Raw genomic sequence first — 55,620 nt, 5'->3', positions numbered from 1 at the left:
GGCGCTGAAGAACAACTTTGGCTTCGGCGGCACCAACGGCACGCTGGTGTTCAAGCGCGTCTGAGGCCCCATGTCCTGCTACGCGGCTGCGGCGCTGCACCACCCGGCGCGCGCCGCCGTGGTGCCGGGGTGGCTGAGCCTGGGGGCGGCTGCGGCCGTGCTGCTGGGGACGCTGGCCACGTGGGCGTGGCACGACCCTGGCCTTGGCCTGGCCTGGTGGGCCGGGGCGGTCGCGTCGCTGGGCTGGCTGGCGTGGGCCGGTTGGTCGGTGCGCTGCGCCCAAGTTGGCGTGCTGCGCTGGGAGCCCACCCCCGACGGGGGTGGCGTGTGGCGCTGGTGCCCCCGTCAGCGGCCGCTGGGGTGGGTGCTGGGGCGCCTGCAGGCGTTGCCGTTGCCCGGCGCTGGCCTGCTGGTGCGTGGGGTCGCCTCGGACGGCCGGGTCTGGTGGCTGCACTGCGCCCCCGGCGAAGACGGCGCCGCATGGCGCGCGTTGCGCCGCGCGCTCACCTTGCCCGGTGACGCGCCCGTGCGGCTATAGTCGGTGCCCAAGTCTCCGCAGCATGCATTCCGACCACGATGCCCCCCGCCCTGGTGATGCCGACGCCGCGCTGGTGCAGCGCGCGTTGGCCGGGGACGTGCGCGCCTTCGAGCTGCTGGTGGTCAAGTACCAGCGCCGGGTCGAGCGCTTGATCGGCCGCCTGGTGCGCGACCAGGACTTGGTGCAGGACCTGGCCCAAGAAACCTTTGTGCGGGCATGGCGCGCGCTGCCCCAGTTTCGTGGGGATGCGCAGTTTTACACCTGGCTGTACCGCATCGCGGTCAACACGGCCAAAAAGGCGCTGCAAGAGCTCAAGCGCGACCCGCTGGTGCCGATGAGCGCGCTGCACAACGGCGACGAGGGCGACGAAACTTCGCTCACGGAATGGGATCTGATGGCGCAGGTGGCCGACGCCGAGACCCCCGACGCGGTGCTGGCCAGCAAAGAAATCGCGCAAGCCGTGCAGGCGGCGGTGGAAGCGCTGCCGCCGGAGTTGGCGCAAGCCATCACGCTGCGCGAAATCGACGGTTTGAGCTACGAGGACATTGCCCAGGCGCTGGGCTGCCCGATCGGCACCGTGCGCTCGCGCATTTTCCGGGCGCGCGAAGCCATCTCGGCGCGCATCAAGCCGATGCTGGAGCGGCAGTCGGGCAAGCGATGGTGAACGGTGCCGCGCACCCTGGACAGGTGAACACGCTATGAACATGCCACGTCGCACGTCAAACCCATCGGCCGAGCCGCGGCGGCTGGGTTGGTCCGCGCTGTACGACGGCGAGTGCAGGGCCGACGAGCTCGACCGTCTGCTGGGCCACGAGGACGCTGCGGCGCGCGATGCCGCCTGGGACCTGTACCGCTGCATCGGCGATGCGCTGCGCGCCCACGAAGCGGCCCAACCGAGCGCGGCCGACCCGGACTTTGTGCGCGCGGTGATGGCCCGTGTGGCGAAGGAGCCCCAGGTCACACCAGAGCCGGCAGCGCGGCTGCAACGCCGCATCGCGCTGCCCCCCGCGGCCAACGCCGCGTTGTGGCGTTGGCGCGCGCTGGCCGGGGTGGCGGCGCTGGCGGCGGTCGTGGCGGTGCTGTTGCCGGTGCTTGGGCCGACCGGCGGCATCGTGGGCGAGCCGTCGACGTTGGCGGGCGCGCCCGCCCCGACCCCGGCGCCCGCGGTGGCGCAGGCCGAGCCGACAGCGCGCGACGCGCAGGTGGACGACCTGGTGGCCGCGCACCGGGCGTGGGGCAGCGCGTCGGCGCTGCAGGCGCCAGGTGGCTTTTTGCGCACCGTGGCGTACGACACGCCGGGACGCTGACGCGATGGGCGCCCAAGGCATGGTTCGCGCAGGCTGGCCGCCGCTGGCGGCCCGGTGGTTGGCCGGCTGGTTGACGCTGTGGCTCGCCTGGGCCACGGTGGCGCAGGCGGCGCCACCCGAGGCGCCGACGTTGACGGTGGCGGGTTGGCTGGAGCGGCTGTACGCCGCGACGCGTAACCGCGCCTACAGCGGCACCTTCGTCGTCACGCGCGGCGACGAGGTGGCCGCCGCGCGCGTAACGCATGTGTGCGACGGCCAGCACCAGATCGAGCGCGTCGAAGCGCTCAACGGCCCGGCGCGAGTGACGTGGCGCTACGACGACGAGGTGCTGACGCTGTGGCCGCGTCGGCAAGTGGGCCTGCGCGAACGGCGCGAGGTGTTGCGCCTGTTTCCCGGGCCGTCGCGGGTGCCGGGGCTGGACGTGGACCAGCACTACCGCGCGCTGGCGCGTGGCGCGCAGCGTGTGGCCGGGCTGGACGCCTGGGTGGTGGAGTTTGCCCCGCGCGACGAGTGGCGCTATGGCTACCGCGTGTGGTCGGAGCAGACCACCGGGCTGGCGCTGAAGCTGCAGACCGTCGGGCCGGGCGGCCAGGTGCTGGAGCAAATGGCGTACACCGACGTGCAACTGGACGTGCCGTTGCGCATGGACGCGCTGCTGCGCCAAATGGCCGACACGCAGGGTTACCGCGTGCAACAGCCCAATTTGACCAAAACGACGTTGCAGGCGCTGGGCTGGCGCTTCAACGCCGGTGTGCCGGGCTTTCAGTGGTTGGGGTGTTGGCAGCGCGAGGACGCGGCGTCGCGCGAGCGTCCGCCCGTGCAATGCGTGCTGACCGACGGGCTGGCGTCGGTGTCGCTGTTCATCGGGGCGGGCGAGCCGGTGCCGGCGCGTGTCAGCGGCGCGATGCAGGTGCGCTCGCTGCGCGTGGGTGAGCACACACTCACCGCCGTCGGTGAAGTGCCGGCGGCCACGCTGCAGCGTCTGTTGGCCGCGCTGGAGCGTGAACCTTGACATCGCCGCGCGCCGCCCCCATGTCGGCCCGAAAGCGCCGCCCGTGGGCCCCGCTCGATGGTCAGGATCGTTGTGGATTCAGGTGAGTCTCATGTCGCATTTCCAACCCTTGCAACCTGTGTGGCGCCGCTGGGCGCCGATGACCGTGACGCTGGCGGCCAGCGTCGCGCTGTTGTGGGCCGCGGTGCAGCCGCGCGTGGACGCCCAGCCCACCAACCCAGGCGCCAGCGCCACCGCGCCGGCGCCACGCTTGAGCGGTCTGCCCGACTTCACCGTGTTGGTCGAGGAAGTGGGGCCGTCGGTGGTCAACATCCGCACGGTCGAGCGCGTCAGCCGCGCGCCCCAGTTGGGCACGCCGGACGAGCAAATGCAGGAGTTTTTCCGCCGCTTCGGCATTCCGCTGCCCCCGGGCGTGGGGCCGCGCGGTCCGCGTGGCGATGACGACGATGGCGCAGGGCAGCGGCGTCAGCGCGGGGTTGGCTCGGGCTTCGTCTTCAGCGCCGACGGCTACATCATGACCAACGCGCACGTCGTCGACGGCGCGGAAGAGGTCATCGTCACCCTCAGCGACAAGCGCGAGTTCAAAGCGCGCGTCGTGGGGGCGGACAAGCGCACCGACGTGGCGCTGGTCAAAATCGACGCCACCGGGCTGAAGCCCGTGCGCATCGGCGACGTTGGCCGGCTCAAGGTGGGCGAGTGGGTGATGGCCATCGGCTCGCCGTTTGGCCTGGACAACACCGTCACCGCCGGCATCGTCAGCGCCAAACAGCGCGAGACGGGCGACTTCGTGCCGTTTATCCAGACCGACGTGGCCATCAACCCGGGCAACTCCGGCGGGCCACTGATCAACATGCGCGGTGAGGTGGTCGGTATCAACAGCCAGATCTACTCGCGCTCCGGCGGCTTCATGGGCATCAGTTTTGCGATCCCGATCGACGAGGCGGTGCGCGTGGCCGAACAGCTCAAGGCGCATGGCAAGGTCACCCGCGGGCGCATCGGGGTGGCCATCGAGCCGGTGGACAAGGAGGTGGCCGAGTCGCTCGGGCTGCCCAAGGCGGCCGGCGCGCTGGTGCGCGGGGTCGAGGACGGCTCGCCCGCGGCCAAGGCGGGCATCGAGCCGGGCGACATCATCCTGCGCTTCGACGGCAAGGCCATCGAGCAGTCCGTGGACCTGCCGCGCATCGTCGGCAACACCAAGCCCGGCACCAAGGCCGCGGTCGAGGTCTGGCGCCGTGGGGCCACCCGCACCGTGACGGTGACGGTGGGCACGTTCGACGACGAGGAGGCCAAGCCCGCGCGCAGCGAGCCGGCCAAGGCCGCGCCGCTGGGCCTGACGGTGCGCGAACTGAGCGCGGCCGAGCGGCGCCAGCTCAAAGTCGGGGGTGGCGTGCGGGTGGTCGAAGCCAGCGGCCCTGCGGCGGCGGCAGGCGTGCAGCCCGACGACGTCATCGTCGGCGTGGGCAACCAGCCGGTGGGCAGCGTGGCGGACTTCGAGCGCCTCACCGCGGCGCTGCCCAAAGGGCGGCCGGTGACGTTGCTGTTGCGCCGCGGCGAATGGGCGCAGTGGGTGCTGGTGCGCCCGTGAGCCGACGGCGCCCGGGCGCTGGCCGGTGTGGCGCTGCGCCTACAATGGCGGGTTGATCGCCATGCAGGCGCGCACCCCGGTGGCGCGCCTTCCTTTTTGTCATGAAGCACATCCGCAACTTTTCCATCATCGCGCACATCGACCACGGCAAAAGCACGCTGGCCGACCGCCTCATCGCGCGCTGCGGCGGCCTGAGCGAGCGCGAGATGACCGAGCAGGTGCTCGACTCGATGGAGCTGGAAAAGGAGCGCGGCATCACCATCAAGGCGCAGACCGCCGCGTTGCAGTACACCGCGCGCGATGGCCAGACCTACAACCTGAACCTGATCGACACGCCCGGCCACGTGGACTTTTCCTACGAGGTCAGCCGCTCGCTGTCGGCGTGCGAAGGCGCGCTGCTGGTGGTGGACGCCAGCCAGGGGGTGGAGGCGCAGACGGTGGCCAACTGCTACACCGCGCTGGACCTGGGGGTGGAGGTGTTGCCGGTGCTCAACAAGATGGACCTGCCGCAGGCCGACCCCGAGCGCGCCAAACAGGAGATCGAAGACGTCATCGGCCTGGACGCTTCGGAGGCGATTCCGTGCTCGGCCAAAACCGGGCTGGGCATCGATGACATCCTGGAGGCCATCGTGGCCAAGGTGCCGCCGCCGCGTGGCAACCCCGACGGCCCGCTGCGCGCGATGATCATCGATTCGTGGTTCGACAACTACGTCGGCGTGGTGATGCTGGTGCGCGTGGTCGACGGGCACCTCAACCGCGGTGACCGCATCCGGCTGATGGCCACGGGCGCCGCCTACCAGGTGGAAAAGCTGGGGGTTTTCACCCCGGCCAACCAGCCGCGCGAAGCGCTGCACGCGGGCGAAGTGGGCTACGTCATCGCCGGCATCAAGGAGCTGCAGGCCGCCCGCGTGGGCGACACGGTCACCTCGTTCAAAACCGCCAGCGGCGCCAACCTCACCCCCGCGGCCGAGCCGCTGCCCGGCTTCAAGCAGGTGCAGCCGATGGTGTTTGCGGGCCTGTACCCGACCGAAGCCAGCGAGTACGACGCGCTGCGCGACGCGCTGGAAAAGCTCAAGCTCAACGACGCCTCGCTGCACTTCGAGCCTGAGGTGTCGCAAGCGCTGGGGTTTGGGTTCCGCTGCGGCTTTTTGGGCTTGCTGCACATGGAAATCGTGCAGGAGCGGCTGGAGCGCGAATTCGACCAGGACCTCATCACCACCGCGCCCAGCGTGGTGTACCAGGTGGTCAAGGGCGACGGCGAGGTCATCGAGGTCGAAAACCCGTCCAAGATGCCGGAGCCGGGCCGCATCCAGGAAATCCGCGAGCCCATCGTCACCGTGCACATCTACGTGCCGCAGGACTACGTCGGCCCGGTGATGACGCTGTGCAACCAAAAGCGCGGCGTGCAGCTCAACATGGCCTACCACGGCAAGCAGGTGCTGCTGACGTACGACCTGCCGCTGGCCGAAATCGTGCTGGACTTCTTCGACAAGCTCAAGTCCGTCAGCCGCGGCTACGCGTCGATGGACTACGAGTTCAAGGAGTACCGCCCGTCGGACGTGGTCAAGGTGGACATCTTGCTCAACGGCGACAAGGTCGACGCGCTGTCCATCATCGTGCACCGCAGCCAGGCGCAGCACCGTGCCCGGGCGGTGGTGCAAAAGATGCGCGAAATCATCAGCCGCCAGCAGTTCGACGTGGCCATCCAGGCCGCCATCGGCGCGCAGATCATCGCGCGTGAAACCGTCAAGGCGTTGCGCAAAAACGTGCTGGCCAAATGCTACGGGGGTGACATCACGCGCAAGCGCAAGCTGCTCGAAAAACAAAAGGCCGGCAAGAAGCGCATGAAGCAAATCGGCACCGTCGAGGTGCCGCAAGAGGCGTTTTTGGCCATCTTGCAAGTGGACGAATCATGAACGATCAAACCATGGCCACGCTCACCGGCGTGGTGCTGGCCGCCTTTGCCGGTTACGGCGCGGCCTGGGCGCTGGGGGTGGTGGAGGGCAACTTCGCCGTGCTGCTGCTGGCGGCGGTGCTCATCACCGGCGTGTACTGGGTGGCGGAAAAGCTCGTTTTTCTGCCGCGGCGCCGCGCCGCGGCCGACGCCGCGTGCGCCCAGGCGCGCCAGCGCGTCGCCGACGCCGCGCGCGCCGGTGTGGCGCCGGAGCCGGTGGACGAAGCGGCGCTGCGCCAGCGCCTGCTGCAGCAACCCTGGTGGCTGGACTGGACCGCCGGGCTGTTTCCGGTCATTCTGGCCGTGTTTGTGCTGCGCTCGTTTTTGTTCGAGCCGTTCAAGATCCCATCCGGCTCGATGATCCCCACGTTGCAGGTGGGCGACCTGATCCTGGTCAACAAGTACCACTACGGCGTGCGGCTGCCGGTGGTCAACACCAAGGTCATCGACAACCACACCCCCCAACGTGGTGACGTGATCGTCTTTCGTTTTCCGCCCAAGCCCAGCCTGGACTACATCAAGCGCGTCGTCGGCGTGCCCGGTGACGAGGTGGCCTACCTGAACAAACAGCTGACGATCAACGGCCAGCCGGTGCCGCGCGAGCCCGCCCCGGACTACTACGACGCCGACGCGATGCGCTACCGCAAGCAGTTCATCGAGGTGCTGGGTGGCAAGCGCGTGCACACGCTGGTGGACGATGAACAGCCGCCGTTCGTGCCGGCGGTGGGTGACTTTCCCCACCGCGACCAGTGCCGCTACAGCGTCGAGGGCGTCGTGTGCCGGGTGCCGCCGGGGCACTACTTCGTCATGGGCGACAACCGCGACAACTCGCTCGATTCCCGCTTTTGGGGTTTCGTGCCCGAAGACCACATCGTAGGCCAAGCGTTTTTGGTGTGGATGAATTTCGGCGACCTCGGCCGCATCGGGCGTTTCGAATGAACGGCCCGCACGCGGCGAATGGCGCTATCATGGCGCGCGAGGGCGCCGAGCTTGCCGGGGCTGCGGCGAGCGGTCGTCCGCTGGGGGTAACCATGAAGCGGCAACAGCGTGGCGTGTCGGTCATCGGCATGGTGTTCGTGGGCATTGTCTTGGCGATGGTGGCCGTGCTGGCGGCCAAGGTGGTGCCCACCGTGACCGAATACTGGGCGATCCAAAAAGCGGTCAACCGCGCGGCGCAAAGCGGCACCACCGTCACCGAGATTCGCAACGCCTTCGAGCGCGCCAAGACCGCCGACTATTTCGAGGCCATCAGCGGCAAAGACCTCGATATCAGCAAGGATGGCGACAAGATCGTCGTCGAGTTCGCCTACGACAAGGAAGTCCACCTGTTCGGCCCGGCGTACCTGGTGCTGAAGTACCGCGGCCGCAGCCAGTGAACGATGCATGACGCCCAAGCCGCCCCGCTGGCGGGTTTGCAGGCCCGTCTGGGGCACACATTCCGCAACCCGGCGCTGCTGCGCCAGGCGCTGACGCACCGCAGCCACGGCGGCGAGCACTACGAGCGGCTGGAGTTCCTGGGCGACGCCGTGCTGGGGCTGGTGGTGGCCACGCTGCTGGTGCAACGCCTGCCCGAAGGGCGCGAGGGCGACCTGTCGCGCGCCCGCGCGGCGTTGGTGCGGCAGGATGCGCTGCACCGCATCGCGCTGCAGTTGCAGCTGCCGCCGCTGGTGCGCGTCGGCGAGGGCGAGCGGCGCAGCGGCGGCCACGAGCGCCCCTCTATTTTGGCCGACGTCGTCGAGGCCCTGTTGGGCGCCGTTTACCTCGACGCCGGCTTCGAGGCCGCGCGCGCCGTGGCCATGCGTTGGTACGCCGAGGTGGACGTGGCGCCGGCGGGCGCCGACAAAGACCCCAAGACCGCGCTGCAGGAGTGGCTGCAGGGGCGCCGTCTGCCGCTGCCGCGCTACGAGGTGGTGGCGGTGCATGGCCAGGCCCACGCGCAGACCTTCGAGGTGGCGTGCCACGTGCAGGGCCAGCGCGGGCCGACGCACGGCCACGGGCCTTCACGCCGCGCCGCCGAACAGCAAGCTGCCGCTGCGATGCTGCAGCGTTTGCAAGGCGGCCCCGACGCGCCCCCCGCGCGCGCTTGTGCTTGACAGGGTTTCAACCACCATGGACGACGCTTCCCAGCCCCCCGAGCCCACGCCCACCCGTTGTGGCTACATCGCCATCGTCGGCAAGCCCAACGTTGGCAAATCCACGCTGCTCAACGCGTTGGTGGGGGCCAAGGTCAGCATCACGTCGCGCAAGGCGCAAACCACGCGCCACCGCATCACCGGCATCCGCACCGAGGGGGCCACGCAGTTCATCTTCGTCGACACGCCTGGCTTTCAGACCCGGCACGACAACGCGCTCAACCGTGCGCTCAACCGCACCGTGGTGGCCACGCTGGGCGACGTCGATGTGGTGCTGTTCGTCGTCGAGGCGGGGCGCTTCGACCTGGCCGACGCCAAGGTGCTGGCGCTGTTGCCGCCTAAGGTGCCGGCGATCCTGGTGGCCAACAAGCTCGACCGCGTGCACCGCCGTGCCGAGCTGGCGCCGTGGCTGCGCAGCATGCAAGAGCGCCACCCCTTCGCTGAGTTTTTTCCCATGTCGGCGCGCAGCCCGCGCGATGTGCAGCGCCTGCTGGCGTTGTGCGAGCGCTACTTGCCCGAGCAGCCGTGGCTGTACGAAGCCGACGACCTGACCGACCGCAGCGAGCGCTTTTTGGCCGGCGAGCTGGTGCGCGAAAAGCTCTTTCGCCTCACCGGCGACGAGCTGCCCTACAGCGCCACCGTCGTCGTCGACCGCTTCGAGCACGAGGGCGACCTGCGCCGCATCGCCGCCACCATCATCGTCGAGCGCGACAGCCACAAGGCGATGGTCATCGGCGAGGGCGGCGCGCGCCTCAAGCGCATCGGCACCGAAGCGCGCCAGGAGCTGGAGCGGCTGTGGGGCGGCAAGGTCTACCTGGAGCTGTGGGTCAAGGTGCGCTCGGGCTGGTCGGATGACGAGGCCAAGTTGCGCGCGTACGGTTACGAGTGAGGCGTGGTCCGGCGCAGCCCCCGGGTGCACGACGAACCGGCCTACGTCGTGCACCAGTACGATTGGAGCGAGTCCAGCCTGATCCTGGACGTGTGGGCGCGCCACCACGGCCGCGTGGTGTTGGTGGCCAAAGGGGCCAAGCGCGCCACCTCGCCGCTGCGCGCGGTGCTGCTGCCGCTGCAACCGCTGCGGCTCGATTGGAGCGGCGCCGACGAGGTGCGCACGCTGCGCGCCGCGGTGTGGGCCGGCGGGCACGTGTTGCCGCGCGGTGACGCGCTGCTGGCCGGCTACCACCTCAACGAACTGCTGTTGCGCCTGCTGCCGCGGGGCGAACCGCACCCGGGCTTGTTCGACGCCTACGCCGCGGCGGTGTTGGGCTTGGGGCAGGGGCAGCCCGCAGCACCGTTGCTGCGCGCGTTCGAGCTGCTGCTGTTGCGCGCGCAGGGTTGGCTGCCGGACCTGGCCCACACCGCGGCGGCGCTGCAACCGCTGTACCCCACCCAACACTACCGCCTGGTGCCCGAGCACGGCCTGCTGCCTTGCGAGGCCGAGCGTGGGCTGCCCGGCGAGCAATGGTTGCGGTTGGCCGCGGCGTTGCAGACCCCCGAGCCTTGGGCGGCGCTGCACGCCAGCGCCTACGCGGTGCTGGCGGCGCCCGCGCTGCGCCAGGCGTTGCTGCCGCTGCTGCACTACCATAGCGGCGTGCGCACGTTGCGCAGCCGCGCCCTGTGGCGCGAGGTGCAGCGCCTGTTGCCCACCCCCACCACCTCCGACACCGTGTCATGACCCCCGTCCACCCTCCACGCACCGCGTTGTCCGTCAACGTCAACAAGGTGGCGCTGCTGCGCAACAGCCGCCACATCGGCATCCCGAGCGTGACGCGCGCGGCCACGCTGTGCCTGCAGGCCGGGGCGCATGGCATCACCGTGCATCCGCGCCCCGACGAGCGCCACATCCGCTGGCACGACGTGTTCGACATCGCCGCCGTGGTGCAGGCCTGGCCCGGGCGCGAGTACAACATCGAAGGCAACCCCTTCCACAACCTGCTGGACGTGGCGCGCGAGGTGGTGGCGCGCGGCTTGCCGTTGCATCAACTGACCTTTGTGCCCGACGACGTGGGGCAATTCACCAGCGACCACGGCTGGCGCTTCCCCGACGATGCCGAGCGGCTGCGTCCGGTCGTCGCACAAGCCCGCGCGCTGGGCGCGAGGGTGAGCCTGTTCATGGACCCCGACCCCCAGGCGATGGACGCCGCGGCCGCCGTGGGGGCCGACCGCGTTGAGCTGTACACCGAACCTTACGCCGCCGCCTGGGCCGACCCGGCGGCGCGCGCGCGGCTGTTGCCACGCTACCGCGCGGCGGCGCAGGCGGCGCAGGCCGCAGGGTTGCAGGTCAACGCCGGGCACGACCTCAACCGCGACAACCTGACCGACTTTTTGCGTGCGGTGCCCGGCGTGGCCGAGGTGTCGATCGGGCACGCGCTGATCGCCGACGCGCTGGAGCTGGGCTACGCGGCCACCGTGCAGGCGTACCTGGCGTGCATCGCGGCGGCCGACGCCGCGGCGGGCGAGGCCGGCGCATGATCGTGGGCATCGGCACCGACGCGTGCGACGTGCGGCGCATCGCCGCCGCGCTGCAACGCCACGGGCCACGGTTCGCCCAGCGCATCCTGGGGGCGCAGGAGCTGCCCGTGTGGCAGCGGCGCAGCCAGCGTTGGCCTGAGCGCGGACTGCGCTATTTGGCCACGCGCTTTGCCGCCAAGGAAGCCTTTGCCAAGGCCGTCGGCTTGGGCCTGCGTGCCCCGATGACGTGGCGCGCGTGCCAAATCGTCAACGCGCCCAGCGGCCAGCCCACGGTGCACCTGGACGGCGCGTTGCGCGCCTGGTTCGACGCGCGTGGCTGGCGCGCCCACGTCAGCCTCAGCGACGAGGGTGACCTGGCGCTGGCCTTCGTGGTCGTCGAAACCGCCGCAGCCCCGCCTAGCGGTGAGCTTGCCGTGCACCGAGCGCGCGTTGACTGGCCGTCCTCCCACGCCCCTTGTCCCACGCAACCACCCCCGCAGCCACCATGCACGCCCCCCTCATCATCGACATCGCCGGCACCCGACTGACCGAAGCCGACCGCGCACGCTTGGCCCACCCGCTGGTGGGGGGCGTCATTCTGTTCAGCCGCAACGCCAGCAACCGGACGCAGCTGACGCGCCTGTGCGCGCAGATCAAGCGCGTGCGGCGCGACCTGCTGATCGCTGTGGACCACGAGGGCGGCCGGGTGCAGCGCTTCCGCTTCGACGGCATGACCCACCTGCCGGCGATGCGCGAGCTGGGCCGCCTGTGGCGCCAGGCGCCCGAGGTGCGTCCTGGCGACGCGGCGCTGGCGGCCTGCAACGCCGCCAGCGCGGCCGGCTACGTGCTGGCGGCCGAGCTGCGCGCGTGCGGCGTGGACCTGAGCTTCGCACCGGTGCTCGACCTCGACCACGGCCGCAGCGAGGTCATCGGCGACCGTGCCTTCGATGCCGACGCGCGCGTGGTGACGCTGTTGGCGCAAAGCCTGATGCACGGCATGCGCCAAGCCGGCATGGCGCACTGCGGCAAGCATTTTCCGGGGCACGGCTGGGCCGAAGCGGATTCGCACGTGGACTTGCCGGTTGACGACCGACCCCTGGACGCGATCCTGGCCGACGACGCCGCGCCGTACGGCTGGCTGAGCGCGAGCCTGGCTGCGGTGATGCCCGCGCACGTGCTGTACCCCCAGGTGGACGCGCGCCCGGCCGGGTTTTCGGCGGTGTGGCTGCGCGACGTGTTGCGCCAGCGCCTGGGGTTCACCGGCGCCGTGTTCAGCGACGACCTCAGCATGGCCGGCGCGCGCGTGCTGGACGGCCGCACCCTCAGCTACACGGAAGCGGCCTTGGTGGCCCTGCGGGCCGGCTGCGACATGGTGTTGCTGTGCAACCAGAGCCTGGTCGATGGCGGCGCGGCGATCGACGAGCTCATCGAAGGCCTGGCGCGCGCCTACTACGAAGGGCACTGGACGCCGGACGACGCCGCCGAAGCGCGCCGCCGTGCCCTGTTGCCCAGCGCCGCCGCCATGCCTTGGGACGCCCTGATGACCGACGCGCGCTACCAGCACGCGCTGGAGCTTTTGCCCTGATGCGGTCGGTGTGACCAACCGCCGGGGCCGTGGGGCGGCGACCTGCAGCCAGCCCGAAAGCCTGTGCACGTGCGCCACACCGTGGTGGCTGCGCCGTTTGAAGTCCATGCGCTACCATCGCTGCATGGGTCCACGCCGCCACAAACTCCCCATCGGCATCCAAACCCTGCGCGACATCCGCGATGGGGGCTACTACTACGTCGACAAAACGCCACAGGTAGCACGGCTGGCCGACAGCGGCAAGTACTACTTCCTGTCCCGCCCGCGCCGCTTTGGCAAGTCGCTGCTGATCGACACCATCGCCGAGGCCTTTGCGGGCCAGCGGGCTTTGTTCGAGGGCGGCCAAGCCGCCGTGGCGCTGGGGGTGGACCCGGCGGTGGCCAACCGCCCGCGGCTTTTTCTGGCCGAGCACTGGGACTGGGGCCGGCGCCACCCCGTCATTCGCCTCAGCTTTGCCGGTGGGCGGCTGGAGCAACGCAGCGACCTGGAGCGCTCGACCCGCCGCCAACTGCGCGACAACGCCCATCGGCTGGGCGTGGCGCTGAGCGATCCGGATGATGTGGCCGGCAGCTTCGACGAACTCATCACCCGCGCCGCCGAAGCCCACGGCCAGCAAGCGGTGGTGCTGGTCGATGAGTACGACAAACCGATCCTTGACAACCTCGAAGCGCCCGAAGTGGCCCGCGCGATGCGCGAGGGCTTGCGCAACCTCTACTCCGTCATCAAAGGGCGCGATGCCGATGTGCGCTTTGCGATGTTGACGGGCGTATCCAAGTTTTCCAAGGTGTCGATCTTTTCGGGCCTCAACAACCTGTACGACCTGACCCTGGATCCGGCCTATGGCGCGCTGTGCGGCTACACCGAAGAGGACCTGGACACCGTCTTTGCGCCCGAGTTCGAGGCGGCGGCCAGCGAGGGCCAGCCGCTGGACCGAGGTGAAGTGCGCCGTTGGTACAACGGCTACGCCTGGGGGCCCACAGCGGTCTACAACCCGTTTGATGTGCTGTTGCTGCTGCGCATGCGCGAATTTCGCGCGCACTGGTTTGAGACCGGCACGCCCACGTTTTTGGTGCAGTGGCTCAAGCAGCGGGGGTTTTTCACGCCGCGGCTGGAGCAGTTGTGGGCCAGCGAGGCGCTGCTGTCGGCCTTTGACGTCGATGGCATCGAGCCCGAGGCGATGCTGTGGCAGACCGGGTACCTGACGATCGGGCAGGTGCTGCGCGATGCCGACTACACGGCCTATGAGCTGCGGCTGCCCAACCACGAGGTGCGCACCGCGCTCAACAGCGCCCTGATGGCGGCCTGGCACCCCGAGGGGCTGCGCGTGGCCCAGCCCGCGCTGCTGCTGCGCCGCATGCTGGCCAGCGCCGACGCGCAAGCCTTACGCGCCCACTTCGAGCGGCTGTTCGCCTCCATCCCACACGACTGGTACCGCGCCAACCCGATTGCGCAGTACGAGGGCTACTTTGCCAGCGTCTGCTACAGCCACTTGGCCAGCCTCGGGGTGGAGATCATCGCCGAAGACGTCAGCAACGAAGGCCAGTGCGACCTCACCGTCAAGCACGCCGGCACCGCGTGGGTGTTCGAATTCAAGGTCGTGGACGGTGACCAGGGTACGGGCGAGGCGCTGCGGCAGTTGCAGGCCAAGGATTACGCGGCCAAGCACCGCGGCGCGCCGGGCGTGGAGCGTGTGATCGAAGTCGGCGTGGAGTTCAGCCGCAGCAAGCGGCAAATCGTGGGGTGGGATGTGCGCGGGGCGTGACGCGCTCGGGGTGTCGAGTGCGTGCACAGGCCGTCCAGCGTCCAGGTCAAGCCACCGCGTCGGCGCTTTGGCGCGTCAGCATCGCCAGCACGTTGGCCACGGTGCTGCGCAGTTCCCGTCGGTCGCAGATCATGTCGATGGCGCCTTTTTGCAGCAGGAACTCGGCGCGCTGAAAGCCCTCGGGCAGCTTGACACGGACGGTATTTTCGATCACGCGCGGGCCGGCAAAGCCGATCAGCGCCTTGGGTTCGGCGATGACGACGTCGCCCATGAAGGCAAAGCTGGCCGACACGCCCCCCATCGTCGGGTCGGTCAGGATGCTGATGAACGGCAAGCGTTGCTGGGCCAGCCGCGTCAGCGCCGCGTTGGTCTTGGCCATTTGCATCAGGCTCAGCAGCCCTTCCTGCATGCGGGCGCCGCCAGTGGCGGTGAAGCAAATGAACGGCACGCGTTGCTCGATGGCGTTGTGCACGCCGCGCACGAAGCGCTCGCCCACCACCGAGCCCATCGAGCCGCCCATGAAATCGAATTCGAAGCACGCCACCACCACCGGCAGCGAGTGCACCGCGCCACCCATCACGATCAGCGCGTCGGTCTCGCCGGTGGCCTCCAGCGCTTCCTTGAGGCGCTCGGGGTATTTGCGGCTGTCTTTGAACTTCAGCGCATCGACCGGCAGCACCTCCTGGCCGATTTCGTAGCGACCTTCGGGGTCCAGGAAAGCGTCCAGCCGCGCGCGCGCACCGATGCGGTGGTGATGGGCGCAGTGCGGGCAGACGTTGAGGTTCTTTTCCAGGTCGGCCTTGTACAGCACCGCGTCGCAGCTGGGGCACTTGACCCACAGGCCCTCGGGGATGCTGCGGCGCGCGCCGCCGCTGATTTTGGGGGGCAGCAATTTTTCCAGCCAGGACATGGCAACTCCTTGCGTGGGGGCGCCACGCCCGCGCGGGGCGCGGCGCCGTCGTGGCCGCGATTATGCGCCAGCCGCGCCAAGGGGGGGCAGGGCGTCCAACGCCGCGCGCAGCTCGCGCACCAGCGCTTGGGCCGCCCCAGCCGCCGCCTGCGGAGGGGCCTCGTCCAGCACCTGGATCAGGCGTGTGCCGATCACCACCGCGTCGGCGTGGCGGCCGACCGCCTGGGCGCTGGCGGCGTCGCGGATGCCAAAGCCCACCCCAACCGGCACCCGCACGTGGGCGCGGATGCGCGGCAGCATCGCCTCCACCGCGGCGGTGTCCAGGTGCGCCGCCCCGGTGACGCCTTTGAGCGACACGTAGTACACGTAGCCGCTGGCCAGCGCGCCCACCTGGGCCATGCGCGCCTCGGTGCTGGTGGGCGCGAGCAAAAAGATCAGGTCCAGCCCGTGCGCGCGCAGCGTGGCGGCAAATTCGGCGCATTCCTCGGGCGGGTAGTCCACCACCAGCACGCCATCGACGCCGGCCTGCGCCGCGGCGCGTGCGAAGCTGCCCGCGCCGTGGCGCAGCTCCCAGGCCTCGATTGGGTTGGCGTAGCCCATCAATACCAGCGGCACATCCGCATGGCGGGCGCGGAAGTCGTGCGCCATCGCCAGCACCCGCGCCAGGTCCACGCCGGCGGCCAGCGCCCGCTCGCCGGCGCGCTGGATCACGGGGCCGTCGGCCATCGGGTCGGAAAACGGCACGCCCAGCTCGATGACGTCGGCCCCGCCGGCCACCAGCGCGTCCAGCACGGCCGGGGTCAGCGTGGGGTCAGGAAAGCCTGCGGTCACAAACGGGATCAGGGCGCGCCGCCCTTGCGCGCGCAGGCGCTCGAACGTGGGGGCAAGGCGGCTCATCGGGCACCTCCGGCGGTTTTGACGGCCTGGCCGCGGCAGCTCGGGCGGCAGTAAAAGTCCGCGCCGCTGAGGTCCGCCACGGTGCCGATGTCCTTGTCGCCCCGGCCCGAGAGGTTGACCAGAATCGTCTGGTCGGGCCGCAGCGTCGGGGCAAGCTTGATCGCGTACGCCACCGCATGGCTGGACTCCAGCGCGGGAATGATGCCTTCGGTGCGCGCCAAGCGGTGAAACGCCGCCAGCGCCTCGTCGTCGGTCACGCCCACGTACTGGGCGCGCCCGCTGTCCTTGAGCCACGCGTGCTCCGGACCGACGCCGGGGTAGTCCAGCCCCGCGCTGATGCTGTGCGTTTCGGTGATTTGACCATCCGCGTTTTGCAGCACGTAGGTGCGGTTGCCGTGCAGCACCCCGGGCGCGCCGCGCTGCAGCGAGGCGGCGTGGCGCCCGCTGTCCAGCCCTGCGCCCGCCGCCTCCACCCCCACCAGGCGCACCTGCTCGTGCGGGATGTAGGGGTAAAAAATGCCCATGGCGTTGCTGCCACCGCCGACACAGGCCACCACCACGTCCGGGTGCGGACCGCCGTGGCCGGGCAGCCCCAGCTCGGCCAGCATCTCGGGCATCTGCTGCAGGCATTCCTGCCCGATGACGCTTTGAAAGTCGCGCACCATCATCGGGTAGGGGTGCGGGCCGGCCACCGTGCCGATGATGTAGAACGTGCGCTCGACGTGGGTCACCCAGTCGCGCAGCGCTTCGTTGAGCGCGTCCTTGAGCGTCTGGCTGCCCGAGGTGACCGGCACCACGGTGGCGCCCAGCAGCTTCATGCGGTAGACGTTGGGGCTTTGGCGCTTGACGTCCTCAGCCCCCATGTACACCACGCACTCCAGCCCGTAGCGGGCGCAGATGGTGGCGGTGGCCACGCCGTGCTGGCCGGCCCCGGTTTCGGCGATGACGCGCGGCTTGCCCATGCGCCGCGCCAGCATCGCCTGGCCGATGACGTTGTTGATTTTGTGCGCGCCGGTGTGGTTGAGGTCTTCGCGCTTGAGCAGGATTTGCGCGCCGCCCAGCTCGCGGCTGAGGCGCGCCGCGTGGTAGATCGGCGAGGGCCGGCCAACGAAATGCTTGAGCTCGTGCTGAAACTCACGCTGGAATTCGGGGTCGGCGCGCCAGCGTTCGTAGGCGGCGCACAGCTCGTCGATGGCGTGGGTCAGCGTTTCGCTGACGAAGCGCCCGCCGTAGGGGCCGAAGTGGCCCTGGGCGTCGGGAAGGGAGTACGTGGTCATGGTGGGGTCACGAAGGGGTGTTGGCAAGCTCAGCGTCCGCGCGCCGCACGGCGGCGATGAAGGCGGACACGAGCGCGGCATCTTTGACGCCCTTGGCGGCTTCGACGCCCGACGAGACGTCAACGCCCCAAGGGCGCACGAGCCGCACGCCATCGGTCACATTTGCGGGTGTGAGTCCACCAGACAAAACGACCCGAGCGGCGGCGCGAAGTCGAGGGTGTGACCACGGCAGCGCGTTCCAGTCGAAGGCATGGCCGCCACCGCCATAGCCGGGCACCTGGGCGTCGACCACCAGCCCGGCCGCGGCAGCGAACCGATCGGCGTATTCTAGAAGATCGAAGCCAGCCGCGCCGGCCCCCAGGGGAATGCGCGCCGCCCGCAGCCAGGCGCGCCCCCGCGCCAGCGCGGCGCACTGGGCTGGGGTTTCGTCGCCGTGGAATTGCAGCACCGCGTGCGGCACCGCCTGCAGCGCGGCGTCGACCTCGGCCGCGGTGGCGTTGACGAACAGCAGCACCGGGGTGACGAACGCCGGCAAGCGCCGCGCCAACGCCCCGGCGCGCTGCGGCGTGACAGCGCGCGGGCTGGCCGCGTACAGCACGAACCCCACCGCGTCGGCGCCCGCGGCGGCGGCGTGTTCGACGTCGGCCTCGCGCGTGAGGCCACAGATTTTGATGCGGGTGCGGTGTGGCATGGGGTGGGCGGGGTTACAGCGGCAGCCAGTCGAACGCGGGGGTGCGCTCGGGCAACCCGAGCGCCGCGTCGTAGCGTGGTCCCAGGAAGTACAGCCCATCCGGGGCGAAGGTGGGGGCGGCGACGTCGCGCCGGCGGGCGTCGCGCACCTCGGCCAGCCACGACGGCGGACGCAGGCCCTGGCCCACCGCGATCAGGCAGCCCATGATGTTGCGGATCATGTGGTGCAAAAACGCGTTGGCCTCGAAGTCGAAGCGCCAATAGGGGCCGCGGCGCGCGATGTCGATGCGGTACAAGGTTTTGATCGGGGAGTGGGCTTGGCATTGCGCGGCGCGAAAGGCGCTGAAGTCGTGCTCGCCCAGCAGGTGCTGCGCGGCCTGCTGCATCGGCTGCAGCGCCAACGGCCGAAACACCCACCCGACGCGCCCGGCTTCGACGCTGGGGCGTACCGGTGATTCCAGCAGCACGTAGGCGTAACGGCGCGCGCGCGCGCTGTTGCGCGCGTGAAAGGTGGACGGCACGGTGCGGGCCCACTGCACCGCGATGTCGGGTGGCAGGTAGCGGTTGACCCCCCGCACCCACGAAAACAGCTCGCGCGTCACCGGCGCGTCGAAGTGCACCACCTGGTTGAGGCCGTGCACGCCGGTGTCGGTGCGGCCGGCGCACACCGTGGCCACCGTGGGCACAGCCGCAAAGGCCGCCAGCGCACGCTCCAGGTGATCCTGCACCGTGGCCCCGCTGGGCTGGCTTTGCCAGCCCTGGTAGGCCGTGCCCAGGTAGCTGATGCCCAGCGCGATGCGTGCCGTCATGCCGTGGCGGCGTCAGCCCAGCTGCGCCAGGAAGGCCTGGGCACGCTCACGCAGCGCCCCCTGCGCTTCGGCCAGCACCTCTTCGGCCAGGATGCGCGCGCCGTCGACGTCGCCGATGGCCTCGAATTCGCGCGCCAGCGACAGCTTGGTTTCCAGCGGGTCCTGGTCGATGGCGGGTTCGGCGCTGGCGACGCCTTCCTCGCTGGAGGGCTCGGGTGCCGCTTGCGCCGGCAACTCTGGCAGCGGCGCAGCCTCGGTGCTTTCGTCCACCGGCAGGTCCAGCGACAGCTCCGCCACCTCCGGCGGCAGTGTGGCGGGCGCAGGTGGGGTTTCGGCCGGAGCCGCCGCCGCGGGCGCGAGGTCAAGGTCGAAGTCCAGCCCGAGGTCGTCGGTCGCCGCCTGTGGGCTCGGCTCGGTGTCGGTGGGCGGCGCCGTCGGTGCGGCCGCGGCGGGGGCGTCGTTGTCCGCACCCAGCGTGCTGTCCAGCGCCACGTCGACGTCCAGCGCCGAGTCGCCGGCCTGCGCGGTGGCGTCCACCGTGTCCAGCGCCAAGTCCAGCGTCGGCAATTCGTCTTCGGCGGCGGGCGCCGACGCGCTGGCGTCGCCAGAGCCCGCACCCGGTCCGTAGAGCGGGTTGTCGGGGTCGAGGGCACGCCCTTGCTCGCACACCTGCGCCCACGTGGCAGCGTCGGCCAAGGGTTGCAGCGCGCGCGCTTCGGCTTCAAAGCCTGCGGTGTCGCGGCGCTGGGCCAGGATCTGCAGCAGCTTGAGCCGGGCGTCGAGCCGCTGCGGGTCGGCCTGCAGCGCTTCGCGCAACAGGTCCTCGGCCTGGGCGTCGCGGCCGTACGAGAGGTACACGTCCGCTTCGGCCACCGGGTCGACCGGGGCGTCGGTGTCGAGCGCGTCGGCCGGCGCCGCGGTGTCGGCTTCGTGGGCCAGGGGCTCGGTCGCCGCAACGGCCGCGGCGGCTGGCCCTTCGTCGTCGGTGGCGGCCTGCCGGCGGCGCTGGCGCCAGCGCAGCGCCGCGAGCGCCCCCAACAACACCACCACCGCGCCGGCGCCGGGCAGCGTCCAGGGGTGTTGCAGCACCGCCTGCACCGGGCCTTCCTGCGGGGCGGGCGGGGCTGCCGGTGCCGGCACGGCCGCCGCCGCGGGCGGCGGTGGGGCGGCGGGTGCCGACGGTGCGGGTGCAGGGGCGGGTTCGTTGGCCGCGGGTGGGGCGGCCGGGGCCTCGGCTGCGGGCGGGGGCGTGGTCGGCGCATCGGCGCTGGCCGGCGGCGTGGCCTGCGCTTGCTGGCGCAGCTGCTCCAGCTCGCGCAGGTTGCGTTCCAGCTCGGCGGCGCGCTGTTGTTGTTCGGCCTGCTGGCGTTCGGCCATCACGCGGGCCGCGGCGTCATCGGCGCCGGGTTTGCTCAGGGTGAGCTTGTCCGCGGCGTTGGCCTGCGGCTTGGTGTCGGCCACGGCGGCTTCGACGCCACCCTGCGCCTGCTGGCCCGGGGCGTCGCTGCGCTGCGCGGGGGCTGCCGCCGCCAAACGCCGGCGGTAGGCGTCGAAATCCTGGGTCTGGGCGGCCACGAGCCGACGTGCCTCGCCGGCGTCGACGCCACGCGCGGCCTCGGCGTCGGGCATGTCGAGCACCGCGCCGGCTTTGAGCAGGTGCACGTTGCCCCGGATGAACGCCTGCGGGTTGGCGCGCAGCATGGCCACCAGCATTTGCTCCAGCGTCACATCGGCCGGCCGATGCGCCTGCGCCAGGCGCCCGGCGGTGTCGCCCGGCCGAACCTTGACGCGCCGCTCGTCCGCCGTCACCGCGGGGCGCTGGGGCGGCGGCGCGGCCGCGCCGCGCACCCCTGCAGGGGCGGGCGGGGTGGCCGGCGCCACCGCAGCCGCGGGTGCGGGCGCCGTAGCCGGCTGCTCCGGCCCGGCCGGCGGTGCGCCCACCATCGGCACCACGGGCGCGGGGGGGCGCAGGTTGGGCGGGTCGAACAACAACGTGTACCCGCGCAACAGTTCGCCCCCCGCCCAGCGGGCCACGACGACCAGATCCAAAAACGGTTCGGTGATCGGCCGGTTGCTGCGCACCAGCACCACCGTGCGGCCATCGGGCCGGCGTTGCAGTTCCAGTTGGACGTCACGCAGCCACGGGGCCCACTCCAGGCTGGTGGAGCGGTAGCGTTCGGGCCCCGCGATCTCCAACGTGAGGGTGGCGGCTTCGGCGTCGGTGATGGCCGGGATGTCGATTTCGGCGCGCAGCGGCTCGCCCAGCGGCGACTGCACGCTGACGCGCCCCAACGCCAGCGCCCAGGCGTTGCTGGCCACGCCCAGGCTCAGGGCCGCCGCGAGCGCGACATGACGCCAGCCACGCGCGGGCGGCGTCGTCGGAGGGTGACGTTCGAGCATGGACACGGGCGCTCCTCGGCAGGAATGGCCGCACCGGCGCACGGTGCGTGCACGATGCCGCCATCATAGTACCGCAGGGCGGCGCGGTGCGCGCGGCGTCACGGGGCCGGCCCGCGCCGCCGCGCCCGCGGTGGGGTCAACCGTTGCCCCGACACAACGGCGCGCGCCTGGGGCCGGGCGCTCAGGCGCCCAGCAGGATGCGCAGCATGCGCCGCAGCGGTTCGGCCGCGCCCCACAGCAGTTGGTCGCCAATCACGAACGCGGACAGGTACTGCGGCCCCATGTTGAGCTTGCGCACGCGGCCCACGCCCACTTGCAGCGTGCCGGTGATCGACGCCGGGGTGAGCTCGCGCACGGTGATCGCGCGGTCGTTGGGCACCCATTTGACCCACGGGTTGCCGCTCTGGATGATGGCCTCGACCTCCGGCAGCGGCACATCGCGCGTGAGCTTGACGGTCAGCGCCAGGCTGTGGCAGCGCATCGCGCCGATGCGCACGCACAACCCGTCGACCGGGATGGTCTGCGTGGTGCCCAGGATTTTGTTGACCTCGGCCTGGCCCTTCCACTCTTCCTTGGACTGGCCGTTGGGCAGTTGCACGTCGATCCAGGGGATCAGGCTGCCCGCCAGCGGCGCACCGAAGAACTCGGTTGGCACATCCTCGCGGATGGCCTTGGCCACCTTGCGGTCGATCTCCAGAATCGCCGAAGCGGGGTCGGCCAGCTCGTCGGCCACCGCGGCGTGGATAACGCCCATGCCCTTGAGCAGTTCGCGCATGTTGTTGGCGCCGGCGCCGCTGGCGGCTTGGTAGGTCATCGAGCTGACCCACTCGACCAGGTTCTCGCGGAACAGCCCGCCCAGGCCCATCAGCAGGATCGAGTTGGTGCAGTTGCCGCCGATCCAGTTGTTGCCGCCGTTGGCCAGCGCCTTGCGGATCACGTGTTCGTTGACCGGGTCGAGCACAATGACGGCGTCGGGCTCCATGCGCAGGGCGCTGGCGGCGTCGATCCAGTGCCCTTGCCAGCCGGCGGCGCGCAGCTGGGGGAACACCGCTTTGGTGTAGTCGCCGCCCTGGCAGGTGATGATGATGTCGCACTGCGCCAGTGCCTGGATGTCGTGCGCGTCGCGCAGCGTGCGGTGCGTCTTGGCTTGCGCCGGTGCGGGGCCACCGGCGTTGGAGGTGGAGAAAAACACCGGCTCGATCAGGTCGAAGTCACCCTCGGCCTGCATGCGGTCCATCAGGACCGAGCCGACCATGCCGCGCCAGCCGACCAGGCCGACCAGGTTGCCAACATTGCTCATCGCGTGTGCCCTTTCAGTGGAGGAGGTGGAAGGTTCCTTGCTACTGCCCGGCTCGTCAGGCCGGGGTGGGCGCACGACGAACCAGGCTGGTGTCAGCCGGTAATCGTGGTCGTGGTTTTGATGATGGCGCGCGCCACCACCGCCGTGCGCTTGGCAGTGCATCCAGCCGGTGCCGCAGAGGAGGGGGCCATCATCGTCATCGTTTCATTGTAGCGTAGCCTTGCTGACCGCAGGCTGACCGCGCCGCCATCACCCAAGCGCCTGGACCACCGCGTCGCCCATCTGCGCCGTGCCGACCACGGTGCAGCCGGGGCTGGCGATGTCGGCGGTGCGCAGGCCTTGCGCCAGCACGCGCTGCACGGCGGCCTCGATGCGAGCGGCCGCTTCGGGCTGCTTGAGGGAGTAGCGCAGCATCATCGCCGCCGACAGGATGGTGGCCAGTGGGTTGGCCACGCCCTTGCCGGCGATGTCGGGGGCGCTGCCATGGCTGGGTTCGTACAGCCCTTGGCCGCGCTCGTTGAGGCTGGCCGACGGTAGCATCCCGATGGAGCCGGTCAGCATCGCCGCCTCGTCCGACAGGATGTCGCCGAACATGTTGCCGGTGACGATGACGTCGAACTTCTTGGGCGCCTTGACGAGTTGCATCGCAGCGTTGTCCACGTACATGTGGTCGAGCTCGACGTCGGGGTAGTCGCGGTGCACCTCGGTGACGACGTCCTTCCAGAGCTGGAAGGTCTCCAGCACGTTGGCTTTGTCGACGCTGGTGACCTTGCCGCGGCGCTGGCGCGCGGCCTCGAACGCCACGCGCGCGATGCGCTCGACCTCGGGCCGACTGTAACGCATCGTGTCGAACGCCTCTTCGGCGCCGGCAAACGGGCCGTCCGGCGCGGCGCGCCGTCCCCGCGGCTGGCCAAAGTAGATGTCGCCGGTGAGCTCGCGGATGATCAGGATGTCCAGCCCAGCCACCAGCTCGGGCTTGAGGCTGGAGGCGTGCGTGAGCTGCTCGTAGCACAAGGCCGGGCGGAAGTTGGCAAACAGCCCCAGTTGCTTGCGCAACCCCAAGATGGCCTGCTCGGGCCGCAGCGGGCGCGGCAGCGTGTCGTACTTCCAGTCGCCCACGGCGCCAAACAGCACGGCGTCGGCCTGCTGGGCCAGCCGCAACGTCGCCTCCGGCAACGGGTGGCCAGCGGCCTCGTAGGCGGCACCGCCTACCGGGGCGGTTTCCATCTCCAGCGGCAGCGCGAGGGCCCGCAGGACTTTGACGGCTTCGGCGACGATTTCGGGGCCGATGCCGTCACCGGGCAGAATAGCGATCTTCATGGGCGTGTGGGCAACAACGGTGTCGACAACGGGCGGCGCCGGGGCCGCCCATGGGTTGGAGGGGCCGCGGTCGGTCAGCCGACCCAGGTGCGCGCCAGCCACGGAAAGCGTGCCAGACGTTCGGCTTCGAAGGCGCGGATTTTGTCCGCGTGGCGCAGCGTCAGACCGATATCGTCCAAGCCGTTGAGCAGGCAGTACTTGCGAAACGGCTGCACGTCGAAGCCGATTTCGGTGCCGTCGGGCTTGACGACGACCTGGCGCTGCAGGTCGATGGTTAGCTCGTAGCCGGCAAACGCCGCCACCTCGTGGAACAACTGGTCCACCGTGGTTTCGGGCAAGGTGATCGGCAGCAGGCCGTTTTTGAAGCAGTTGTTGAAAAAGATGTCGGCAAAACTCGGCGCGATCAGCGCCCGAAAACCGTACTGCTGGATCGCCCACGGCGCGTGCTCACGGCTGGAGCCGCAGCCAAAATTCTTGCGTGCCAGCAGGATCGAGGCACCCTGGTAGCGCGGTTGGTTGAGCACGAAGTCTGGGTTGGGTTGGCGCGTGGCCGGGTCCTTGCCGGGCCAGCCCGGGTCCAGGTAGCGCCACTCGTCAAACAGGTGCGGCCCAAAGCCGCTTTTGTGGATCGACTTCAGAAATTGCTTGGGGATGATGGCGTCGGTGTCGACGTTTTCGCGGTCGATGGGCGCGACGATCCCACGGTGGATGGTGAAGCGTTCCATTTATTTTTTGGCCGCGTCTTGCAGGACCTGGCCACCTTTTTGAATATCTTTGCCCAAACCTTGGACGGTGTTGCAGCCCGCCAGCCACAGGCCGGCGCTGGCCAGCAGGGTCACGATCAGCCGTTGCATCTGCATTCCCCTCGTGTCTGAACGTCTCAGGCAAACTGGCGGACATCGACAAAATGGCCGTGGATGGCGGCCGCGGCGGCCATCGCCGGGCTGACCAGGTGGGTGCGTCCGCCGGCACCCTGACGGCCTTCGAAGTTGCGGTTGCTGGTGCTGGCGCAACGCTCGCCCGGCTCGAGCCGGTCGGCGTTCATCGCCAGGCACATCGAGCAGCCAGGTTCGCGCCACTCGAAGCCCGCGGCGCGGAAGATCTCGTGCAGGCCTTCGCGCTCGGCCTGCGACTTGACCTGACCGGAGCCCGGCACCACCAGCGCCTGGCGCACGTTGCGCGCCACCTTGCGCCCGAGTTTTTGCACCACCGCGGCGGCCTCGCGCAGGTCATCGATGCGGCTGTTGGTGCACGAGCCGATGAACACCTTGTCCACCGTGATGTCGGTGATCGGTTTGCCTGGCGTCAGGCCCATGTACTGCAGCGCGCGCTCCATCGCGGCGCGCTTGACCGGGTCACGCTCGCGCTCGGGGTCCGGCACGCGTTCGGTCACCGGCACCACCATCTCGGGCGAGGTGCCCCACGTCACCTGCGGCAGAATCTGACGCGCGTCGAGTTCCACCACCGCGTCCCAGTGGGCGTCGGGGTCGGAGTGCAGCGTGCGCCAGTGGGCCACCGCTTGGTCCCACTCGGCGCCGCTGGGCGCCAGCGGCCGACCGCGCACGTACTCGATGGTCTTGTCGTCCACCGCCACCAAGCCGGCGCGCGCGCCCGCTTCGATGGCCATGTTGCACACCGTCATGCGGCCTTCCATGCTGAGCGCGCGGATGGCGCTGCCGGCGAACTCGATCGTGTGGCCGGTGCCGCCGGCGGTGCCGATCTTGCCGATGATGGCCAGCACGATGTCCTTGGCCGAGCAGCCCTGCGGCAGCTCGCCCTCCACGCGGATCAGCATGTTTTTGGCTTTTTTGGCCAGCAGCGTTTGCGTGGCCAGCACATGCTCGACTTCGCTGGTGCCGATGCCGTGCGCCAGCGCCCCGAACGCGCCGTGCGTGCTGGTGTGGCTGTCGCCACACACCACCGTCATGCCCGGCAGCGTGGCGCCGTTTTCCGGGCCAATGACGTGCACGATGCCCTGGCGCGGGCTGAGGAACGGGAAGTACGCCGCGGCGCCAAAGGCGCGGATGTTGGCGTCCAGCGTGATGATTTGCTCTTTGCTGATCGGGTCGGTGATGCCGTCGTAGCCCAGCTCCCAGCCGGTGGTGGGGGTGTTGTGGTCGGCGGTGGCGACGATGGAGCTGACGCGCCACGGCTTGCGCCCTGCCAGCCGCAGGCCTTCGAACGCCTGCGGGCTGGTGACTTCGTGCACCAGGTGGCGGTCGATGTAGAGGATGGCGGTGCCGTCCTCTTCGGTGTGAACGACGTGTTCGTCCCAGATCTTGTCGTACAGCGTGCGGCCCATGGTGGTTGGCGTGTGCAGGGTGAGGCCTGTGGCGGCATAAAAACGGCCTACGATTGTAGGCCGTGGCGTCGATCGGTGCCCAAGGCGACGGCCGCAAGCCAGGTGCGGCCGTGGGGCATCAGCGCTGCTCGATCGGCTGGACGTCGCGTCGCGCCGCGCCGGTGAACAACTGGCGCGGGCGGCCGATCTTGTACTCGGGGTCGGCCAGCATTTCGTTGAGCTGGGCGATCCAGCCCACGGTGCGCGCCAACGCGAAGATGCCGGTGAACAGGCTGACCGGGATGCCGATGGCGCGCTGCACGATGCCGGAGTAAAAGTCGACGTTGGGGTACAGCTTGCGCTGCACGAAGTAGTCGTCTTCCAGCGCGATTTGCTCCAGCTTGCGCGCCAGCGCAAACAGCGGGTCGTTGTCCAGGCCCAGCTCGCCCAGCACCTCGTGGCAGGTCTCCTGCATCAGTTTGGCGCGCGGGTCGTAGTTTTTGTAAACGCGGTGGCCAAAGCCCATCAGGCGCACGCCCGAGGACTTGTCCTTGACCTTGGCGATGAATTCGCCGATCTTGGCCACGCCGCCCATGGCCTGGATTTCTTCCAGCATGTTGAGGCACGCCTCGTTGGCGCCGCCGTGGGCCGGGCCCCACAGGCAGGCCACGCCGGCGGCGATCGCCGCAAACGGGTTGGTGCCGGAGCTGCCGCACAGACGCACGGTGGAGGTGGAGGCGTTTTGCTCGTGGTCCGCGTGCAGGATGAAGATGCGGTCCATCGCCCGCTCCAGCACCGGGTTGACGGTGTAGTCCTCGCACGGCGTGGCGAACATCATGCGCAGGAAGTTGCCCGCGTAGCTGAGGTCGTTGCGCGGGTAGATGTAGGGCTGGCCAATGCCGTACTTGTACGCCATCGCCACCAGCGTGGGCATCTTGGCGATCAGGCGGATGGCGGCGATTTCGCGGTGCTCGGGGTTGTTGATGTCGGTGCTGTCGTGGTAGAAGGCCGACATCGCGCCCACCAGGCCGGTCAGCACCGCCATCGGGTGCGCGTCACGGCGGAACCCGCGCAGGAAAAACTGCATCTGCTCGTGCACCATCGTGTGCTTGGTCACACGCTCGGTGAACTCGGCTTTTTGCTGCGCGTTGGGCAGCTCACCGTACAGCAGCAGGTAGCAGGTTTCCATGTAGTCGCACTGCGTGGCCAGCTGCTCGATCGGGTAGCCGCGGTACAGCAGTTCGCCCTTGTCGCCGTCGATGTAGGTGATGGCCGACTGGCACGACGCCGTGGACAAAAAGCCCGGGTCGTAGGTGAACATGCCGGTTTGGGCGTACAGCTTGCGGATGTCGATGACGTCCGGCCCCATCGTGCCGGAGTAGATCGGCAGCTCGACGCTGGGCGCGCCGTTCGAGAACGACAGGGTGGCCTTGTGGGCTTGCAGTTTCATGGGGAGTCCTTGCTCGTCGTGGCGGTGGGTGGGTTGTCGTGGGGGTTGGGGGTGCGCAGCAACGCCAGCACTTCGATCACCTCGGGCGTGGCCAGCGCGCCTTCGGGCTCGCGGCGGCGCAGCAGCAGGTCCAGCAAGTCGTTGTCGGCCAGGTCCATCAGCGCCGCGAGGCCGCGCGCCTGCCGCACCGTCAGGGTGTCGCCGTGGCGCGCGAAAAAGCGCTCGATGAACAGGTCGTTTTCCAGCAGGCCACGGCGACAGCGCCAGCGCAGACGCGCCAGCTCGCGCTCATCCAGCGGCGTGCGGTCGTCCATGGCCCCGGGCTCCGGCAAGGCCTCAAACGGCGCGGCGCACCATCAGCTCCTTGATCTTGCCGATGGCCTTGGTCGGGTTGAGGCTCTTGGGGCACACGTCCACGCAGTTCATGATCGTGTGGCAACGGAACAGGCGGTACGGGTCTTCCAGGTTGTCCAGCCGCTCGGCGGTGGCCTGGTCGCGGCTGTCGGCGATGAAGCGGTAGGCCTGCAGCAGGCCGGCCGGGCCGACGAACTTGTCCGGGTTCCACCAGAAGCTCGGGCAGCTGGTGGAGCAGCTCGCGCACAGGATGCACTCGTACAGGCCGTTGAGCTCCTCGCGCTCCTCGGGCGACTGCAGCCGCTCTTTCTCGGGCGGCGGCGTGTCGTTGATCAGGTACGGCTTGATCGAGTGGTACTGCTTGAAAAACAGCGTCATGTCCACGATCAGGTCGCGGATCACGGGCAGCCCCGGCAGCGGCTTGAGTACGATCGTGTCGGGCAGCGTGCGCAGGTTGGTCAGGCACGCCAAGCCGTTTTTGCCGTTGATGTTCATCGCGTCGGAGCCGCACACGCCCTCGCGGCAGGAGCGCCGGAACGACAGCGTGGGGTCGATCTCCTTGAGCTTGACCAAGGCGTCCAGCAGCATGCGCTCGGTGGTCAGCTCCACCTGCAGCGTCTGCATGTAAGGCTTGGCGTCCTTGTCCGGATCGTAACGGTAGATTTTGAATGTGCGTGTGGCCATGTCGGTGGTCTCCGGCGTAGGGACGGCGGCGTCAGAACGTGCGCACCTTGGGCGGGATGGACGCCACGGTCAGCGGCTTGAGGTTGACCGGCTTGTACTCCAGGCGGTTGCCGTCGCTGAACCACAGCGTGTGCTTCATCCACTCCTTGTCGTTGCGGCCCAGCGGGCACTCGGGGTCGTCGGCCGGGCGCTCGTAGTCCTTGACGGTGTGGGCGCCGCGGCACTCCTTGCGCGCGGCGGCCGAAGTCATCGTCGCCTGCGCCACCTCGATCAGGTTTTCCACCTCCAGCGCCTCGATGCGCGCGGTGTTGAACACCTTGGAGGTGTCCTTCAGACCGATGTGGGCCACGCGCTCGCGGATGGCGTTGATTTTGCGCACGCCTTCGTCCATGCTGGCCTGGGTGCGGAACACGCCCGCGTGCTGCTGCATCGTGGCGCGGATGTCGTTGGCGACGTTTTGCGCGTATTCGCCGTCACGGCAGCTCTCCAGCCGCGCCAGGCGGGCCAACGTGCGGTCGGCGGCGTCTTTGGGCAGGGGCTTGTGCTCGCGGCCACGGTCCAGGTTGGCCACGATGTGGTTGCCCGCGGCACGACCAAACACCAGCAGGTCCAGCAGCGAGTTGGTGCCCAGCCGGTTGGCGCCGTGCACGCTGACGCAGGAGCACTCGCCCACCGCGTACAGGCCGTTGACAATCTTCTGGCCGCCCTGGCCGTCCGGCACCACCACCTGGCCGTTGATGTTGGTGGGAATGCCGCCCATCTGGTAGTGGATCGTCGGCACCACGGGGATGGGCTCTTTGGTGATGTCGACGTTGGCGAAGTTGATGCCAATTTCGTACACCGAGGGCAGCCGCTTGTGGATGGTCTCGGGGCCCAGGTGGTCGAGCTTGAGCAGGATGTAGTCCTTGTTGGGACCGCAGCCGCGCCCTTCCTTGATCTCCTGGTCCATGCAGCGGCTGACAAAGTCGCGCGGCGCCAGGTCTTTCAGCGTCGGGGCGTAGCGCTCCATGAAGCGCTCGCCGTTGGCGTTGAGCAGGATCGCGCCTTCGCCACGGCAACCTTCGGTCAGCAGCACGCCGGCGCCGGCCACGCCGGTCGGGTGGAACTGCCAGAACTCCATGTCCTGCAGCGGGATGCCGGCGCGCGCCGCCATGCCCAGGCCATCGCCCGTGTTGATGAAGGCGTTGGTGCTGGCGGCGTAGATGCGTCCGGCGCCGCCGGTGGCCAGCAGCGTGGCCTTGGCTTCCAGGATGTAGATGTCGCCGGTTTCCATCTCCAGCGCGGTCACGCCCACCACATCGCCGTCGGCGTCACGGATCAGGTCCAGCGCCATCCACTCGACAAAAAACGTCGTGCGCGCCGCCACGTTTTGCTGGTACAGCGTGTGCAGCATCGCATGTCCGGTGCGGTCGGCGGCGGCGCAGGCGCGCTGCACGGGCTTTTCGCCGTAGTTGGCGGTGTGGCCGCCAAAGGGGCGCTGGTAAATGGTGCCGTCCGGGTTGCGGTCGAACGGCATGCCCATGTGCTCCAGCTCGTACACCACTTTGGGCGCCTCGCGGCACATGAACTCGATGGCGTCCTGGTCACCGAGCCAGTCCGAGCCCTTGACGGTGTCGTAGAAGTGGTAGTGCCAGTTGTCCTCGGACATGTTGCCCAAGGACGCGCCGATGCCGCCTTGGGCCGCGACGGTGTGGCTGCGGGTGGGGAAAACCTTGGACAGCACCGCGACGTTGAGGCCGGCGCGCGCCAGCTGCAGCGAGGCGCGCATGCCCGAGCCGCCCGCGCCGACGATGACGACGTCGAAGCGACGACGGGGAAGGTTGGTGGTGACGACGGTCATGGCTTACAGCCTCCACAGCACTTGAAACGCCCAGCCCGTGCAACCGACCAGCCAGACGAGGGTGAACACATGCAGGGCCAGACGCAGCCCCACGGGCTTGATGTAATCCATCCAGATGTCGCGCACGCCGACCCAGGCGTGCCACGCCAGCGCGACGACCACCGCGAAGGTGAGGAATTTCATCCACGGCGCGGCGAAGATGCCGGCCCAGCCCTCGTAGCCCAGCGGCCCGGCGTGGACGACGACCTGCGCCAGCAGCACCAGCGTGAACAGCGCCATCAGCACCGCCGTGATGCGCTGCACCAGCCAGTCGCGCAAACCGTAGTGCGCGCCGGTGACGACGCGCTTGGAGCCGTAGTTGACTGCCATTTGTCGTTACTCCGTCGAGTGGATCAGTACAGGCCGAACAGCTTGGCGCCCAGCAACGCGGTCAGCGCCAGGCTGACCACCAGCGTGACAATGGCCGACGAGCGGCCAAACGCCTTGTCCACCTTGTGCGTGGCGTCCATGATCAGGTGACGCACGCCGGCGCAGAAGTGGTGCAGGTAAGCCCAGATCAGCGCCAGCACCACCAGTTTGAGGAACCAACCGGGTACGAAACCAACGCCCGCGTCAAAAGCGGCGGTGAACGCACCGTACGACAGCTCCGACGACAGCGAGGCGTCCATCATCCACACCACGAACGGCAACAGCAGGAACATCAGCCCGCCGCTGGCGCGGTGCAGGATGGACACCCAGCCGGCCACCGGCAGCCGGTAGGTGGTGAGGTCTTTGAAGGCGTTGATGTTGCGAAACTCGGGCCGCGCAGGTCGCATGGGCGTCATGGGGGTTCTCCTGGGGTGGGGCCGCGCTCGCTGCCGTCAGCGCGCGACGCGCGGGCCGCGATCGTCGGTCAGTTCACTGACGGGAAACTGTCGGATTCTATTGCAATGCAACATGACTGCAGTGCCTCAACTGAGTTCGTTGCGGTAGTGGTGCCGGTCGGTGCGGTACAGGCCGCGGCGCAGCTCCATCGGCACGCCGTTGTAGGTGTAGGCGAGCCGCTCGACGCTGAGCAGCGGCGTGCCAGCCGGCACCGCCAGCCGCGCGGCGGCCGCCGGGCTGGCCGCGACGGCCTTGAGGCGCTCCTCGGCGCGCACCATGCGCACGCCAAATTCGCTCTCGAACAGCGCGTACATGGGGCCGGCGTAGGCGGTCAGCGTGTCCATCGTCAGCCCGCGAAAGGCCTGCCCGGGCAGCCACAGGTCTTCCAAAATCGTGGGCACGCCCCCCAAGCCCAGCACACGCGTGACCTGCACGACGGTTTCGCCGGCGCGCAGCTGCAACGCGGCGGCGACGTCGGCGCTGGCGCGCACGCGGCGGCAGGCCAGGATGTCGCGCGTGGCGGGGCCTTCGCTGGCGCGGTCGCCGTGGTCGGGGTGCAGGCGCAAAAAGCGGTACTGCACGTGCTGCTCGGCGTGGGTGGCGACGAACGTGCCCTTGCCCTGCCGGCGCACCAGCAGGTTGTCGGCGGCCAGTTCGTCAATGGCTTTGCGTACCGTGCCCTGGCTGACCTTGTAGCGCGCTGCCAGCTCCTGCTCGCTCGGGATCAGGTCGCCCGGGCGCCACTCGCCGGCTTGCAGGCTTTGCAGGATCAGCGCCTTGATTTGCTGGTACAGCGGGCTGAACGCGGGCGCGCCCACACCGCCGCTGCCGGCGGGGGCATCGGCCGGGGCGCTGGGGACGCGCCGTGCGGGTGGGCGTTCGATCGTCATGGTTGGCGGGACGGGCGCCAGGGACGGCGCCCATGTTGTTCAAGCGCAATCATATCTTATATAAGACATAAGACAAATTGACGCCTAGGGTTTACCAGGGTACACTCGGGGCCGTTGTACCCCACCTGTAACTGGAGAACCCCATGAGCAAAAAGCCTGTGCGCGTCGCCGTCACCGGTGCCGCTGGCCAGATCGGTTACGCGCTGCTGTTTCGCATCGCTTCGGGTGAGATGCTGGGCAAGGACCAGCCGGTGATCCTGCAGCTGCTGGAAATCCCCGACGAGAAGGCGCAAAAAGCCCTCAAGGGCGTGATGATGGAGCTGGAGGACTGCGCGTTCCCGCTGCTGGCTGGCATGGAAGCGCACAGCGACCCGATGACCGCGTTCAAGGACACCGACTACGCGCTGCTGGTGGGCGCGCGTCCGCGTGGCCCGGGCATGGAGCGCAAGGACCTGCTGTCGGCCAACGCGCAGATCTTCACCGCGCAGGGCAAGGCGCTCAACGCGGTGGCGTCGCGCAACGTCAAGGTGCTGGTGGTGGGCAACCCGGCCAACACCAACGCCTACATCGCGATGAAGTCGGCGCCCGACCTGCCGGCCAAGAACTTCACCGCCATGCTGCGGCTGGACCACAACCGGGCGCTGTCGCAAATCGCCGCCAAGACCGGCAAGCCCGTCTCCAGCATCGAAAAGCTGTGCGTGTGGGGCAACCACTCGCCCACCATGTACGCCGACTACCGCTTCGCCACCATCGAGGGCCAGTCGGTCAAGGCCATGATCAACGACGAAGACTGGAACCGCAACGTTTTCCTGCCCACGGTGGGCAAGCGCGGCGCGGCCATCATCGAGGCGCGTGGCCTGAGCTCGGCGGCGTCGGCGGCCAACGCCGCCATTGACCACATGCGTGACTGGGCACTGGGCACCCAAGGCAAGTGGGTCACGATGGGCGTCCCGTCGCAGGGCTGGTACGGCATCCCGCAGGACGTGATGTTTGGCTTCCCCGTCACCTGCGAGGGCGGCGAGTACACCGTCGTCGAAGGTTTGCCGATCGACGAGTTCAGCCAGCAGTGCCTGAACAAAACCCTGGCCGAGCTGGAAGAAGAGCGCGCCGCCGTCGCGCACCTGCTCTGACGCCGGAGCCACGCCGATGACCACCGCCGCGGCGCCGCTGCATCCCGCCCACGTCCTGCTGGGCGCGTCGGCGGGTGTGGTCGCGCTGCCGGTGTGCGACCACTACGCCGGGGTCGAGGCGCGCATGCGCAAAAGCCTCGCGCTGCAGGCCGAGTGGGCGCAGCGCGACGGCGTGTGCGTCTTCGACGTCACGCTGGACTGCGAAGACGGCGCCCCGGTGGGGGGCGAGGCCGAGCACGCCGCGCTGGTGGTGGAGCTGGTGCGTGGGCTGGACTGGACCGCGCCGGTGCCGCCGCGCGTGGGGGTGCGCGTGCACCCGGTGGATCACCCGGCCTTCGAAGCCGACGTGGCCACGATCGTCGGGGCGGTGGGCGCGCGCCTGACGCACCTGATGATCCCCAAGGTGGAGTCGGTGGCCGACGTCGAGCGTGCCGCCGCGGCGGTGGCTGCGGCCGGCGCCCCGGAGCTGCCGCTGCACGCGCTGATCGAGTCGCCGCTGGCGGTGCATCGGGCGTTTGACATCGCCGCGCACCCGCGCGTGGCCTCGCTCAGCTTTGGGCTGATGGATTTTGTCTCGGCGCACGGAGGGGCCATCCCGGCCGAGGCCATGACGCTGCAAGGCCAATTCAGCCACCCGCTGGTGCGCCGCGCCAAGCTGGACATCGCCAGTGCCGCGCACGCGCACGGCAAGGTGCCGTCGCACTGCGTGGTGACCGAGTTTCGTGACCGCGCCGCGGTGGCCGCCGCCGCGCAGCGCGCCGCGCGCGAGTTTGGCTACACGCGCATGTGGAGCATCCACCCCGACCAGATCGAGCCGATCGTCACGGCGCTGCGCCCGCCGCTGGACGAGGTGCAGCGCGCCGCCGAGATCATCGAGCGCGCCGCCGCTGCGCAGTGGGCGCCGATCGCCTACCAGGGTCATTTGCACGACCGGGCTTCGTTCCGCTATTTTTGGCAGGTGCTGCAACGCGCGCACGCCACCGGCGTGGCGCTGCCGCAGCCGGTGCGCGGCCTGCTTTCCTAATGCTTTTCCCGACTGGAGCACGACCATGCTGCAAGCCTACCGTCAACATGTGGCCGAGCGCGCCGCGCTGGGCATCCCGCCGCTGCCGCTGACCGCGCAGCAAACCGCCGAGCTGATCGAGCTGATCAAAAACCCGCCTGCCGGCGAAGACCCGCAGTTCCTGCTGGAGCTGCTGACCTACCGCGTGCCGCCGGGGGTGGACGACGCCGCCAAGGTCAAGGCCAGCTTCCTGGCCGCCGTGGCGCACGGCGACATCCAAGTGGGCCTCATCAGCAAGGCCAAGGCCACCGAGCTGCTGGGCACGATGGTGGGCGGCTACAACGTCAAGCCGCTGATCGACCTGCTGGACGATCCCGAGGTGGCGCCGGTGGCGGCCGAGGGTTTGAAAAAGACCCTGCTGATGTTCGACGCCTTCCACGACGTGGCCGAAAAGGTGCAAGCTGGCAACGCGTACGCCAAGGCCGTCATGCAAAGCTGGGCCGATGCCGAGTGGTTCCTGTCGCGCCCCGAAGTGCCGCGCAAGATCACGGTGACGGCGTTCAAGGTGCCCGGCGAGACCAACACCGACGACCTGTCGCCCGCACCGGACGCCTGGAGCCGCCCGGACATCCCGCTGCACGCGCTGGCCATGCTCAAAAACAAGCGCCCCGATGCGCCGTTCGAGCCGGACGAAGACGGCAAACGCGGCCCCATCAGCGTGCTGCAAAAGCTCAAGGAAAAAGGCCACCTCGTCGCCTACGTGGGCGATGTCGTGGGCACCGGCTCCAGCCGCAAGTCCGCCACCAACAGCGTCATCTGGTGGACCGGTGAAGACATCCCCTACGTGCCCAACAAGCGCTTTGGTGGCGTGACGCTGGGCGGCAAAATCGCGCCGATCTTTTTCAACACGCAGGAAGACTCCGGCGCGCTGCCCATCGAGGTGGACGTCAGCAAGATCGAGTTTGGCGACGTCATCGACGTCTACCCCTACGACGGCAAGATCGAGAAGAACGGCGAAGTCATCGCCACCTTCCAGCTCAAAAGCGACGTGCTGCTGGACGAGGTGCGCGCGGGCGGCCGCATCAACCTCATCATCGGTCGCGGCCTGACCGGCAAGGCGCGCGAATTTTTGGGTCTGCCGCCGTCGACGGTGTTTCGCCTGCCCAAGGCGCCCGTGGACTCGGGCAAGGGCTACACGCTGGCGCAAAAAATCGTCGGGCGCGCCTGCGGCTTGCCGGAGGGCAAGGGCATCCGCCCGGGCACGTACTGCGAGCCCAAGATGACCACCGTCGGCAGCCAGGACACCACCGGGCCGATGACGCGCGACGAGCTCAAGGACCTGGCCTGCCTGGGCTTCAGCGCCGACCTGGTGATGCAATCGTTCTGCCACACGGCCGCCTACCCCAAGCCGGTGGACGTGAAGATGCACCGCGAGCTGCCCGCCTTCATCAGCAGCCGCGGCGGCGTCAGCCTGCGCCCGGGCGACGGCGTCATCCACTCGTGGCTCAACCGCATGCTGCTGCCCGACACGGTGGGCACGGGCGGCGACTCGCACACGCGCTTCCCGATTGGCATCAGCTTCCCGGCCGGCTCGGGCCTGGTGGCGTTTGCCGCGGCCACCGGCGTCATGCCGCTGGACATGCCCGAGTCGGTGCTGGTGCGCTTCAAGGGCCAGATGCAGCCGGGCATCACGCTGCGCGACCTGGTGCACGCCATCCCCTACTACGCGATCAAGCAGGGGCTGCTGACGGTCGAGAAAAAAGGCAAAAAGAACATCTTCTCCGGCCGCATCCTCGAAATCGAAGGTCTGCCTGACCTCAAGGTCGAGCAGGCGTTCGAGTTGTCCGACGCCTCGGCCGAGCGCTCCGCGGCGGGCTGCACGATCAAGCTCAACAAGGAACCGATCATCGAGTACCTGCAGAGCAACATTGTGCTGCTGAAGTGGATGATCGCCAACGGCTACCAGGACGCGCGCACGCTGGCGCGCCGCATCAAGGCCATGGAGGCGTGGCTGGCCAACCCGCAGCTGCTCGAAGCCGACCCCGACGCCGAGTACGCCGCGGTCATCGAGATCGATCTCAACGAGATCAAGGAGCCCATCCTGTGCTGCCCCAACGACCCGGACGACGCGCGTCCGCTGTCCGAGGTGGCCGGCACCAAGATCGACGAGGCCTTCATCGGCTCGTGCATGACCAACATCGGCCACTTCCGCGCCGCGGCCAAGCTGCTGCAGGGTCAGCGTGACATCCCGGTGCGCCTGTGGGTGGCGCCGCCGACCAAGATGGACCAAAACGAGCTCATCAAGGAAGGCTACTACGCCACCTTCGGCACCGCCGGCGCGCGCACCGAAATGCCCGGCTGCAGCCTGTGCATGGGCAACCAGGCCCAGGTGCGCGAAGGCGCCACCGTCGTGTCTACCAGCACGCGCAACTTCCCCAACCGGCTGGGGCGCAACACCAACGTGTTCCTGGCCTCGGCGGAGCTGGCCGCCATCGCCTCGCGCCTGGGCCGCCTGCCCACGGTCGAGGAGTACATGACGGAAATGGGCGTCATCAACCAAAAGGCCGGCGAGGTGTACCGCTACATGAACTTCGACCAGATCGACGAATACGTCGAGACGGCCAAGGATGTGGCGGTCTGACCGGCTGCGGTCGGGCTCGAACCGAACGGCTCCTGCGGGAGCCGTTTTTTTTGGCAAGGCAGGCGAACCTGCACGTCACGTGGTCGTTTGCACGCCCAACGCGGCCAGCAGGCACAATCCACCCCTATGAACCGTCCCGCCCCCGAACTGTTGCTGCCCGCTGGGTCGCTGGCGCACCTGCGCACGGCGTTTGATTTTGGCGCCGACGCCGTTTACGCGGGGCAGCCGCGTTACAGCTTGCGCGCGCGCAACAACGAATTCCGGCTGGAGCAGATCGCCCAAGGCATCGCCGAAGCGCACGCGCGCGGCAAGCGCTTCTTTGTGACCAGCAACCTGATCGCCCACAACGACAAGGTGCGCACCTACCTGCGCGACCTGGCGCCGGTGGTGGAGCTGCGTCCCGACGCTCTCATCATGGCCGACGCCGGCCTGATCATGCTGGTGCGCGAGGAAATGGAGCGCGGCCGCTGGCCCGAGGTGCCGATCCACCTGTCGGTGCAGGCCAACACCACCAACTGGGCGGCGGTCAAGTTCTGGCAACGCGCCGGCGTGGCGCGCATCATCCTGAGCCGGGAGCTCAGCCTGGAGGAGATCGCCCAGATCCGCGACGCGTGCCCGGACGTCGAGCTGGAGGTGTTCGTGCACGGCGCGCTGTGCATCGCGTACTCCGGCCGCTGCCTGCTCAGCGGCTACTTCAACCGCCGCGACCCCAACCAGGGCACCTGCACCAACGCCTGCCGCTGGAGCTACCGCACCCACGCGGCCGATGAGAGCGACACGGGCGATGTCCAACCGCGCCCCGCAGCGGGCTGCGGCAGCGGTTGCGGCGGGGGGCTGGCGGGCGAGGGCGAGCCCGCAGCGGGCCGATTGGGCCCCGATTTCGACTTCGCGCACGAGCAAGCGCAAGCTGAAGCGACGCGCGCCACCACCGGCGACGGTCGCCGCCACCCGCTGGCTGACCGGGTGTGGTTGCTGGAGGAGCGCCAACGCCCCGGCGAACTGATGCCCATCATGGAAGACGAGCACGGCACCTACATCCTCAACAGCCGCGACCTGCGGGCGGTGGAATACGTCCAGGATTTGGTGCGCATCGGCGTCGATTCGCTCAAGATCGAAGGCCGCACCAAAAGCGTGTATTACGTGGCCCGCACCGCCCAGGTGTACCGCCGTGCGATCGACGACGCGGTGGCGGGTCGCCCCTTCGATCCCACGCTGCTGCAAGCGCTCGATGGCCTGGCCAGCCGCGGCTACACCAGCGGCTTGCTGGTGCGCCGCCCCGCGCAGGCGTACCAAAACTACGACCAGGGCCACTCCGCCCCCACGCGCAGCCAGTACGTGGGGGACGTGATCGACGTTCGGGCCGACGGTTGGGCGCTGGTGGAGACCAAAAACCGCTTCGCGGTCGGCGATGCGCTGGAGGTGATCCACCCCAGCGGCAACCGCGTGGTGCGGGTCACTCGCATCGAAAGCGCCGCGGGCGAGCCCCTCACAGCGGCGGCGGGCAACCCGCTGCGGGTCTACGTGCCGCTGGGCGCGCCAGCGCAAGGGGCGCTGCTGGCTCGGTTGTTGCCCTCAGCACCTGCGTCCTCCTGCGCGCCGGCGGCAGCCGCCGTCGCCTGTTGAGCGTGGGCGATGCGCCAACGCGTGGTGTGGCGCGCTGGGTTACAGCGTGGCCAGGGCGCTGCGGGCGGCTTCCAGCGTGGCGGCGATGTCCGCGTCGGTGTGCGCGGCGCTGACAAAGCCCGCTTCGTACAGCGCCGGGGCCAGGTACACGCCGCGCTGCAACATGCCGTGGAAAAAGCGGTTGAAGCGCGCCGCGTCGCTGGCCATGACCTGCGCGTAGTTGCGCGGCAGCTCAGGCAGGAAGAAAAACCCGAACATGCCGCCTTCGCTGTCGGCGCTGAACGGCACTCCGGCGCGGCGGGCTTCGGCCTGCAACCCATCGACCAGCGCGCGCGTGCGCTGGGCCAACCCGTCGAAAAACCCCGGCTGTTGGATCAGCCGCAGCGTGGCCAGCCCACAGGCGGTGGCCACCGGGTTGCCTGAGAGCGTGCCCGCCTGGTACACCGGCCCCAGCGGGGCCAACTGCTCCATCACCGCGCGCTTGCCGCCAAAGGCCGCCAGCGGCATGCCGCCGCCGATGACCTTGCCCAGCACGGTCATGTCCGGCTCGAATCCCGGGATGGCCTGCGCGTACAGGCGTTGCGCGCCGCCCAGCGCCACGCGAAAGCCGGTCATCACCTCGTCCAGCACCAGCAGCGCCCCGTGCTGGGTGCACAGCTCCCGGCAGCGGCGCATGAACGGCACGCTGGCGCGCACAAAGTTCATGTTGCCCGCGATCGGCTCGATCATCAGCGCGGCAATCTGGTCACCGTGTTCGGCGAACGCGGCTTCCAACTGCTCCAGGTTGTTGTACTCCAGCACCAGCGTGTGCTGCACCACCTCCGGCGGCACCCCGGCGCTGGTGGGGTGGCCAAAGGTGGCCAGGCCCGAGCCAGCCTTGACCAGCAGCGCGTCGGCGTGGCCGTGGTAGCACCCCTCGAACTTGATGATTTTGGGCCGCCCGGTGGCGCCGCGCGCCAGGCGGATGGCGCTCATGCCCGCCTCGGTGCCGGAGTTGACCAGCCGCACCATCTCCAGACTCGGCACGAGCTTGAGGATCTCCTCGACCAGCTCGATTTCGCGCTCGGTGGGCGCGCCGTAGGACAGCCCGTCCTGGATCGCCTGTTGCACCGCCTGCAGCACCTGCGGGTGGCCGTGGCCCAGGATCATCGGCCCCCACGAGCCGATGTAGTCGATGTAGCGCTGGCCGTTGGCGTCCCACAGGTAGGCGCCGTGGGCGCGGGTGATGAAGCGTGGCGTGCCGCCCACCGCCTTGAAGGCCCGCACGGGCGAGTTGACGCCGCCGGGGATGACAGCCTTGGCACGGTCGAAAAGGGTCTGGTTGCGGTCGCTCATCGGTTGTCGGTGTCGTGATCGTCGTCGTCGCTGGTGTCGTCGGCCCAAAACAGGCGCTGCGGCACGGCGTGGCCCATGCCGGGCATGAAGCCGTGCGCCAGCGTCTGGTCCAGGTAGGCCAGGGCTTGGGTGGCCGCTTCGCCGAGCTCGGCTTCGTGGGCCAACAGGCCCGCCAAGGCGGCCGCCAGCGTGTCGCCTGCGCCGACAAAGCCGACGTCGATGCGCTCGAACGGCGCGCTGGCCAGCACGACCTCGGGCGTGGCCAATTGGTTGTCGATACGGTCGGCGCTGGCCAGCCCCGTGACCAGCGTGGCGGCCACCCCGTGGGTGGCGGCCGCCCTGGCGATGTCGCGCGGCCCCGGCGGGCGGTCATCGTCCCAGTCGGGCAGCAGCCAGCGCGCCAGTGTGTGGTGGTTGCCCACCAGCACGTCGGTTTGCGGCAGCACCAGTTCGGTGCCCGCTTCCAGCAGCGCTTCGCGGCTGGCGTCGTCCAGCGCTGCCAGCTCCGGCACGTAGGTCACCACCGGCAGCTCGTCGTAGTCGCTCAGGATGGCGCTCACCGCGGCCATGCCCTCGGCGCTGCCCGCCAGTGTCAGCTTGACGGCGTGCACCGGCATATCTTCCAGCACGGCGCGCGCTTGCTCGTCGATCCAGTCGGCATCCAGGGGCAGCAGGTGGGCGCGCTGGCGCGTGTCGCCCACCCACACCGCGGTCAGCACCGGCAGCGCATGGCACGACGCGCTGGCCAGGGCCGTGATGTCGGCGGCTACCCCCGCAGCCCCGCACGGATCGTTGGCGTTGAAACACAGCACGCAGGGCATGCCGGGGGCGTCGTCGTGGTCAGAAGGGGAGGTCATGGGCGGCACTACAATGCCCGTCATTCTATCGACAACCCCTTGCAAGTCTGTTGCTGGCCATGACGACCCCGTACCGTACCTGGATGTGCCTGATTTGCGGCTGGATTTACGACGAGGCCGCGGGCGACCCCGAGCATGGCCTTGCGCCCGGCACCCGCTGGGAGGATGTGCCGGTCAACTGGACTTGCCCCGAGTGCGGCGCACGCAAAGAAGATTTCGAGATGGTGCCGCTGTGAGTCGGGAGGCGTTGCGCCACCGGTCGCGCTAGCGCACGTCCCACCCCACGATTTGCCGCTTGCCGCGGCTGAACTCCACGCCGACTTCGATCACACGCTCCACGCCCGGCGCGCCGCGGTGCTTGGCCGCGTAGTCCTTGGCCTGCAACTGCCGCATCGCCTCGCCCGTGCCCTGGTCGCCCTCCACGACCTTGAATTCGAACACCCACGCGGTGCCGGCGTGCTTGACGGTGAGGTCGCACTGCCCTTCGTTGCTGACGTCTTCAGCGATGATCTCCACCCCGAGGCTGGCCAGGTGGCTGTAGCAGACGCTGGCAAAGTAGCCCTCGTACTGCGCGATCGGGTTGGCGCGGTACCAGTCGTGTGGGATGGAGGCAAAGAGGCGCTGGAAGTGTGCTTTGAGCGCGGCTGTGTCGCCCTGCGCGAGGGCTTGGTACAGCCGCATCGACGCCCCCTGGACTTGATGGCCCACCGACTGGGGCAGCCAAGCGATGGTCAACGCCTCGTTGAGGGCGGTGCGCACCTCGTGGTTGGGCAACGCCAGCGTGTACATCGGCCCACGCGGGGTGATGATGTGCTCGCGAATCGTCAGGTACCCGGTCTGCCACAGCATCGCCTCGGGCTCGATGCCGTCCACATCGAACGCCGACAGCAGCGCCTCGCTGGCCCACAGCTGCTCCAGCCTGGGGGTGAAGAAGCCCTTGCGCTGCAACCACTGCACGAGGAAGGTCGGCGTGCCGGTCTCAAACCAGTGCGCCCGGTACTGCCGCTCGGCTAGCAGCAGCAGCACATCAAACGGGTTGTAGACCGCCGTGGGCCCCCAGGCGTAGCCGTTGTACCAACGGCGCACCTCGGCACGGTCCAAGGGCTGGCCCTCAGCGGCCGCGGCTTCGAACTCCGGCGCAAAGACGGTGTCCAGGTCCTCTTCGGTGTAGCCGCACAGCGTGCCGTACTCGGGCGACAGCGTGATGTCGCGCAGGTTGTTCAGGCCCGAAAAGATCGACACCTTGGAAAACTTGGATACGCCCGTCAACATCGCAAAGCGCACATCGGCATCGCGCCCTTTGATGACGGAGTAGAGGTTGCGCAAGCCCTCGCGCATCGCGCGGGCCACTTCGGGGGTTTCCAGGTTGTCGAGGATCGGTTTGTCGTACTCATCGACCAGCACCACCGCTTGCTGGCCGTGGGCTTCGGCGGCACGGGTGATGAGTTCATGGAAGCGGATGTGTGGGTCGTGACCCGTGTCCGGCAGCTCCACGCCCAGCGCCTTGGCGTTGGCGCTGAGCTGATGGTGGATGTGCGCTTCCAGCTTGTCGGGCTGCTGCAGCCGCCCTTCGGCAAAGCTGAGGCGAACAACCGGATGGCGCCGGCCCCAGTCCCAGTGCTCGGCCAGAAAGAGCCGCGGGCGGTTGGCCACCGCCGGGTCCACCCCCAGCGCCACGGCGGCCTCACCCCCTTCAAAGAGCGCGCGCTGGCCGGCAAAGGCCTCGGCGATGGTGTCGATCAGCAGTGACTTGCCAAAGCGGCGCGGGCGGGAGAGGAAGTAAAAGCTGCCTTGCTCCACCAGCCGCGCGATCAGCGGGGTTTTGTCGACGTAGTAGCAGCCCTCGCCGCGGATCTTGGCGAAGGTCTGGATGCCGATGGGCAGCTTGCGGCGCGCGCTCATGCTTGGGGATGGTAGCGCAGCTTCAGCCGGGGTGACCATCATGGCCGGCCGCTTTGACCACCGCGTAGCGCTGCAGCGTGCGCTGGCGCGCTTCGGTGTGGTCCACGATGGGCGTCGGGTAGGTTTGTCCGAGCTGCACCCCGGCCGCGGCCAGCACGCCCGCGCTGCACTGCCAGGGGGCGTGGATCGCCTCGTCGTCCAGCGCCGCCAGTTCCGGCACGTAGCGGCGGATGAACTTGCCCTGCGGGTCGAACTTGCGGCTTTGCGCCACCGGGTTGAAGATGCGAAAGTACGGCTGCGCGTCGCAGCCGCTGGACGCCGCCCATTGCCAACCGCCGTTGTTGGCGGCAAGGTCAAAGTCCAGCAGGTGCTCGGCAAAGTACTGCTCGCCGCGGCGCCAGTCCAGCCCCAGGTCTTTGGTTAAAAAGCTCGCCACCACCATGCGCAGCCGGTTGTGCATGTAGCCGGTCTGGTTGAGCTGACGCATCGCGGCGTCCACCAGCGGGTAGCCGGTGCGCCCTTCGCACCAGGCGGCCCAGAGCTCCTCGGCGTGGCGGCCACGTTCCCAGCGGATGCGGTCGTACTCGGGCTTGAACGCATGCCCCACCACGTGCGGAAAGTTGGCCAGGATCTGGTGGTAAAAGTCGCGCCAGATCAGTTCGTTCAGCCACGCGCTGCCGCCCGCTTGGCCCTGCGCGTGCAGCGCATGGGCGGCTGCGGCCACGGTGCGGATGCTGATCGTGCCAAAGCGCAGGTGGGCGCTGAGGTAGCTTGGGCCTTTGACGCCGGGGTAGTCGCGCGCCAGGTGGTAGCGCTCGATGCGGCCGACAAAATCCTCCCACATGGCGCGCGCGCCGCGCGTGCCGGTGCGCATCGGCAACTGGCGCAGGTTGGTGGGGGCAAAGCCCAACGCGGCCAGCGTGGGCAGCGGCTGCGCCACGGGCGCGGGCACCGGCGCCAGCGCCGCGCCGTAGCGCTCCACCTGGTAGGCCTTCAGGTGAAACGGCGTCAGCTGCCGCAGCCACGCGTTTTTGTAGGGGGTGAACACCGTGAACGGCCGCCCGTTGGCGGTGAGCACCTCGCGCCGCTCGAAGATCACGTGGTCCTTGTAGGTGTGCAGCACCGCGCCCTGGTGCGCCAGCGTCCCCAGCACGCGTGCGTCGCGTTGCAGCGCGTAGGGGTCGTCGTCGTGGTTGGCAAACACCGCCTGCACGCCCAGCTCGGCCGCCAGGCGCGGGATGGCCTCGGCTGCGGCCGCGTGGCGCACGATCAGGCCGACGCCCTCGGTGCCGTGGGCGCGCCCCAGCGCGCGCAGCTGCTCGTCCAGGTCCACCAGGCTTTCGTGAATGAAATCCACGCGCCGGTCGGCCAGCAAGCCACGCTGGCGCAACGGCTCCAGGATGGCGGTGTCGAACACGAACGCGCACCACACCTTGCGGCACTGGCGCAGCGCATGGTACAGGGCGGCGTTGTCGTCGACGCGCAGGTCGCGCCGAAACCACATCAGGCCGCTGTCGTAGCGTGGGGTGTTGGGCATGGGGTGGACCGTACAATCGGACGCTTATGAGTTCGGATTCTGCCCCCATCAACCTCACGCATCATTTTTTGATTGCCATGCCCGGGCTCAACGACGAACTGTTTGGCCGCAGCGTGGTGTACGTGTGCGAGCACTCACCGCAGGGGGCGCTGGGGCTGATCGTCAACAAACCCGCCGGTGTGACACTGGGTGAGCTGTTCGAGCGGCTGGAGCTGCCGCTGGGCCGGCCCGACTGGGCCGACATGCCCGTGCTGCGCGGCGGCCCGCTGCAAACCGAGCGCGGCTTCGTGCTGCACGAGGCCATCGGCGAGCCGGTGCCGCTGGTGGCCGGTGCTGACGGTGACGACGCGGGGCCCGAAGGCGCCGCGCCCCCCACCGCCTACGCCTCCACCCTCAAGGTCGCCGGCACGCGTCTGGAGCTGACCACCTCGCGCGACGTGCTGGAAGCCGTCTCGGTGGGGGCCGGGCCGCGCCACATGCTGCTGGCGCTGGGCTACTCGTCGTGGGGCGAGGGGCAGCTCGAGTCCGAGCTCGGCGACAACGCCTGGCTGACCGTGCCGGCCGACGAGTCGTTGCTGTTCGACGTGCCGCTGGCGCAGCGCTACGAACGTGCGCTGGCCTTGTTGGGGTTGCAGCCGTGGATGCTGACGCCGGGCGCAGGGCGGGCCTGACCGTGTGGGGCGTGGTGCCCGCGCAGGCGCAAACCTTCCTTGGCTTCGACTGGGGGTTGCGCCGTATTGGCGTGGCCAGCGGCAACCGCATCACGCGCACCGCCAGCCCGCTGCCCACGCTGCACGAGCAGGGCGACGCGCGCTGGCAGCGCGTGCACACGCTGCTGCGCCAATGGCAGCCTGACGCGCTGGTGGTGGGGGTGCCGTACCATCCGGACGGCGCCGCGCACGACCATACGCGCGCCGCGCAGCGCTTTGCGCGCCAGTTGCATGGGCGCTTTGGCCTGCCGGTGGTGGAGGTGGACGAGCGCTACAGCACCACGCAGGCCCACGCGCTCGGCGCGGCAGACGCCGACGCGGCCGCCGCCTGCATCATCCTGGAACAATACCTGAGGAGCTTGCCATGACCGCCCCGCCGACCCCCGGCACCCTGGCGCTGGACGCCGAGGCGCTGTACGCCGAGCTCAAGCGCGCCGTGCAGGGCTTGCTGGCCACGGGGCCGCAGCCCACGCACCTGGTGGGCGTGGCCTCGGGCGGCGCCTGGCTGGCCGAGCGGCTGCAGCGCGAGCTGGGCCTGCCGGGTCAAGCCGGCGTGGTGGCCTCCACGCTGCACCGCGACGACTACGCCCAGCGCGGGCTGGCGCCGGCAGGGGCGCGCACGCAGCTGCCGTTCGACGTGGAGGGCGCCCACATCCTGTTGATCGACGACGTGCTCTACACCGGTCGCACGCTGCGCGCCGTGCTCAACGAGCTGTTCGACCACGGCCGCCCGGCCAGCGTGCGCCTGGCGGTGCTGGTGGACCGCGGCGGGCGCGAACTGCCCATGGCCGCCGACGCAGCCGCGGTGCGCTTGCCCCTGCCGCCCGAGCAATCGTTCGAGCTCACCCGCAGCGCCGACGGCCGCTTCGGCTTTGCCCTGCTGCCGCGCCGCGCGCAAGGAGCACCCCGATGAACCGTCGCAACCCCCAGCTCAACCGCCACGGCGAGCTCATCCACCTGCTGTCCACCGAGGGGCTGCCGCGCGACATCCTGCTGCACATCCTCGACACCGCGCAGCAGTTCGTCAGCGTCAACGACCGCGAGGTCAAAAAAGTCCCGCTGCTGCGCGGCAAAAGCGTGTTCAACCTCTTTTTTGAGAACAGCACCCGCACGCGCACCACGTTCGAAATCGCCGCCACGCGCCTGTCGGCCGACGTGTTCAACCTCGACATCGCGCGCTCGTCCACCGCCAAGGGCGAAACGCTGCTGGACACGATCGCCAACCTGTCGGCCATGGCGGCCGATATTTTTGTCGTGCGCCACAGCGAATCGGGCGCGCCGTACCTGATCGCGCAGCACGTCGCGCCGCACGTGCACGTCATCAACGCCGGCGACGGGCGCCACGCCCACCCTACCCAGGGCCTGCTGGACATGTACACCATCCGCCACTACAAGGGTGACTTCCGCAACCTGTCGGTGGCCATTGTGGGCGACGTGCTGCACTCGCGTGTGGCGCGCTCCGACATCCACGCCCTCACCACCCTGGGTTGCCCCGACGTGCGGGTAGTGGGGCCGCGCACGCTGGTGCCGTCCGACCTGGCGCACCTGGGCGTGCGGGTGTGTCACTCGCTGCAAGAAGGCATCCGCGACTGCGACGTCGTCATCGCGCTGCGGCTGCAAAACGAACGCATGAGCGGCGCGCTGCTGCCCTCCAGCCAGGAGTTCCACCAAAGCTTCGGCCTGACGCCGCAGCGCCTGCGCTGGGCCAAGCCTGATGCCATCGTCATGCACCCTGGCCCGGTCAACCGCGGGGTGGAGGTGGATTCCAGCGTCGTCGACGGCGCGCAAAGCGTCGTGCTGCCGCAAGTCACGTTTGGCATTGCGGTGCGCATGGCGGTCATGGGCATCATCGCGGGCAACGAAGCATGAAGCTGCTGATTCGCAACGGACGTGTCATCGACCCCGCCAGCGGCACCGACCGCGTGGCCGACGTGGCCATCGCCGCGGGGCGCATCATCGGCATCGGCAGCGCACTGGCCGACTTCGCCCCCAACCGCGTGCTGGACGCCAGCGGCTGCTGGGTGCTGCCGGGGCTGGTGGACCTGTGCGTGCGCCTGCGCGAGCCGGGCGGCGAGCATGCCGGCTTGCTGGAAAGCGAAACCGCCGCGGCCGTGGCCGGGGGCGTGACGAGCCTGGTGTGCCCGCCGGACACCGACCCCGTGTTGGACGAGCCGGGCCTGGTGGACATGCTGCGCAAGCGCGCCGAGGCGCTGCACCGCTGCCGCGTGCTGCCGCTGGGGGCGCTCACGCGCGGGCTGGCCGGCGAGGTGCTGGCCGAAATGGTGCAGCTCAGCGAGCGCGGCTGCGTCGGCTTTGGCCAGGCCGACCGTCCCATCGTCAACACCCAGGTGCTGCTGCGCGCGCTGCAGTACGCCGCCACCTTTGGCTACACCGTGTGGCTGCGGCCCGACGAGCCGTGGCTGGGCAAGGGCGTCATGGCCAGCGGGCCGCTGGCCACGCGGCTGGGGTTGCCGGGCGTGCCCGCCGCGGCCGAAGTCATCGCCCTGCACACGGTGCTGGAGCTGCTGCGCAGCGTCGTCGGCCACCCGCCCAGCGCGTCGGTGCGGCTGCACATCGCGCGACTGAGCACCGCCGCCGGCGTCGAGCTGGTGCGCCGCGCCAAGGCCGAAGGCTTGCCCGTCACCGCCGACGTCAGCATCCACAACCTGATGCTGACCGACACCGACATCGGCTACTACGACACCCGGCTGCGCCTGCAGCCGCCGCTGCGCCAGCAGCGTGACCGCGAGGCGCTGCGCCAAGGCCTGGCCGACGGCACGCTGGACGCGCTGGTGTCCGACCACACCCCGGTGTCGGCCGACGACAAGCTGCTGCCCTTTGGCGAGGCCGCGCCCGGCGCCACCGCGGTGGAGCTGCTGGCGGCGGTGGCCCTCAAATGGGCCGAGCAAGACCGGGTGCCGCTGGCGCGCGTGGTCGAGGTGCTCACCCTCGGCCCGGCGCGGGTGCTGGGCGCGCGCCTGGGCACCCTGGGCGCCAGCCTGGGGCGGCTGGCCGTGGGCGGTGTTGCCGACGTGTGCGTGCTGGCGCCGCAGGCCCCGTGGCGGGTCGAGCCCGCCGCGCTCGTCAGCCAGGGCCGCCACACGCCGTTCGAAGGGCACGAACTGCCCGCGCGCGTGCGCGCCACGCTCGTGGGCGGCCACCTGGCGTACGAGGCCCAGCCATGATCCGGCATTTTGGGTTTTCGTTGGCGTTTTCGGCGCTGTGCCTGGCGCTGGCCGCGTGGTGGGGCCTGAGCACACCGCAGGGGCTGTGGACGGCGCTGTGGATCACCGCCGTGCTGGCCGTGCTGGAGGTGAGCCTGTCGTTCGACAACGCGGTGGTCAACGCCAGCGTGCTGCGCACGATGAGCCCGCTGTGGCAAAAGCTCTTCCTCACGGTGGGCATTCTGATCGCCGTCTTTGGCATGCGGCTGGTCTTTCCCATCGTCATCGTCGCCGTGTCCGCCGACCTGGGTTGGCTCGACACGGTGCGGCTGGCGCTGCGCGAGCCCGACGCCTACGCCCGTGTGCTCACCGACGCCTACCCGGTCATCTCGGCCTTCGGCGGCACGTTTTTGCTGCTGGTATTTCTCAATTTCCTCTTCGACGCCGACAAAGAAACGCACTGGCTCGGGGCGCTGGAGCGGCGCATGGTGCGTGCGGCCAAGTTCGACGAAATCAGCGTCTTCATCGCGCTGCTGGTGGTGTTCTCGACGCGCTGGTGGGTGCCCGACGCGGAGCAAATGCGGGTTTTCGTCGCCGGCATCGGTGGCATCGTGCTGTACCTGGCGGTGGACGCGGTGGGGGCGCTGTTCGAAAGCGACGAGCAGGGCGAGGCCGCCGTGGCCACCGTGCAGCGCAGCGGCGCGGCCAGCTTTTTGTACCTGGAAGTGCTGGACGCGTCGTTTTCGTTCGACGGCGTCATCGGCGCCTTCGCCATCACCAAGGACGTCGTCGTCATTATGCTGGGGCTGGCCATCGGCGCCATCTTCGTGCGCTCGATGACCGTGTACCTGGTGCAGCGCGGCACGCTGCAGGCGTACCGCTACCTGGAACACGGCGCGCACTACGCCATCGGCGCGTTGGCGGCCATCATGCTGATGGGCACCGTCGTGCACGTGCCCGAAGTCATCACCGGCCTGGTCGGCGTGGCGTTGATCGTGGCGTCGGTGTGGTCCTCGGTGCGCGAGCGTCAACGCGGCGCCTGAGCCGCCGCGTCCGGCCCGGCGCCCGACTGCGCCACCGCGGTGCGGGCATTCACCTTGGCCGCGGCGCGCGCCCGCGCCTTGGGCTTGGGCGGCTCGGCCGCCGCGGCTGGCAGACGGTCCAACTGCCCTTCGGTCAGCGTGTCGAGCTGGAAGCGCCCACTTTTGTCCCATAACCACGTGTCGGTGTACACCACGCTGCCCAGCCGTCGCGCCGCCGGAAACGGCGCCGCCGCGTGCACCAAGCGCTCGATTTCGGCCTTGACGTGCGGCACGTGGTCCGGCGCACGCATCCACTCCAAGCGCTGCAGCTCACCCTGGGGGCCGATCGTCAGCCGCATCACCCCCACCGCCTGCAGCAGCGGCGGCAACTTGCCGCGGTAGATGCGGTCGGCGTAACGTTCATACAGATGGGCGGCACCGTCGCGGCGGTATTCGCGCTCGGTGCTGGCCAGCGACACCTTGCCAGTGAATTCGGGCACCGGCGCTGGGGCGGGCGCGGGCGGCGGCGCCACCACCACCGGCGCGGGCGCCGGCGCGGGCGCCTGCGCCGCCGGTTTGGGCGGCGTGCTGCACCCCGCCAACCCCAATGCCAAACCCAGCGCCGCCCATGCGGCGCACGTTGCCCCGTGCCGTGCTGTCATCATGGGCCGCATTGTGGCGCAAAGGGCAGGCCGGGGCAACGGGGCGAGCAAGGGCGGCCACAGCAGCCCTGTACAATGCCGCCAACAACACGCCACAACAACAAGTGGGGAGCGGCACACGGTATGCCTGCTTCACTGCGGTAGCTTTAGCTTTTGCGATCAGAGTCATCTACACCCGACCCCGCCTTCACGAAGGCGCTGCGCGCGCAGCCTGGCGGCATCATCGTCGCCAGTTCACCGCGCTGGTGGATCATGCGGCCGCAAGGTGGTGGATCATTACGAGCATTGATGCCGATCCATTTTCTCTTTTTGGCATCATTGTGTGGATGTGGCTCGACGATTGTCCTCCGCGGCACGCCCATGTCGAAAAGGGAAGGTCTGCACAACATCCTCTGACTCGGCCGTTGGCAGTTGCTGTTGCAGATGGTGGCGTCGTGATGTACTCCAGGAGCGGTTGTGGTCTGTGGGTAGGCCGTTTCGGCCCTGTTCGTGGGCCGCTGCGCCCCCTTTGGGCGCACTTACCCCTGCAGCAGTCGCTTGCGCACCATGAACAGGTTGCACAGCGCAAACAACACCATCAGGTTGGCCGTGTTCTTGGCCAGCCCCCGGTACTTGACGCGCCGGTAGCCAAACACACACTTGAGCACCCCAAAGGCATGCTCGCCCTTGGCGCGGATGCGCGCTTTGGTGCTGCTGCAGCGCATCGAGCACCGCACCCAGCAGCGTGCCCTTGTCCAGCGCCTTGCGCTTGGAGGGCATCATGGCCACGTGCCAGTTGACTGCGGGGTGCTGGGCTTGCACTTCGGCGCGCTTGTCCACCCCTCGGTAGCCAGCGTCGGCAAAGACGTCCGACTCCTGCCCATGCAGCAGCGCGTGCGCCTGGGTCACATCACTGACGTTGGCCGGCGTGGTCACCACGCTGTGCACCAGACCCGTCTCAGCATCCACCCCGACGTGCACCTTCATGCCAAAGTGCCACGGGTTGCCCTTGCGTGTTGGGTGCATCTTAGGGTCACGCTGACCCGTGCGGTTTTTGGTGGAGCTGGGCGCCGCAATGAGCGTGGCGTCCACCACCGTGCCCGCTTGGAGCATCAAGCCCTTGTCAGCCAGCTTGGCGTTGACGATCGCCAAGATGCGCGGCCCAAGCTCGTGCTGCTCCAGCAGGTGTCTGAACCGCAAAATCGTGCTCTCATCGGGCAGACTGTCCGCCCCGATGTCCAGCCCCGCAAACTCGCAAAACATCGGCGTGTCGTACAGTGCCTCTTCAACGGCCGGGTCCGACAGGTTGAACCACTGCTGCAGGAAATGAATGCGCAGCAAGGTCTCCACCGCATACGGAGGACGCCCTCCTTTGGGACCAGGCTTGGGCGCATAGGGCTCGATGAGCGCCACCAGCTCCTGCCACGGCACCACACGGTCCATCTCCTGCAGGAACTGACGCTTGCGCGTGTGCTTCCTCTTGCGCTCAAACCCCACTGCGGCCAGGCTCAGTTGCTTCATGAGGTAGAACTGTACCGGCGGAGGGAGGGGTTTTGCAGACCTTCCTTAGGGGGCTTGTGTTGATGACCCTGTTACAGAGGATCGAGGCACGACTCGTCGAGCGGTTACCCGTTCGGATTCAAGCGCGGTTGCTTGCCGCACACGTTGCCAGCAAAGCCATCGTGCGCAGCGCGTTTTGGCTGATTCTGTTCGTGCTGGCAGCCAAGTTAATAGCAGCCGGCAAGGAAATGGCAGTTGCCTATCGCTATGGTACGTCGGCCATGGTCGAAGGCTATCTTTTTGTTTTCAATCTGCTGTCCTCGCCCGTCAGTCTGCTTTTTTCGGTCATGTCGGCGGTGCTTATTCCGCACCTAGTCACGCAGCAGCGCGAAGACCCCGATCGCGTGCTACGCTGGCAGCGACAGGTCACGGCGTGGGTCTGGTTGGTGGCCATCGTACTGGGTTCTGCGGCGGCGTTGGGCTTGCCGCGCCTGTTGGAGGCAGGCTGGCTGGGGCTGGACGGAGCGGCGCGGTCGGCTGCCCTATCGGTACTGCCTTGGCTAGCGGGCATAGTCACATGCGGCATCATAGCGGGCTGGCATGCCTGCCAGTTGATGAGCAGGCAGCAACACGGGAATACCTTTTTGGAAGCGATGCCGGCGCTGGGGGTGTTGATAGCCGTGCTGGCATGGCCCACAACAGGCGGTAGTGCTCCCCTTCTGTGGGGCACACTGCTCGGCTTCGTGCTCCAGGTCCTCCTGTTGATTGGAGTGGCAAAAGTGGCCGGTGCGCCCATTGATCCCTCTTGGCCACCCGGCCGGCCGTTTCAGCGCACGATGATGAGCAACGCAAGCTGGCTGGTGGCCGGTCAATTCATCATGGGCGTGGCGGGTGTCGTTGACCAAGTGCTGCTAGCGCACATGTCGACTGGCAACCTGGCCACCTATGGCTATGCCAACCGCGTAATGGCGTTGGTGCTCACGTTGAGTGCTACGGTGGTTGGGCGTGCCGTGCTGCCTGTACTTGCTAATGAAACAGATGCAGCATTGCGCTTGAGGCTCACCCGCCTTTGGGCGCGGCGTTTGTTTTGGTTGGGGGCCGCAGGGGCCGCGGTTCTGATCGCGATGGCGGAACCGGTTGTGGCTGCGCTGTTTGAACGAGGAAGTTTTACGGCGGCCGACACGGAAAAGACAACCTACCTGTTGCGCCTCATGGCGCTCCAGTGGCCTCTGTACCTTGTTGGCACGATATGGGCGCAATGGCTGCTTGCCAGCGCGCACGTACTGACCGGATTGTGGTGGGCGGCTTTGGCCGGAACGGCGTCAAAAATAGTGACGTCTTTTTTATTGATCGGTTGTCTAGGCTGGGACGCCGAGGCTATATGCGTGGGTCTGGTGGCGGCTACTTTGGGCTATTGGATTGCGCTTCGGGCATCCATGCGGGCACTGCATCGGGAGCATAAGCATGAGCGATAGTCTGGCCGTGAAGCCCACGATCAGCGTGATCGTGCCTTGTTACAATGTCGAAGTTTATATTGATCGAGTGCTCGGCAGCTTGCGTTCACAAACGTTTTCCGATTTTGAGATCATTGCTGTTGACGATGGCAGCTCGGATGGGACGCTTGGGCGGCTGGAGGGCTGGGCGGGCACGGAGTCGCGTTTGCGTATCTATAGCCAAGAAAATCAAGGCCTGTACCACGCGCGTTTGTCGGGTATTGCGCTGGCACGCGGTGAATGGATTACGTTTATGGATGCCGACGATGAGGTGACGCAAGGCCATTTGGCAGCGCTGATGAGTGGTGCCGCGGATGATGTTGATGTTGTGATTACAGGCATTGCGTCGATTGGGCTCGACGGGGTTGAAACCCGGTATGGTCCTCGTAAAGGTAGAATGGGTGGCGCCGAAGCGGCAATTGCGCTGCTCGTTGGGCATCATTCCAATGGATTATTTCCGTGTTGGAACAAGCTCTATCGTCGAAGTGCTCTTGAGGCTGTTAAGTTCGATCGATCAAGAATCAATCAGGGGGAAGACCAAGTTTTTAATTTAAGGGTCTTCCAAGCAATCCGAGGGTTAATTTCGACCGTAGAAGGTTTTACGTATAGATACATTGCTCGCCCCGGATCGATCATGCGCTCGATGAGTGAGCGGCATGTGGCAGACTTTTTCGAGCTCTGGCGAGAGCGGCACGAAGCTGCGACGACCTTGTTACAGGATTCTCGTCTGCAGTTGTCATATCGCCATCGGTTAATGTTGAATGTGATGGATTTTGCAGGGCAGGTGTACCGTTCGCGTCGCCGAGATCTTATGCAACAACTGACCTACGGTTTGCAACAAATGACGCTCCAACCGAAACTTGATCCTGCCGATCCGATTGCGTTGCTGCGTTGGTTGAAGTGGCGCATGCGGATGGAGTTGGGGCAACGTGGACATTTTGTGGGTTGGCTCATGTGAGCAACATGGTCAACATGGATGCGGCGCATAATGAGTCGCCCCTGATTTTTTCATAACCCTTTGATTTTATTCGTAAATATCGAGGCTTTCGGGTATAATTTCTCTCATTTCTTTGCTCTGGGTGCCGCGTTTTCTGGGAGTTTTTCGATGTCTGCCTGCCCCGCCACCGAGGATTTTTTCCGCCTGCGCCTGGACCACATGATCGACCTGCGCCACCCGCTGGCGGTGCTGGGTGCGCGCATGCCGTGGCAGGAGCTCGAAGCGCGGGTGGCGCATCGGTTTTCACGCAAGGCTCGCGCAGGCGTGGCTATGCCAGAGCTGGATTGGTTTGGCGAGCAGGTTCAGACAAGCGAGCGGGGGAGTCGCGCCGGGCGGCCTCGCGTGCCGCTGCGCATCATGATCAGCCTGCTGTACCTCAAGCACGCGTTCAACGAGTCGGACGAAGGCGTCGTTGAGCGCTGGCGCGACACGCCGCGCTGGCAGTATTTCTCGGGGCTGGCGTACTACGAGGATCGGCTGCCTTGCGACGCCACCACCTTGGTCAAGTTTCGCCAACTGCTGGGCGAAGAAGGGATGCAAGAGCTGCTGGCCCAAACCATCAACGTGGCTGTTGAGCTCAAGCTCATCAAGCCGCAAGAACTCACTCGCGTGATCGTGGACAGCACCGTGCAGCCCAAGGCCATCGCCCACCCCACCGACAGCCGGCTGCTGGAGACGGCCAGGGTGAAGTTGGTGCAAGCGGCCAAGCAAGTTGGCATTGACCTGAAACAGACCTTTGCCAAAGAGGGCCAAACGCTCAGCCGCCAGGCCGGGCGCTTGGCCCACGCGCGCCAGTTCAAGCGCATGAGACGCGTCATCAAACGCCAGCGCACCATCGTGGCGCGCCTGCAGCGCGAGATTGAACGCAAGGCCAGCGCCCTTGCAGCGGCTGCGCGTCAAGCCCTGACACAGACGTTGCACAAAGCCGCGCGCATCGTGGCGCAAAGCGGCCAGCGCAAAGCCGTGGATGGACAAGGCAAGCTCTACGCCTGGCACGCACCTGAAGCTGAGTGCATCAGCAAGGGCAAGGCCAGGCAACCGTACGAGTTCGCAGTGAAGGTGGGCATGGCCAGCACGCTCCAAGGCAACCTGATCGTGGGGGCACGGGCCTTTCATGGCAACCCCTACGACGGCCACACGCTGCGCGAGCAGCTTGAGCAAGCCACCATCCTGATGCAAGACACGGGCATGCGGCCCGCCACCGCTTTCGTCGATCTGGGCTACCGGGGGGGGTGGATGCCCACAACCCCGAGGTGCGCATCGTGCACCGGGGCAAGGCCAGACGCATCAGCGAGCACGAAAGAAGGCTGCTCAAGCGGCGTCAGGCCATTGAGCCCATCATCGGCCACCTCAAGATGGACCACCGCATGCAGCGCTACCACCTCAAAGGGCAAACCGGCGACCGGCTGCACGCGGTGCTGTGTGCGGCGGGCTACAACATCCGCTGGCTGCTGCGCATGATCGCCAAGAAGGGCATCCCCTTCTTGCAGGTGCTTTTGTTGTGCCTGCTGCAAGCCGTCGCACTGCTGCGCGCAGGGCGGGCAACGTCGCACTGGAGCCTGCGGGCGGTGGCGATGGTGAGGTGAGATGGATTTTTCAGGGACGACAACTTAACATGTGGCCGCATCAACGGTAGTTGTGCAGGCCTTCCATATAACAACATGCACAAAAAAATAGCTAGTCGTCCCTGAAAAATTCATTTTCACGCCGCCCGCAGCCGCAGCAGCGGCGGGTTGGCGACGCGAGTCTCGGTTGGCCGCAGCCGGACGAGCC

The 55,620-nt window shown here is 68.5% G+C and carries 52 protein-coding genes and 2 pseudogenes (1 of these 54 only partly in view); 30 read left to right on the top strand and 24 right to left on the bottom strand.

The window, feature by feature from the left end:
- From fabF to EDC36_RS03945, 16 genes and pseudogenes are all read left to right on the top strand, one after another.
- On the top strand, nt 1–64 hold the final stretch of the coding sequence (fabF, locus tag EDC36_RS04020; RefSeq protein ID WP_132961967.1) for a beta-ketoacyl-ACP synthase II. 1,181 nt of this gene lie to the left of the window's left edge; only the last 64 of its 1,245 coding nucleotides appear in the window; its start codon lies off the left edge, out of view; it ends in the stop codon at nt 62–64.
- A gap of 6 nt (nt 65–70) precedes the next feature.
- The gene (locus EDC36_RS04015; RefSeq protein WP_132961966.1) at nt 71–538 is read left to right on the top strand and encodes a hypothetical protein; all 468 of its coding nucleotides are present in this window, start codon (nt 71–73) and stop codon (nt 536–538) included.
- Between the two features lie 22 nt (nt 539–560).
- Nucleotides 561–1,202, top strand: a complete 642-nt coding sequence (locus EDC36_RS04010; protein WP_132961965.1) for a sigma-70 family RNA polymerase sigma factor — start codon at nt 561–563, stop codon at nt 1,200–1,202.
- Between the two features lie 34 nt (nt 1,203–1,236).
- Complete coding sequence (locus EDC36_RS04005; RefSeq protein ID WP_132961964.1) at nt 1,237–1,845, top strand: RseA family anti-sigma factor; 609 nt, start codon at nt 1,237–1,239, stop codon at nt 1,843–1,845.
- A 4-nt stretch (nt 1,846–1,849) separates the two neighbouring features.
- A complete protein-coding gene (locus tag EDC36_RS04000) occupies nt 1,850–2,857 on the top strand; it encodes a MucB/RseB C-terminal domain-containing protein (protein ID WP_132961963.1) in 1,008 nt (335 codons plus the stop codon).
- Nucleotides 2,858–2,948: 91 nt separating this feature from the next.
- Entirely contained in the window at nt 2,949–4,442 is a 1,494-nt protein-coding gene (locus EDC36_RS03995) for a DegQ family serine endoprotease (RefSeq protein ID WP_243646463.1), read from the top strand.
- A 101-nt stretch (nt 4,443–4,543) separates the two neighbouring features.
- Nucleotides 4,544–6,358 carry a translation elongation factor 4 gene (gene lepA, locus EDC36_RS03990; RefSeq protein WP_132961962.1) on the top strand — a complete coding sequence of 605 codons (1,815 nt, stop codon included), beginning with the start codon at nt 4,544–4,546 and terminating at the stop codon, nt 6,356–6,358.
- A gap of 11 nt (nt 6,359–6,369) precedes the next feature.
- A complete protein-coding gene (gene lepB / locus EDC36_RS03985) occupies nt 6,370–7,335 on the top strand; it encodes a signal peptidase I (protein WP_132961961.1) in 966 nt (321 codons plus the stop codon).
- Between the two features lie 92 nt (nt 7,336–7,427).
- Nucleotides 7,428–7,772, top strand: coding sequence for a DUF4845 domain-containing protein (locus EDC36_RS03980; protein WP_132961960.1), 345 nt, complete (start codon nt 7,428–7,430; stop codon nt 7,770–7,772).
- A gap of 3 nt (nt 7,773–7,775) precedes the next feature.
- Entirely contained in the window at nt 7,776–8,489 is a 714-nt protein-coding gene (gene rnc / locus EDC36_RS03975) for a ribonuclease III (RefSeq protein WP_132961959.1), read from the top strand.
- A gap of 16 nt (nt 8,490–8,505) precedes the next feature.
- Nucleotides 8,506–9,417, top strand: a complete 912-nt coding sequence (gene era / locus EDC36_RS03970) for a GTPase Era (protein ID WP_132961958.1) — start codon at nt 8,506–8,508, stop codon at nt 9,415–9,417.
- 3 nt (nt 9,418–9,420) lie between these two features.
- Nucleotides 9,421–10,203 carry a DNA repair protein RecO gene (gene recO, locus EDC36_RS03965; protein WP_132961957.1) on the top strand — a complete coding sequence of 261 codons (783 nt, stop codon included), beginning with the start codon at nt 9,421–9,423 and terminating at the stop codon, nt 10,201–10,203.
- A complete protein-coding gene (locus tag EDC36_RS03960; protein WP_132961956.1) occupies nt 10,200–11,000 on the top strand; it encodes a pyridoxine 5'-phosphate synthase in 801 nt (266 codons plus the stop codon). The genes recO and EDC36_RS03960 overlap by 4 nt, the downstream gene beginning before the upstream one ends.
- Nucleotides 10,997–11,380: pseudogene (gene acpS, locus EDC36_RS03955) on the top strand (holo-ACP synthase); the annotation flags it as partial. The gene EDC36_RS03960 and the pseudogene acpS, both read left to right, overlap by 4 nt.
- 104 nt (nt 11,381–11,484) lie before the next feature.
- Nucleotides 11,485–12,564 carry a beta-N-acetylhexosaminidase gene (nagZ, locus tag EDC36_RS03950; RefSeq protein ID WP_132961954.1) on the top strand — a complete coding sequence of 360 codons (1,080 nt, stop codon included), beginning with the start codon at nt 11,485–11,487 and terminating at the stop codon, nt 12,562–12,564.
- 124 nt (nt 12,565–12,688) lie between these two features.
- The gene (locus EDC36_RS03945) at nt 12,689–14,326 is read left to right on the top strand and encodes an ATP-binding protein (RefSeq protein ID WP_132961953.1); all 1,638 of its coding nucleotides are present in this window, start codon (nt 12,689–12,691) and stop codon (nt 14,324–14,326) included.
- A gap of 46 nt (nt 14,327–14,372) precedes the next feature.
- On the opposite strand, the gene accD is transcribed toward EDC36_RS03945, so the two are convergent.
- From accD to EDC36_RS03855, 18 genes are all read right to left on the bottom strand, one after another.
- Nucleotides 14,373–15,236, bottom strand: a complete 864-nt coding sequence (gene accD / locus EDC36_RS03940; protein ID WP_132961952.1) for an acetyl-CoA carboxylase, carboxyltransferase subunit beta — start codon at nt 15,234–15,236, stop codon at nt 14,373–14,375.
- 60 nt (nt 15,237–15,296) lie between these two features.
- The gene (trpA, locus tag EDC36_RS03935) at nt 15,297–16,133 is read right to left on the bottom strand and encodes a tryptophan synthase subunit alpha (protein WP_132961951.1); all 837 of its coding nucleotides are present in this window, start codon (nt 16,131–16,133) and stop codon (nt 15,297–15,299) included.
- Nucleotides 16,130–17,410, bottom strand: coding sequence for a tryptophan synthase subunit beta (gene trpB, locus EDC36_RS03930; RefSeq protein WP_132961950.1), 1,281 nt, complete (start codon nt 17,408–17,410; stop codon nt 16,130–16,132). Before trpB ends, trpA begins: the two co-directional genes overlap by 4 nt.
- 7 nt (nt 17,411–17,417) lie before the next feature.
- Nucleotides 17,418–18,101 (bottom strand): phosphoribosylanthranilate isomerase, encoded by a 684-nt coding sequence (locus EDC36_RS03925; protein WP_132961949.1) that lies wholly within the window; start codon nt 18,099–18,101, stop codon nt 17,418–17,420.
- Nucleotides 18,102–18,114: 13 nt separating this feature from the next.
- Nucleotides 18,115–18,909, bottom strand: a complete 795-nt coding sequence (gene truA, locus EDC36_RS03920) for a tRNA pseudouridine(38-40) synthase TruA (RefSeq protein WP_132961948.1) — start codon at nt 18,907–18,909, stop codon at nt 18,115–18,117.
- Between the two features lie 12 nt (nt 18,910–18,921).
- Nucleotides 18,922–21,309, bottom strand: a complete 2,388-nt coding sequence (locus EDC36_RS03915) for a FimV/HubP family polar landmark protein (RefSeq protein ID WP_243646472.1) — start codon at nt 21,307–21,309, stop codon at nt 18,922–18,924.
- Between the two features lie 181 nt (nt 21,310–21,490).
- Nucleotides 21,491–22,609 carry an aspartate-semialdehyde dehydrogenase gene (asd, locus tag EDC36_RS03910; protein ID WP_132961946.1) on the bottom strand — a complete coding sequence of 373 codons (1,119 nt, stop codon included), beginning with the start codon at nt 22,607–22,609 and terminating at the stop codon, nt 21,491–21,493.
- 249 nt (nt 22,610–22,858) lie between these two features.
- Entirely contained in the window at nt 22,859–23,929 is a 1,071-nt protein-coding gene (gene leuB / locus EDC36_RS03905) for a 3-isopropylmalate dehydrogenase (RefSeq protein ID WP_132961945.1), read from the bottom strand.
- A 74-nt stretch (nt 23,930–24,003) separates the two neighbouring features.
- A complete protein-coding gene (gene leuD / locus EDC36_RS03900; protein ID WP_132961944.1) occupies nt 24,004–24,654 on the bottom strand; it encodes a 3-isopropylmalate dehydratase small subunit in 651 nt (216 codons plus the stop codon).
- Nucleotides 24,655–24,789: an entericidin A/B family lipoprotein gene (locus EDC36_RS03895; protein ID WP_207895037.1), complete on the bottom strand. Its 135-nt coding sequence runs from the start codon at nt 24,787–24,789 to the stop codon at nt 24,655–24,657.
- A gap of 20 nt (nt 24,790–24,809) precedes the next feature.
- Nucleotides 24,810–26,231: a 3-isopropylmalate dehydratase large subunit gene (gene leuC, locus EDC36_RS03890; RefSeq protein ID WP_132961942.1), complete on the bottom strand. Its 1,422-nt coding sequence runs from the start codon at nt 26,229–26,231 to the stop codon at nt 24,810–24,812.
- Nucleotides 26,232–26,349: 118 nt separating this feature from the next.
- Nucleotides 26,350–27,660, bottom strand: coding sequence for a citrate synthase (locus tag EDC36_RS03885; protein WP_132961941.1), 1,311 nt, complete (start codon nt 27,658–27,660; stop codon nt 26,350–26,352).
- On the bottom strand, nt 27,657–27,974 hold the full coding sequence (locus tag EDC36_RS03880; protein WP_132961940.1) for an FAD assembly factor SdhE: 318 nt from the start codon (nt 27,972–27,974) through the stop codon (nt 27,657–27,659). Before EDC36_RS03880 ends, EDC36_RS03885 begins: the two co-directional genes overlap by 4 nt.
- 22 nt (nt 27,975–27,996) lie before the next feature.
- A complete protein-coding gene (locus tag EDC36_RS03875; protein WP_132961939.1) occupies nt 27,997–28,698 on the bottom strand; it encodes a succinate dehydrogenase iron-sulfur subunit in 702 nt (233 codons plus the stop codon).
- A gap of 31 nt (nt 28,699–28,729) precedes the next feature.
- The gene (gene sdhA / locus EDC36_RS03870; RefSeq protein ID WP_132961938.1) at nt 28,730–30,538 is read right to left on the bottom strand and encodes a succinate dehydrogenase flavoprotein subunit; all 1,809 of its coding nucleotides are present in this window, start codon (nt 30,536–30,538) and stop codon (nt 28,730–28,732) included.
- 3 nt (nt 30,539–30,541) lie between these two features.
- A complete protein-coding gene (gene sdhD / locus EDC36_RS03865; protein ID WP_132961937.1) occupies nt 30,542–30,907 on the bottom strand; it encodes a succinate dehydrogenase, hydrophobic membrane anchor protein in 366 nt (121 codons plus the stop codon).
- Nucleotides 30,908–30,930: 23 nt separating this feature from the next.
- Nucleotides 30,931–31,362 (bottom strand): succinate dehydrogenase, cytochrome b556 subunit, encoded by a 432-nt coding sequence (sdhC, locus tag EDC36_RS03860; protein ID WP_132961936.1) that lies wholly within the window; start codon nt 31,360–31,362, stop codon nt 30,931–30,933.
- A 126-nt stretch (nt 31,363–31,488) separates the two neighbouring features.
- Entirely contained in the window at nt 31,489–32,292 is an 804-nt protein-coding gene (locus tag EDC36_RS03855) for a GntR family transcriptional regulator (RefSeq protein WP_132961935.1), read from the bottom strand.
- 143 nt (nt 32,293–32,435) lie between these two features.
- On the opposite strand from EDC36_RS03855, the gene EDC36_RS03850 reads away from it, so the two are divergent.
- The 4 genes from EDC36_RS03850 to trhP all read left to right on the top strand — a co-directional run bounded on the left by EDC36_RS03850 (nt 32,436) and on the right by trhP (nt 38,689).
- On the top strand, nt 32,436–33,422 hold the full coding sequence (locus EDC36_RS03850; protein ID WP_132961934.1) for a malate dehydrogenase: 987 nt from the start codon (nt 32,436–32,438) through the stop codon (nt 33,420–33,422).
- Nucleotides 33,423–33,438: 16 nt separating this feature from the next.
- Nucleotides 33,439–34,446, top strand: coding sequence for an HpcH/HpaI aldolase/citrate lyase family protein (locus tag EDC36_RS03845; RefSeq protein ID WP_132961933.1), 1,008 nt, complete (start codon nt 33,439–33,441; stop codon nt 34,444–34,446).
- Nucleotides 34,447–34,471: 25 nt separating this feature from the next.
- A complete protein-coding gene (gene acnB / locus EDC36_RS03840) occupies nt 34,472–37,066 on the top strand; it encodes a bifunctional aconitate hydratase 2/2-methylisocitrate dehydratase (protein ID WP_132961932.1) in 2,595 nt (864 codons plus the stop codon).
- 126 nt (nt 37,067–37,192) lie between these two features.
- The gene (gene trhP / locus EDC36_RS03835) at nt 37,193–38,689 is read left to right on the top strand and encodes a prephenate-dependent tRNA uridine(34) hydroxylase TrhP (RefSeq protein WP_132961931.1); all 1,497 of its coding nucleotides are present in this window, start codon (nt 37,193–37,195) and stop codon (nt 38,687–38,689) included.
- A 39-nt stretch (nt 38,690–38,728) separates the two neighbouring features.
- On the opposite strand, the gene hemL is transcribed toward trhP, so the two are convergent.
- Both hemL and thiD read right to left on the bottom strand, forming a co-directional pair.
- Nucleotides 38,729–40,024 (bottom strand): glutamate-1-semialdehyde 2,1-aminomutase, encoded by a 1,296-nt coding sequence (gene hemL, locus EDC36_RS03830; RefSeq protein WP_132961930.1) that lies wholly within the window; start codon nt 40,022–40,024, stop codon nt 38,729–38,731.
- Nucleotides 40,021–40,881, bottom strand: a complete 861-nt coding sequence (gene thiD / locus EDC36_RS03825; protein ID WP_132961929.1) for a bifunctional hydroxymethylpyrimidine kinase/phosphomethylpyrimidine kinase — start codon at nt 40,879–40,881, stop codon at nt 40,021–40,023. The genes hemL and thiD overlap by 4 nt, the downstream gene beginning before the upstream one ends.
- A 59-nt stretch (nt 40,882–40,940) precedes the next feature.
- Between thiD and EDC36_RS03820 the strand changes: the two genes are divergently transcribed.
- Nucleotides 40,941–41,117, top strand: a complete 177-nt coding sequence (locus EDC36_RS03820; protein WP_132961928.1) for a rubredoxin — start codon at nt 40,941–40,943, stop codon at nt 41,115–41,117.
- A 28-nt stretch (nt 41,118–41,145) separates the two neighbouring features.
- On the opposite strand, the gene EDC36_RS03815 is transcribed toward EDC36_RS03820, so the two are convergent.
- Nucleotides 41,146–42,783 carry an ATP-binding protein gene (locus EDC36_RS03815; RefSeq protein WP_132961927.1) on the bottom strand — a complete coding sequence of 546 codons (1,638 nt, stop codon included), beginning with the start codon at nt 42,781–42,783 and terminating at the stop codon, nt 41,146–41,148.
- A 22-nt stretch (nt 42,784–42,805) separates the two neighbouring features.
- Nucleotides 42,806–44,320 carry a cryptochrome/photolyase family protein gene (locus EDC36_RS03810; protein WP_132961926.1) on the bottom strand — a complete coding sequence of 505 codons (1,515 nt, stop codon included), beginning with the start codon at nt 44,318–44,320 and terminating at the stop codon, nt 42,806–42,808.
- Between the two features lie 26 nt (nt 44,321–44,346).
- Between EDC36_RS03810 and EDC36_RS03805 the strand changes: the two genes are divergently transcribed.
- From EDC36_RS03805 to EDC36_RS03780, 6 genes are read left to right on the top strand one after another with little or no spacing between them, the layout of a single operon-like run.
- Nucleotides 44,347–44,991: a YqgE/AlgH family protein gene (locus EDC36_RS03805; RefSeq protein WP_132961925.1), complete on the top strand. Its 645-nt coding sequence runs from the start codon at nt 44,347–44,349 to the stop codon at nt 44,989–44,991.
- Nucleotides 44,958–45,398 (top strand): Holliday junction resolvase RuvX, encoded by a 441-nt coding sequence (gene ruvX, locus EDC36_RS03800; RefSeq protein WP_132961924.1) that lies wholly within the window; start codon nt 44,958–44,960, stop codon nt 45,396–45,398. The genes EDC36_RS03805 and ruvX overlap by 34 nt, the downstream gene beginning before the upstream one ends.
- A complete protein-coding gene (pyrR, locus tag EDC36_RS03795) occupies nt 45,395–45,943 on the top strand; it encodes a bifunctional pyr operon transcriptional regulator/uracil phosphoribosyltransferase PyrR (protein WP_132961923.1) in 549 nt (182 codons plus the stop codon). The genes ruvX and pyrR overlap by 4 nt, the downstream gene beginning before the upstream one ends.
- Complete coding sequence (locus EDC36_RS03790) at nt 45,940–46,899, top strand: aspartate carbamoyltransferase catalytic subunit (RefSeq protein ID WP_132961922.1); 960 nt, start codon at nt 45,940–45,942, stop codon at nt 46,897–46,899. The genes pyrR and EDC36_RS03790 overlap by 4 nt, the downstream gene beginning before the upstream one ends.
- Nucleotides 46,896–48,215 (top strand): dihydroorotase, encoded by a 1,320-nt coding sequence (locus EDC36_RS03785; protein WP_132961921.1) that lies wholly within the window; start codon nt 46,896–46,898, stop codon nt 48,213–48,215. The genes EDC36_RS03790 and EDC36_RS03785 overlap by 4 nt, the downstream gene beginning before the upstream one ends.
- Nucleotides 48,215–49,237, top strand: a complete 1,023-nt coding sequence (locus EDC36_RS03780) for a DUF475 domain-containing protein (RefSeq protein ID WP_207895043.1) — start codon at nt 48,215–48,217, stop codon at nt 49,235–49,237. Before EDC36_RS03785 ends, EDC36_RS03780 begins: the two co-directional genes overlap by 1 nt.
- Here the strand turns inward: EDC36_RS03780 and EDC36_RS03775 are convergent.
- Together EDC36_RS03775 and EDC36_RS03765 are read right to left on the bottom strand one after the other, a co-directional pair.
- A complete protein-coding gene (locus EDC36_RS03775) occupies nt 49,222–49,881 on the bottom strand; it encodes a hypothetical protein (RefSeq protein WP_313905130.1) in 660 nt (219 codons plus the stop codon). The genes EDC36_RS03780 and EDC36_RS03775 overlap by 16 nt on opposite strands.
- A gap of 515 nt (nt 49,882–50,396) precedes the next feature.
- Nucleotides 50,397–51,378 (bottom strand): IS5 family transposase gene (locus tag EDC36_RS03765; RefSeq protein WP_132961918.1). Its coding sequence is split into 2 segments (ribosomal slippage): nt 50,397–50,567 and nt 50,569–51,378, totalling 981 coding nucleotides; the frame shifts between segments, so codons are not numbered across the junction.
- A gap of 62 nt (nt 51,379–51,440) precedes the next feature.
- On the opposite strand from EDC36_RS03765, the gene EDC36_RS03760 reads away from it, so the two are divergent.
- The 3 genes and pseudogenes from EDC36_RS03760 to EDC36_RS03750 all read left to right on the top strand — a co-directional run bounded on the left by EDC36_RS03760 (nt 51,441) and on the right by EDC36_RS03750 (nt 55,433).
- Nucleotides 51,441–52,832 (top strand): lipid II flippase MurJ, encoded by a 1,392-nt coding sequence (locus EDC36_RS03760; RefSeq protein ID WP_132961917.1) that lies wholly within the window; start codon nt 51,441–51,443, stop codon nt 52,830–52,832.
- Nucleotides 52,822–53,808, top strand: coding sequence for a glycosyltransferase family 2 protein (locus EDC36_RS03755; protein ID WP_132961916.1), 987 nt, complete (start codon nt 52,822–52,824; stop codon nt 53,806–53,808). Before EDC36_RS03760 ends, EDC36_RS03755 begins: the two co-directional genes overlap by 11 nt.
- A gap of 147 nt (nt 53,809–53,955) precedes the next feature.
- A pseudogene (locus EDC36_RS03750) lies at nt 53,956–55,433 on the top strand (IS5 family transposase).
- The last annotated feature ends 187 nt before the right edge of the window (nt 55,434–55,620 follow it).

It is taken from the genome of Tepidimonas ignava, assembly GCF_004342625.1.
In the GTDB taxonomy this organism is placed as follows: domain Bacteria; phylum Pseudomonadota; class Gammaproteobacteria; order Burkholderiales; family Burkholderiaceae_C; genus Tepidimonas; species Tepidimonas ignava.
The sequence above is the reverse complement of the archived record's forward strand: the minus strand, read 5'-3'. Positions and strand labels throughout refer to the sequence as shown.

What these genes read in the sequence shown, in the direction of transcription:
- EDC36_RS04015 (WP_132961966.1), top strand. Translation starts at nt 71, where the DNA reads ATGTCCTGCTACGCGGCTGCGGCGCTGCACCACCCGGCGCGCGCCGCC.
- EDC36_RS04010 (WP_132961965.1), top strand. Translation starts at nt 561, where the DNA reads ATGCATTCCGACCACGATGCCCCCCGCCCTGGTGATGCCGACGCCGCG.
- EDC36_RS04005 (WP_132961964.1), top strand. Translation starts at nt 1,237, where the DNA reads ATGAACATGCCACGTCGCACGTCAAACCCATCGGCCGAGCCGCGGCGG.
- EDC36_RS04000 (WP_132961963.1), top strand. Translation starts at nt 1,850, where the DNA reads ATGGGCGCCCAAGGCATGGTTCGCGCAGGCTGGCCGCCGCTGGCGGCC.
- EDC36_RS03995 (WP_243646463.1), top strand. Translation starts at nt 2,949, where the DNA reads ATGTCGCATTTCCAACCCTTGCAACCTGTGTGGCGCCGCTGGGCGCCG.
- lepA (WP_132961962.1), top strand. Translation starts at nt 4,544, where the DNA reads ATGAAGCACATCCGCAACTTTTCCATCATCGCGCACATCGACCACGGC.
- lepB (WP_132961961.1), top strand. Translation starts at nt 6,370, where the DNA reads ATGGCCACGCTCACCGGCGTGGTGCTGGCCGCCTTTGCCGGTTACGGC.
- EDC36_RS03980 (WP_132961960.1), top strand. Translation starts at nt 7,428, where the DNA reads ATGAAGCGGCAACAGCGTGGCGTGTCGGTCATCGGCATGGTGTTCGTG.
- rnc (WP_132961959.1), top strand. Translation starts at nt 7,776, where the DNA reads ATGCATGACGCCCAAGCCGCCCCGCTGGCGGGTTTGCAGGCCCGTCTG.
- era (WP_132961958.1), top strand. Translation starts at nt 8,506, where the DNA reads ATGGACGACGCTTCCCAGCCCCCCGAGCCCACGCCCACCCGTTGTGGC.
- EDC36_RS03960 (WP_132961956.1), top strand. Translation starts at nt 10,200, where the DNA reads ATGACCCCCGTCCACCCTCCACGCACCGCGTTGTCCGTCAACGTCAAC.
- nagZ (WP_132961954.1), top strand. Translation starts at nt 11,485, where the DNA reads ATGCACGCCCCCCTCATCATCGACATCGCCGGCACCCGACTGACCGAA.
- EDC36_RS03945 (WP_132961953.1), top strand. Translation starts at nt 12,689, where the DNA reads ATGGGTCCACGCCGCCACAAACTCCCCATCGGCATCCAAACCCTGCGC.
- accD (WP_132961952.1), bottom strand. Translation starts at nt 15,236, where the DNA reads ATGTCCTGGCTGGAAAAATTGCTGCCCCCCAAAATCAGCGGCGGCGCG.
- trpA (WP_132961951.1), bottom strand. Translation starts at nt 16,133, where the DNA reads ATGAGCCGCCTTGCCCCCACGTTCGAGCGCCTGCGCGCGCAAGGGCGG.
- trpB (WP_132961950.1), bottom strand. Translation starts at nt 17,410, where the DNA reads ATGACCACGTACTCCCTTCCCGACGCCCAGGGCCACTTCGGCCCCTAC.
- EDC36_RS03925 (WP_132961949.1), bottom strand. Translation starts at nt 18,101, where the DNA reads ATGCCACACCGCACCCGCATCAAAATCTGTGGCCTCACGCGCGAGGCC.
- truA (WP_132961948.1), bottom strand. Translation starts at nt 18,909, where the DNA reads ATGACGGCACGCATCGCGCTGGGCATCAGCTACCTGGGCACGGCCTAC.
- EDC36_RS03915 (WP_243646472.1), bottom strand. Translation starts at nt 21,309, where the DNA reads ATGCTCGAACGTCACCCTCCGACGACGCCGCCCGCGCGTGGCTGGCGT.
- asd (WP_132961946.1), bottom strand. Translation starts at nt 22,609, where the DNA reads ATGAGCAATGTTGGCAACCTGGTCGGCCTGGTCGGCTGGCGCGGCATG.
- leuB (WP_132961945.1), bottom strand. Translation starts at nt 23,929, where the DNA reads ATGAAGATCGCTATTCTGCCCGGTGACGGCATCGGCCCCGAAATCGTC.
- leuD (WP_132961944.1), bottom strand. Translation starts at nt 24,654, where the DNA reads ATGGAACGCTTCACCATCCACCGTGGGATCGTCGCGCCCATCGACCGC.
- EDC36_RS03895 (WP_207895037.1), bottom strand. Translation starts at nt 24,789, where the DNA reads ATGCAGATGCAACGGCTGATCGTGACCCTGCTGGCCAGCGCCGGCCTG.
- leuC (WP_132961942.1), bottom strand. Translation starts at nt 26,231, where the DNA reads ATGGGCCGCACGCTGTACGACAAGATCTGGGACGAACACGTCGTTCAC.
- EDC36_RS03885 (WP_132961941.1), bottom strand. Translation starts at nt 27,660, where the DNA reads ATGAAACTGCAAGCCCACAAGGCCACCCTGTCGTTCTCGAACGGCGCG.
- EDC36_RS03880 (WP_132961940.1), bottom strand. Translation starts at nt 27,974, where the DNA reads ATGGACGACCGCACGCCGCTGGATGAGCGCGAGCTGGCGCGTCTGCGC.
- EDC36_RS03875 (WP_132961939.1), bottom strand. Translation starts at nt 28,698, where the DNA reads ATGGCCACACGCACATTCAAAATCTACCGTTACGATCCGGACAAGGAC.
- sdhA (WP_132961938.1), bottom strand. Translation starts at nt 30,538, where the DNA reads ATGACCGTCGTCACCACCAACCTTCCCCGTCGTCGCTTCGACGTCGTC.
- sdhD (WP_132961937.1), bottom strand. Translation starts at nt 30,907, where the DNA reads ATGGCAGTCAACTACGGCTCCAAGCGCGTCGTCACCGGCGCGCACTAC.
- sdhC (WP_132961936.1), bottom strand. Translation starts at nt 31,362, where the DNA reads ATGACGCCCATGCGACCTGCGCGGCCCGAGTTTCGCAACATCAACGCC.
- EDC36_RS03855 (WP_132961935.1), bottom strand. Translation starts at nt 32,292, where the DNA reads ATGACGATCGAACGCCCACCCGCACGGCGCGTCCCCAGCGCCCCGGCC.
- EDC36_RS03850 (WP_132961934.1), top strand. Translation starts at nt 32,436, where the DNA reads ATGAGCAAAAAGCCTGTGCGCGTCGCCGTCACCGGTGCCGCTGGCCAG.
- EDC36_RS03845 (WP_132961933.1), top strand. Translation starts at nt 33,439, where the DNA reads ATGACCACCGCCGCGGCGCCGCTGCATCCCGCCCACGTCCTGCTGGGC.
- acnB (WP_132961932.1), top strand. Translation starts at nt 34,472, where the DNA reads ATGCTGCAAGCCTACCGTCAACATGTGGCCGAGCGCGCCGCGCTGGGC.
- trhP (WP_132961931.1), top strand. Translation starts at nt 37,193, where the DNA reads ATGAACCGTCCCGCCCCCGAACTGTTGCTGCCCGCTGGGTCGCTGGCG.
- hemL (WP_132961930.1), bottom strand. Translation starts at nt 40,024, where the DNA reads ATGAGCGACCGCAACCAGACCCTTTTCGACCGTGCCAAGGCTGTCATC.
- thiD (WP_132961929.1), bottom strand. Translation starts at nt 40,881, where the DNA reads ATGACCTCCCCTTCTGACCACGACGACGCCCCCGGCATGCCCTGCGTG.
- EDC36_RS03820 (WP_132961928.1), top strand. Translation starts at nt 40,941, where the DNA reads ATGACGACCCCGTACCGTACCTGGATGTGCCTGATTTGCGGCTGGATT.
- EDC36_RS03815 (WP_132961927.1), bottom strand. Translation starts at nt 42,783, where the DNA reads ATGAGCGCGCGCCGCAAGCTGCCCATCGGCATCCAGACCTTCGCCAAG.
- EDC36_RS03810 (WP_132961926.1), bottom strand. Translation starts at nt 44,320, where the DNA reads ATGCCCAACACCCCACGCTACGACAGCGGCCTGATGTGGTTTCGGCGC.
- EDC36_RS03805 (WP_132961925.1), top strand. Translation starts at nt 44,347, where the DNA reads ATGAGTTCGGATTCTGCCCCCATCAACCTCACGCATCATTTTTTGATT.
- pyrR (WP_132961923.1), top strand. Translation starts at nt 45,395, where the DNA reads ATGACCGCCCCGCCGACCCCCGGCACCCTGGCGCTGGACGCCGAGGCG.
- EDC36_RS03790 (WP_132961922.1), top strand. Translation starts at nt 45,940, where the DNA reads ATGAACCGTCGCAACCCCCAGCTCAACCGCCACGGCGAGCTCATCCAC.
- EDC36_RS03785 (WP_132961921.1), top strand. Translation starts at nt 46,896, where the DNA reads ATGAAGCTGCTGATTCGCAACGGACGTGTCATCGACCCCGCCAGCGGC.
- EDC36_RS03775 (WP_313905130.1), bottom strand. Translation starts at nt 49,881, where the DNA reads ATGATGACAGCACGGCACGGGGCAACGTGCGCCGCATGGGCGGCGCTG.
- EDC36_RS03760 (WP_132961917.1), top strand. Translation starts at nt 51,441, where the DNA reads ATGACCCTGTTACAGAGGATCGAGGCACGACTCGTCGAGCGGTTACCC.
- EDC36_RS03755 (WP_132961916.1), top strand. Translation starts at nt 52,822, where the DNA reads ATGAGCGATAGTCTGGCCGTGAAGCCCACGATCAGCGTGATCGTGCCT.